General features: G+C 63.1%; 39 protein-coding genes, 3 tRNA genes and 1 pseudogene (2 of these 43 cut by a window edge). 11 read left to right on the top strand and 32 right to left on the bottom strand.

Annotated elements, in window-relative coordinates; translation table 11 throughout:
* The 11 genes from BUS42_RS07390 to BUS42_RS07345 all read right to left on the bottom strand — a co-directional run.
* On the bottom strand, nucleotides 1-1,484 hold the 5' portion of the coding sequence (locus BUS42_RS07390; protein WP_074306364.1) for a 3-keto-alpha-glucoside-1,2-lyase-like domain-containing protein. It extends 631 nt beyond the left edge of the window; the window shows 1,484 of its 2,115 coding nt (coding positions 1-1,484); the start codon lies at nucleotides 1,482-1,484; its stop codon lies beyond the left edge, outside the window.
* A gap of 147 nt (nucleotides 1,485-1,631) precedes the next feature.
* The gene (locus tag BUS42_RS07385) at nucleotides 1,632-2,312 is read right to left on the bottom strand and encodes an ABC transporter ATP-binding protein (RefSeq protein WP_074306363.1); all 681 of its coding nucleotides are present in this window, start codon (nucleotides 2,310-2,312) and stop codon (nucleotides 1,632-1,634) included.
* Entirely contained in the window at nucleotides 2,305-3,429 is a 1,125-nt protein-coding gene (locus BUS42_RS07380) for an ABC transporter permease (protein WP_074306362.1), read from the bottom strand. The genes BUS42_RS07385 and BUS42_RS07380 overlap by 8 nt, the downstream gene beginning before the upstream one ends.
* Before the next feature lie 41 nt (nucleotides 3,430-3,470).
* Nucleotides 3,471-4,310: a methyltransferase domain-containing protein gene (locus tag BUS42_RS07375; protein ID WP_074306361.1), complete on the bottom strand. Its 840-nt coding sequence runs from the start codon at nucleotides 4,308-4,310 to the stop codon at nucleotides 3,471-3,473.
* Nucleotides 4,301-5,155 carry a class I SAM-dependent methyltransferase gene (locus BUS42_RS07370; RefSeq protein WP_074306360.1) on the bottom strand — a complete coding sequence of 285 codons (855 nt, stop codon included), beginning with the start codon at nucleotides 5,153-5,155 and terminating at the stop codon, nucleotides 4,301-4,303. Before BUS42_RS07370 ends, BUS42_RS07375 begins: the two co-directional genes overlap by 10 nt.
* A gap of 15 nt (nucleotides 5,156-5,170) precedes the next feature.
* Nucleotides 5,171-5,974 carry an SDR family NAD(P)-dependent oxidoreductase gene (locus BUS42_RS07365; RefSeq protein WP_074306359.1) on the bottom strand — a complete coding sequence of 268 codons (804 nt, stop codon included), beginning with the start codon at nucleotides 5,972-5,974 and terminating at the stop codon, nucleotides 5,171-5,173.
* Nucleotides 5,975-5,978: 4 nt separating this feature from the next.
* The gene (locus BUS42_RS07360) at nucleotides 5,979-6,875 is read right to left on the bottom strand and encodes an alpha/beta fold hydrolase (protein ID WP_074306358.1); all 897 of its coding nucleotides are present in this window, start codon (nucleotides 6,873-6,875) and stop codon (nucleotides 5,979-5,981) included.
* 136 nt (nucleotides 6,876-7,011) lie between these two features.
* Nucleotides 7,012-7,326: an acyl carrier protein gene (locus BUS42_RS07355; RefSeq protein ID WP_074306357.1), complete on the bottom strand. Its 315-nt coding sequence runs from the start codon at nucleotides 7,324-7,326 to the stop codon at nucleotides 7,012-7,014.
* Between the two features lie 65 nt (nucleotides 7,327-7,391).
* A complete protein-coding gene (locus BUS42_RS44865) occupies nucleotides 7,392-10,304 on the bottom strand; it encodes an acyltransferase domain-containing protein (protein ID WP_254053732.1) in 2,913 nt (970 codons plus the stop codon).
* Nucleotides 10,208-12,277, bottom strand: a complete 2,070-nt coding sequence (locus BUS42_RS44860) for a beta-ketoacyl synthase N-terminal-like domain-containing protein (RefSeq protein WP_254053360.1) — start codon at nucleotides 12,275-12,277, stop codon at nucleotides 10,208-10,210. Before BUS42_RS44860 ends, BUS42_RS44865 begins: the two co-directional genes overlap by 97 nt.
* A 75-nt stretch (nucleotides 12,278-12,352) precedes the next feature.
* Nucleotides 12,353-19,732 (bottom strand): type I polyketide synthase, encoded by a 7,380-nt coding sequence (locus tag BUS42_RS07345; protein ID WP_254053359.1) that lies wholly within the window; start codon nucleotides 19,730-19,732, stop codon nucleotides 12,353-12,355.
* A 592-nt stretch (nucleotides 19,733-20,324) separates the two neighbouring features.
* Here BUS42_RS07345 and BUS42_RS07340 point away from each other — a divergent pair.
* The 7 genes from BUS42_RS07340 (at nucleotide 20,325) to BUS42_RS07310 (ending at nucleotide 32,216) form a co-directional block, all read left to right on the top strand.
* A complete protein-coding gene (locus tag BUS42_RS07340; RefSeq protein ID WP_074306356.1) occupies nucleotides 20,325-24,599 on the top strand; it encodes an amidohydrolase family protein in 4,275 nt (1,424 codons plus the stop codon).
* Between the two features lie 215 nt (nucleotides 24,600-24,814).
* Entirely contained in the window at nucleotides 24,815-25,870 is a 1,056-nt protein-coding gene (locus BUS42_RS07335; RefSeq protein ID WP_074306355.1) for a ComEC/Rec2 family competence protein, read from the top strand.
* A 91-nt stretch (nucleotides 25,871-25,961) separates the two neighbouring features.
* Nucleotides 25,962-27,308, top strand: a complete 1,347-nt coding sequence (locus BUS42_RS07330) for a M16 family metallopeptidase (RefSeq protein WP_074306354.1) — start codon at nucleotides 25,962-25,964, stop codon at nucleotides 27,306-27,308.
* Nucleotides 27,305-28,840: a M16 family metallopeptidase gene (locus BUS42_RS07325; RefSeq protein WP_074306353.1), complete on the top strand. Its 1,536-nt coding sequence runs from the start codon at nucleotides 27,305-27,307 to the stop codon at nucleotides 28,838-28,840. The genes BUS42_RS07330 and BUS42_RS07325 overlap by 4 nt, the downstream gene beginning before the upstream one ends.
* 277 nt (nucleotides 28,841-29,117) lie before the next feature.
* On the top strand, nucleotides 29,118-30,224 hold the full coding sequence (menC, locus tag BUS42_RS07320) for an o-succinylbenzoate synthase (protein ID WP_074306352.1): 1,107 nt from the start codon (nucleotides 29,118-29,120) through the stop codon (nucleotides 30,222-30,224).
* Between the two features lie 24 nt (nucleotides 30,225-30,248).
* The gene (locus BUS42_RS07315) at nucleotides 30,249-31,388 is read left to right on the top strand and encodes a M20 family metallopeptidase (RefSeq protein ID WP_074306351.1); all 1,140 of its coding nucleotides are present in this window, start codon (nucleotides 30,249-30,251) and stop codon (nucleotides 31,386-31,388) included.
* Between the two features lie 12 nt (nucleotides 31,389-31,400).
* Entirely contained in the window at nucleotides 31,401-32,216 is an 816-nt protein-coding gene (locus BUS42_RS07310) for a hypothetical protein (RefSeq protein ID WP_074306350.1), read from the top strand.
* A gap of 168 nt (nucleotides 32,217-32,384) precedes the next feature.
* Here BUS42_RS07310 and BUS42_RS07305 read toward each other — a convergent pair whose 3' ends face one another.
* The 11 genes and pseudogenes from BUS42_RS07305 to nuoB all read right to left on the bottom strand — a co-directional run.
* Nucleotides 32,385-33,956, bottom strand: a complete 1,572-nt coding sequence (locus tag BUS42_RS07305) for an NAD(P)/FAD-dependent oxidoreductase (RefSeq protein ID WP_083670092.1) — start codon at nucleotides 33,954-33,956, stop codon at nucleotides 32,385-32,387.
* Nucleotides 33,957-34,235: 279 nt separating this feature from the next.
* On the bottom strand, nucleotides 34,236-34,643 hold the full coding sequence (locus tag BUS42_RS07300; RefSeq protein WP_074306349.1) for a hypothetical protein: 408 nt from the start codon (nucleotides 34,641-34,643) through the stop codon (nucleotides 34,236-34,238).
* 73 nt (nucleotides 34,644-34,716) lie between these two features.
* Entirely contained in the window at nucleotides 34,717-36,477 is a 1,761-nt protein-coding gene (locus BUS42_RS07295; protein WP_074306348.1) for an NADH-quinone oxidoreductase subunit N, read from the bottom strand.
* Nucleotides 36,478-36,625: 148 nt separating this feature from the next.
* Nucleotides 36,626-36,955 carry an NADH-quinone oxidoreductase subunit NuoK gene (gene nuoK, locus BUS42_RS07290; RefSeq protein ID WP_083670091.1) on the bottom strand — a complete coding sequence of 110 codons (330 nt, stop codon included), beginning with the start codon at nucleotides 36,953-36,955 and terminating at the stop codon, nucleotides 36,626-36,628.
* Nucleotides 36,956-36,965: 10 nt separating this feature from the next.
* Nucleotides 36,966-37,652 carry an NADH-quinone oxidoreductase subunit J family protein gene (locus BUS42_RS07285; protein ID WP_074306346.1) on the bottom strand — a complete coding sequence of 229 codons (687 nt, stop codon included), beginning with the start codon at nucleotides 37,650-37,652 and terminating at the stop codon, nucleotides 36,966-36,968.
* A gap of 55 nt (nucleotides 37,653-37,707) precedes the next feature.
* Entirely contained in the window at nucleotides 37,708-39,042 is a 1,335-nt protein-coding gene (gene nuoH / locus BUS42_RS07280; protein WP_074306345.1) for an NADH-quinone oxidoreductase subunit NuoH, read from the bottom strand.
* A gap of 53 nt (nucleotides 39,043-39,095) precedes the next feature.
* Nucleotides 39,096-39,452 (bottom strand): NADH-quinone oxidoreductase subunit A, encoded by a 357-nt coding sequence (locus tag BUS42_RS07275; RefSeq protein WP_074310797.1) that lies wholly within the window; start codon nucleotides 39,450-39,452, stop codon nucleotides 39,096-39,098.
* A gap of 28 nt (nucleotides 39,453-39,480) precedes the next feature.
* Nucleotides 39,481-39,747 carry a hypothetical protein gene (locus BUS42_RS07270; protein ID WP_074310795.1) on the bottom strand — a complete coding sequence of 89 codons (267 nt, stop codon included), beginning with the start codon at nucleotides 39,745-39,747 and terminating at the stop codon, nucleotides 39,481-39,483.
* A 242-nt stretch (nucleotides 39,748-39,989) separates the two neighbouring features.
* Complete coding sequence (locus BUS42_RS07265) at nucleotides 39,990-40,712, bottom strand: 4Fe-4S binding protein (RefSeq protein ID WP_074306344.1); 723 nt, start codon at nucleotides 40,710-40,712, stop codon at nucleotides 39,990-39,992.
* Nucleotides 40,713-40,811: 99 nt separating this feature from the next.
* Nucleotides 40,812-41,894: an NADH-quinone oxidoreductase subunit D gene (locus BUS42_RS46370; protein ID WP_410001699.1), complete on the bottom strand. Its 1,083-nt coding sequence runs from the start codon at nucleotides 41,892-41,894 to the stop codon at nucleotides 40,812-40,814.
* 243 nt (nucleotides 41,895-42,137) lie between these two features.
* Nucleotides 42,138-43,475 (bottom strand): annotated as a pseudogene (nuoB, locus tag BUS42_RS46365) (NADH-quinone oxidoreductase subunit NuoB); the annotation flags it as partial.
* 363 nt (nucleotides 43,476-43,838) lie between these two features.
* Between nuoB and BUS42_RS07255 the strand changes: the two are divergent.
* The 3 genes from BUS42_RS07255 (at nucleotide 43,839) to BUS42_RS07245 (ending at nucleotide 45,413) form a co-directional block, all read left to right on the top strand.
* On the top strand, nucleotides 43,839-44,072 hold the full coding sequence (locus BUS42_RS07255) for a hypothetical protein (RefSeq protein WP_074306342.1): 234 nt from the start codon (nucleotides 43,839-43,841) through the stop codon (nucleotides 44,070-44,072).
* Between the two features lie 242 nt (nucleotides 44,073-44,314).
* The gene (locus BUS42_RS07250; protein ID WP_074310793.1) at nucleotides 44,315-44,737 is read left to right on the top strand and encodes a response regulator; all 423 of its coding nucleotides are present in this window, start codon (nucleotides 44,315-44,317) and stop codon (nucleotides 44,735-44,737) included.
* A gap of 145 nt (nucleotides 44,738-44,882) precedes the next feature.
* On the top strand, nucleotides 44,883-45,413 hold the full coding sequence (locus BUS42_RS07245) for a hypothetical protein (protein ID WP_074306341.1): 531 nt from the start codon (nucleotides 44,883-44,885) through the stop codon (nucleotides 45,411-45,413).
* A gap of 478 nt (nucleotides 45,414-45,891) precedes the next feature.
* Here the strand turns inward: BUS42_RS07245 and BUS42_RS07240 are convergent.
* Nucleotides 45,892-45,965 (bottom strand) — tRNA-Ile (locus BUS42_RS07240).
* Between the two features lie 124 nt (nucleotides 45,966-46,089).
* Nucleotides 46,090-46,163, bottom strand: a tRNA-Ile gene (locus BUS42_RS07235).
* Nucleotides 46,164-46,595: 432 nt separating this feature from the next.
* Here BUS42_RS07235 and BUS42_RS07230 point away from each other — a divergent pair.
* Nucleotides 46,596-46,668 (top strand) — tRNA-Phe (locus tag BUS42_RS07230).
* Nucleotides 46,669-46,778: 110 nt separating this feature from the next.
* Here BUS42_RS07230 and BUS42_RS07225 read toward each other — a convergent pair.
* The 8 genes from BUS42_RS07225 to BUS42_RS07195 form a co-directional block, all read right to left on the bottom strand.
* The gene (locus BUS42_RS07225; protein ID WP_074306340.1) at nucleotides 46,779-47,510 is read right to left on the bottom strand and encodes a response regulator; all 732 of its coding nucleotides are present in this window, start codon (nucleotides 47,508-47,510) and stop codon (nucleotides 46,779-46,781) included.
* Between the two features lie 2 nt (nucleotides 47,511-47,512).
* Complete coding sequence (locus BUS42_RS07220) at nucleotides 47,513-49,384, bottom strand: HAMP domain-containing sensor histidine kinase (protein WP_074306339.1); 1,872 nt, start codon at nucleotides 49,382-49,384, stop codon at nucleotides 47,513-47,515.
* Nucleotides 49,385-49,610: 226 nt separating this feature from the next.
* Nucleotides 49,611-50,744, bottom strand: coding sequence for a sensor protein KdpD (locus tag BUS42_RS07215; RefSeq protein ID WP_074306338.1), 1,134 nt, complete (start codon nucleotides 50,742-50,744; stop codon nucleotides 49,611-49,613).
* Nucleotides 50,745-50,835: 91 nt separating this feature from the next.
* Nucleotides 50,836-51,468, bottom strand: a complete 633-nt coding sequence (gene kdpC / locus BUS42_RS07210; protein WP_083670088.1) for a potassium-transporting ATPase subunit KdpC — start codon at nucleotides 51,466-51,468, stop codon at nucleotides 50,836-50,838.
* An 80-nt stretch (nucleotides 51,469-51,548) separates the two neighbouring features.
* Nucleotides 51,549-53,687, bottom strand: a complete 2,139-nt coding sequence (gene kdpB, locus BUS42_RS07205) for a potassium-transporting ATPase subunit KdpB (RefSeq protein WP_074306337.1) — start codon at nucleotides 53,685-53,687, stop codon at nucleotides 51,549-51,551.
* A 115-nt stretch (nucleotides 53,688-53,802) separates the two neighbouring features.
* Nucleotides 53,803-55,545: a potassium-transporting ATPase subunit KdpA gene (kdpA, locus tag BUS42_RS07200; RefSeq protein WP_074306336.1), complete on the bottom strand. Its 1,743-nt coding sequence runs from the start codon at nucleotides 55,543-55,545 to the stop codon at nucleotides 53,803-53,805.
* Nucleotides 55,546-55,586: 41 nt separating this feature from the next.
* Nucleotides 55,587-55,667: a potassium-transporting ATPase subunit F gene (locus BUS42_RS46360; protein ID WP_410001698.1), complete on the bottom strand. Its 81-nt coding sequence runs from the start codon at nucleotides 55,665-55,667 to the stop codon at nucleotides 55,587-55,589.
* A 1,675-nt stretch (nucleotides 55,668-57,342) separates the two neighbouring features.
* Nucleotides 57,343-57,671 carry the final stretch of a hypothetical protein gene (locus BUS42_RS07195; protein ID WP_074306335.1) on the bottom strand. It continues 1,207 nt past the right edge of the window, so only the last 329 of its 1,536 coding nucleotides appear in the window; the start codon falls outside the window, past its right edge — the gene reads right to left on this strand; its stop codon occupies nucleotides 57,343-57,345.

Raw genomic sequence — 57,671 nt, 5'->3', positions numbered from 1 at the left:
CGCAAGTGGAAACCGGGTTCAGCCGGGCGGCCGGCGGTCGGCTCGGGCAAGGCTTGAATCAGGATGTCTTTGAACTGAATCACCATCGGGCCACCGGCATGAATCTGAAGTCCGATCCGACCGGTACGCGCGATGGTCGCGTCGGGTTCTTCGTAGGAGACCGAAGTGATTCCGTTGAGCGTCAGCACGATCTTGCGACCGATGACGCGGAGGACGTAGTGATTCCAACCGGTCTTGTGCAGTCCCTCGATCGCCTTGTCCGACCCCTTGGCGAGGACCTTGTTCCGCCTCGACTCATCGTAGAGGCCCCCCCAGTAATTCTGGCCGATGTCCGCCTGATACCCTGACATTTCGTGGCCCGGGAGGCGGACGCTCCGGAACTGGACTCCACTGTTGCTTCCGTCGGCTCCGAGCAGCCGGAAGGAGAGTTTGAGGGTGAAGTCGCCATAAGACTTCTCGGTGGCAAGGAAGTCGTTATGCTTGATTCCAGGAGATGTTCCGACGAGCATGCCGTCGCGGGCCGACCAGAGCGCTGTGTCCCCTTCCCAACCGTTGAGGTCTTTGCCGTTGAACAGCGGCACAAATCCGGCCGTTTCGACGAGCCCGGGTTCTCCCCCGAGGATTTTGACCCAGCGGAGGACCGTTGTGGCGTAATAGGTGCCTCCCAGGTCACTCGCGCCACCAGGCACGGTCGAGTAGCTTCCATCATCCTTGCGGCACTGGTTGATGAAACCGCGAAGCGCATCAAGGTCGGGTGCCTCCTTGAGCATGAAGAAGGCCCGCATGATCCGGTAGGTGGCTTCGAGGTCCGAAGGCCCTTCCGCTTTCGACCAGGCGCCGTCGCTCTTCTGGCCGGCGCGTAACGCCGTCAGGACGGCTTCGCGGTTCTCAAGCTTGACCCCCATGCGGAGCAAGGCGACCGCGGCGCCTCCGGTGTCGCGGGCCTGACTGGCCCCGTTGCCGAAGGTGCCGTCCGGGTTGCGCATTTCCTCGACTTGCGAAATCCACTTCGCGAAGTCAGGTGCGGTTTTCTTGACCGACTCGAGGCCTGCGACCGCGATCCGGATCTCCTCGAAGTCCTTGACGTTCTTCGAGAAATAGGCGATCGCCGCGGTCGACGTCTCCTCGTCGGCGATCAAGAGCTCAGCGGCGGCCATCAAGCCGACCGCGGTCGTCCGAACGTCGGGCTTGCCACCCGGGGTCGGGGCGAAACCGCCGCTCTCGGCATCGCGACAGGACTTGACGTAGTTGATACATGCCAGGACGTCGGGGATCGAACCGCCGACGTTTTTCAAGATCCGAACGGCCGAGGAGGTCGAACCGAGGGTCGACGGACCTCCCGGCTTCGCGGCGAATCCCCCGTCGGGATTCTGAAACGCCTCCACGTATGAGGCCGTACGCGCGGGTTGTTCGGTCGATTGCGCCTGAGCGTTCGGCGCCACGACGATTGCCCAAGCGGCCAGACTCAAGAAGATCCGCTTCATTGGTGAAACTCCAACGACACCAAAATGGGTCCAGCCCTGCTCCATTCGGAACAGTCTGCCAGGACCAGGCGGCCCCGGCAACCGTAACCCGAACGAGTTCCCCAGGTTTGGCGGCGGAGTCTCGCCTTCAGTCAATCGGCGATTTGTTTATTCGTGATTGACCACGCGGCCGTCGCGAAGCTTGAGGATCCGGTCGGCCCAGGCGGCCACTTCCGGGCTGTGGGTCACGACGATGAGGGTCAGGGATCGCTCACGGCGCAGTCGGTCGAGCAGTTCAAGGACCTCAGTCTGACTGACGCTGTCGAGGTTGCCCGTCGGTTCGTCGGCCAGGATCAAGGTCGGCTCATTGGCGAGGGCACGAGCGATCGCGACGCGTTGCCGTTCGCCGACCGAGAGCCTGCTGGGCAGGTGGTTGCGTCGGTGCCCAAGTCCAACTTCTTCCAGGAGGCGAGCTGCACGCGCGGTACGCTCAAGGCGGGGCCAGGGGCCTTCGAACATTGGGACCTGCACATTTTCAACCGCGGTGAGCGTGGGCAGGAGGTGGAACGACTGGAAGATAAAGCCGATCCGCCGGGCGTGGAACGTATCGAGGTCGAGGTCGCGCAGCCGGTTCCCCTCGAAGTAGACTTCGCCCGAAGTTGGCTGGTCCAACCCGCCCAGCAGGTGGAGCAGCGTGCTCTTGCCGCACCCGCTCGGCCCGGTGATCGCGACCGACTCATGGTGGGCCACCGTGATCGAAACCCCACGCAACGCTTGGACGGCTCCGTCAGGGTAGACTCGTGTGAGTGCTTCGCCGCGAAGAAGCTCTTGATCGGTCCCGTCACTCATGGCGAAGCGCCTCGGTCGGTTGCATGGCTGCCCCCCTCAGGGCCGGGTAGACGCCGCCCAGCAAGCTCAGGCCGACGCCAAGCGCGAGGCCCACCGCAATCACGGCCGGAGGGAAGTCGGACGAGACGAAGCCGCTCGCTGTCGGCATCCGCGAAAGGATCTGGATTTCCGTATATCCAAGGAACACACCCACGACCGCACCCGCGACCCCCAACGCGAGGGCTTCGCCGAGGATGAGCGCCAGCACGCGTTTGCGACGCCAGCCCAGGGCCCGCAGCAAGCCGATCTCGACCGTCCGCTCGAAGACGGTCATCATCATCGTGTTGAGCACGCCGATCGAACCCAGGACCAGGGCGATCGCCGAGGTGGTCCAGGCCATCGCCTTGACCATCCGGATCCGGATATCGCCCTGAACGTAGTCACGCGATGGGACGGCCGCGATGCCCGGGATCGTCGTTTCGATTCGCTTACGAAGCGTCTCCAGAGAAGCGCGATCGTTGGGCGCGGCCATCACGACGAATCCGGTGACGTTGCCCTCGCGTCCCATCATCTTTTGAAGCACCCGTCGGGGGACGATCAAGCCGCCGTTCTCGAACAGGCTATCACTTTCAAAGATGCCGATAACTTGAAATTTTTCGCCGGCCACGTCGAGCGAGTCGCCAACCGATTTGCCCAGATTCAGGGCCAGGACTCGTCCCAGTACGGCCGCTCGACCATCGCCCGTGGCAAGTGCCCGACCTTTGAGGATCCGGATCCCTCGGAAAAGGATGCTGCCTGGCTCCCAGCCGTTGACCAGCACGCTGACCAGATTCGCATCCTCGAAGGAAACGACGTCCATGTACGAACCAGCCACCTCGCGCACTCCGGGGATCTGTTGCAGTTTCCCGGCGAGCGACTCGTCAAGACTACTGGTCAGCTTGTCGCTCACCCCCGCGCGGACCACCATCAGGTCGATTCCCTTGGCTTCGTTGATCGCGAGGAACGAGCGTTCGAAGCCCCAGGCGATCCCGAGCATGGCCACTACTGCCGCGATTCCAATCGACAGCCCAACGATCGTCAGGATGGTCCGGACGCCGCGACGGACAAGATTCTTGGCGATCAAGGTCGTGAAACGCATGGTGCTCCAGAAGAGATCGACTCCGCCTTCAGAATTCCAATTCAGGGGGCTTGCCCGACCATCACGTAACCTCCACCGCGCCAAATCACTTGATACTGGCTGTCCTTGAGGACGCGCTGGCCAATCTCGGCGATGTTGATGTGTCGGTTCCGCTCGACCAGGTCGGTGAACGCGTCGCCGAGGTTCATCAGCCGCGAGACCACCCAGCGGTCGATCGCCGGCATGCCTAGTTTGTGGCCGATCATCCGGTCGGTCAAGTTGGGCGACTCGTCCGAGATCACGATCGGAGCGCCCGGACGCGCGACCCGGACCATCTCGCGGAGTGAGGCTTCGGGATCATTGAAATGATTGAAGCCGCCAATGCTCAGGATCGCGTCGAACGAATGATCCTGGAACGGCAGGGTCTCCGCTTCGCCGAGGATCAATCGCAGGTCACGACCGGCGTTGCGACGCTGGCAGGCCGCAAGCTGGCTGGTGGAAACGTCGATCCCGACCACGTTCCAGTCACGCGGAAGCCAGGAATGGTAGACGCCGTCGCCGATGGCAACGTCGAGAAGTCTCAGGCCGTCCTGCTGGGGAAGGTGCTTCAAGATGACGTTGCGGGAGCGTCGTTCGCCTCCGTTACAGACGAAGAAGAACCACTCCCAGAACCGGAATTTGGGCCAGAGAGAGCTGTTGTAAAAGTCGCGTGCGATCAGGTTGTCGGCCGTCGGCTCGTCCTTCACGACGAGGATCCCGTCGCGAATTGGCAAGACTCGGCCGCACCCCGCGCAGGCCAAGCCGGCCGCATCGGGAACGAACGAGCCACCGCAGTCCGGGCAACGCAGCGGATTGGGGGCCATTTTCCAATCGGCTGTCGGGTTCGGCGTCGTCACCGACATAACGCAGGTCCTCTCCGGGGATCATCGGGATTCACCAAACAATATCCAAGGCGGTTCCAGATCGGAAAGCGACGATGTCCCGGGAAAACGTCGCGTGCCAGGGCGTTGATGTCAACTCGGCAATTCAAGACCATGGCGATGAAGTCGGCATCGAGGCCCATCAGCCGCAGTCCCCAACGGTCGATCGCCTCGATGCCGAGCGCGTGGCCGGGGGCCAAGCGATACAACTCGGGATTCTCATCGGCGACGATGACGGGCGCCTCGGGCCGAGCGACCCGCCGCATCTCGCGGAGCGCTTGGGCCTGATCGCGGAAGTAGTTGAATCCGCCGATCGTATAGACGGCGTCGAACGATCGATCGGCGAACGGAAGCGACTCCCCCTCGGCCCAGACCAGACGCTTCGACATCTCGGGATAGCGGTTGCGGCAGGCAACCAGTTGGGTCCGGGCGATATCGACGCCGTAAACTTCCCAAGCCGGAGGGAGCAACGGCAGGTTTTCGCCGTCGCCGATGCCAACTTCGAGGACGCGGGCCCGCGCTCGCTGGGGGAGATGGCGGAGAATCTGCCGTCTCGCTACCCGTGGCCCAGGGCCCTGGAACCAGAGAAAGAGCTGTTCCCACGGCCGAAATCGTTGCCAGTTCGGTCCGTCATAAAAATGGGCCGCGGTGCGATTGGTGCCGGTGAGCGGCCCGATCGCATGGAGGATTCCCTCCACCTCGGGATATGCACGACCACACGACGCGCAGGTATGGCACCCTTCGAGCCGGTGCCCACAGGAAAGGCAGCACGCCAGCTCGAGGGCGGAGGGGATGGTTCCGGTGTTGATCTTGAGGGCCTCGGGCACGGCTGACCTGACTGGTTAGAACTCGCTCGTCAATGCCCGCGGGCCCGCGCGATCCATCACCCAGTCGAAGAGCCGACAGGGCAATCGGCGGAGAATTTCCATGCCGATCGCGGTCCCGAGTGGAAAGGTGTAGTCACGTGGCCGGCGGACGATTGCCCGGACGAGATAGGCGGCCGCTTGTTCGGCCTCGAGCATCGGCACGGGACGTCGAAACCGGGTGTCGAGCGTCATTCCGGTTCGGACGAAGCCGGGATAGACCGTCGTGATCGTCACCCCGCGTCGCTTGAGCGCGGGACGCAACGCTTCGAGATACGTGGTGAGGGCGGCCTTGGAAGCCGAGTAGCCGGGCATCCAAGGCATGCCGCGGTAACCGGCCACGCTCGAGATCCCCACAATATGCCCGGCCTGACGCGCGTACATCCCTGGCAAGACGGCGTCGATCGAGTGGGCGACCCCCACGACGTTCACCTCGAGCATCTGGCGAAACCCCTCGACATCCAGGTCGAGGGAATTCGAGGTGGTTCCGACGCCGGCGCAGGCGACCAGGATCTCCGTCGGACCGAGCCGCTCTTCCAGGCTCGCCACGGCCTGCTTCAGGCTCGCGGGGTCACGCACGTCGACCTGGGCCGTCGCGACCATGGCCTGATCCTTGAGCTCCGACGCGAGCTCGGCCAACGGTTCGCCGTGCCGGTCCATCAGACCGAGTCGAAAGCCGCGCGTGGCCAAGGCCTTGGCGGTGGCGCGACCGATCCCTTGAGCGGCCCCCGTCAACAGAACCACCTGACCGCCTTTCTTACCCACGTTTTGACTTGCTTTCATGATCTCATCTCGTTCCGCAAGTAGGCTGGGACGATTCCGAGACCGATCCGTCGGGTCCGGACGAGGAGGACGCTCCCGGCAAAGTTTCGATGAAGCCGCGGAGTAGCGAAAGAAACGCGGTCGGGTTCTCTTCAGGGGCGCGATGCTTGGCGGCCGGAACGATCTCACTCCGACAGTTCGGCAGATGCTCCACAAGATACTGCGCGGTGGCGAGGAACGGAGAGAATTCACCGTAGAGCGCCAGCGAAGGGACCGCGACGCTCGCGATCAGATCCGCTGTTAAACCGGCTTCGACCTTGGTGTCGTCACCGCAGGTGGTCCCGCCCAGGCGTAGCAGTCGATTGAGGGCGGGGAGCCCGACCTCGCGGCGGAACTGGAGCAGGCGGTCGCCTTCGAGGTCGACAATCTGGTCGAAGAATCGCCCGAGGTCGTACCAATGTTCATCGGAGAGCTCGACCCCCGCGCGCCTCGCTTCGTCACAGAACGATTGCCAATGCCCCCAGCGGCTTACATCTTCGAGGTGGCGGAGGGCCGGGAAGTAGGGGTCGGAGAGCACCATCGCATCAACCCGCTCGGGTGCGATCACCGCCGCATGGAGCGCGATCACACCTCCAAAACTGTGGCCGACCAACGTGGCGCGCTCAATCCCACGGTCATCCATCAGGGCGAACAGATCGGCCGCGTGATCGGCCGAGGTGTAATCACGGGGCGGCGCATCCGTGTACCCGTGGCCCCGGAGGTCATAAGCCGTCACGCGGCGTGCCGCGCTCAGCGTCTGAATGGCCTGGCAGAGATACCAGATCGACAGGTCGCCGGTCACGCCGTGAATCAGGACCACGTCGGGACCTTCGCCCGCCTGCTGGTAATGAAACCGAAGCCCGCTCAGTGTGGAAAATGGCATGAGACCGCCTCAAGAGATTCGCCAGGCCAACTGCGTGCTCAGAACGAGATCAAAATGACAACTTCCGGACCGGAATGCGCCTGCGGTCTGGGTGCTGTTGGATTCCGTTGCACGCGATACCCGTGCGCGCAACAGTTCAGGCATTCTGAGAGTTGCTTGCGGAGTCGTTCCCACCCGCCAGATGTTTGGAAAGGAAATCGATCAGTTCGCCGATCCTCAGGTCGCGATCGGTTCTTTGGCCGAGTTCGGCCATCAAGTCGCCGAACGGAAGCGGTCGACCATAGTGGTCCTGAAGCTTTTCGCCGAGGACGACGGCATCGATCGAAGCGAGTCCCAGGTCCGCAAAGAACCGGGTCTCGGGACCGATCGCGTCTGAATACTCGCGCCCCTCGAAATTGCTGAGGATCTTGGCGACGTCGGTCTCGATCGAGGCTTGGGTCGGCTGGCTCATCGCTGTCTTTTCTCCGGATCGGTTCCTTGATCGTCACGTCATAAACAGGCCAGCTTGATCGGCGATCACGAGGGTCGGTCTCCGACCGTCCAGGCCCAGACATAATCTTTTGTCCGTGCCGTTACGACGCGAATGGCCGGGGGTTGCCACTGGGCGCGATTCGTCGTTGTGGTGTTGGAACGGAGCGTCAAAAAGACCTCCCCCGACGACTCATCGACGCGGGACACGTCAAAGTCACACCAGGTTTCCGCTCGGGAGAGGCCGAGGGAATTCCGCAATGCGTTCTTGGCGCAGACCAGTCGCGCCTTCCATTCGCTTTGTCGGACATCTTCATTCGTGATTCGGTCGAGAGCGGGTGACTCGGCGTCAGATGCGCTTTCCTCGAGTGCCTGGATGGCGATTCCCGGTCGTGACTCGGGGTCGAGCACCGCCAGGGCCACGGCCACGCCCTCCGTCTGCGCCATGGCGACGACCGGCCGATCGATGCGTGCGGGGTCGCCCAGAAAGCGGATCGAATGTCCGCCGTGGGGATCGGTTTCGATGGTGAGATCGGCCGGGTACACGGGGGGCTCGCCACGGTCGAGGAGCAGACGCTGGGTCGCTTCCTTGGCCGCCACTCGACCCCAGAGGTTAAGTGTTGCCTCAAGGTCGGAGCGCCGTTCGTCGAGGCTGGCCTCACGCTCCTCCGATCCGAATTGCACCCACTCGAGAACGTCCCGCCAGATTGGCCGGCCGAAATCGATCGGTGGCTCGAGCCAGACGGCCTGGGTCGCTCGTCCTGCTTCGAGGGAGAGACCCGGGAGCGACAATGGTTCTCCGATGAACCAACGGTTCGGCTGTCGGAAGTGGTCGCGACAGCGGACCGGCCAGTAGAACCGCCAGTCTTCCCAACCGTTGATTCGCATCCAGACTCGGCCGTTGGCGGCGGCGATATCGGCATCGACCCGGACCAGGTGTCGCGACTGCTCGCGAATCGCGATCTGACAGGAGACCTCCGCCCCCTCGGGCGGGTCGGTGCCGAAGAACGCGATTTCCGAGACCCGGAGCGGGAAAATCACATGGCCTTCGTCCAGTTGATCCATCCCCCAGCACCCGAGCAACTGGGTAAACGCATCAAGCACGATCGGATCGGTGCGAAACGCCGGTGGCTCCGAGTCGCGGAGGAGTCCGCGGAGCGGCAAGACCCGCAACGTCCCTTCGATGCCCCAGGGCGCTGACCGGCCGAGCCCGACGATTGCCTGCATCGCCGGTCCGTGGAACAGCCATTGATCGACGTAGATATCTTCGGCCTTGAATCGGCACTCGCGGGCTGACTCAAGTGCGAGCGGTGGAGCGGTCGGGCCTTGGGGGCGAGCGTCGCCGAAGACCACGCGTCCCTCGACGACCTTCTCTTCGGCACCCGTGCGTTGGGTGGTCACCGTCCCTTTGTTCGTGATAACGACCCGGACTTCGTTGGGAGTGGCGAGGTCGCGCCAGGCCCGAAGCTCGAGCAGCACCGGCTCCGCCTCGTAGCGGATCCACTTCAGCGCCAGGACGTCGCGCAGTGCGATGACCACCGCCTCCGGCACGAGCACGCCGGCCGCTTGAGCCAACATCTCGGCCATGACCGTGAACGGGACGACGGGCAAGCCGTTTCGGGTGGGGTCGAGCGCGGAGATGTGCCGACCGCCCAGCGTATGGTGCTCGGCCACCGGGTCGCCCTGGACGTCGAGCCAGCGCAACGAGACCAACTCACGGCCTGGTTCCAACCGTTCGATCGTGCCGAGCCAAGCTCCAGGCGCGGAGGGTTCTGGCCGAGGGTCCGGGGATGGACCCGCCACGTCGGCTTCCGCTTGCTCCGGGCCGCGAGGCGTGATGTAGGCCCCCATCACCTGCCGCTGGGTCTCGAGAAACGCATCCATTGTGCGGAGATGCTCGAGGATCATCGCGTCATGAAGCGTAGATGGAAGCGGGTCGCCTGCTCCATTCGACTCCTGAAAAGTCTTCGCATGGCCATTGGTGTAGGGCTGGGTTAGGAGGAGCGGTTCGTGCTTGGCAGGCTCGGCCCCGGTGGTGGCGGAAGCCGCTGCGCTGGCGCGATCCCGAAGCTGAGTCACGAGACCCGGAGAGAGGCGGAGCTCGGGAAAACCGACCGCGAGTGCGGGGAGCGGCGGAGTCACCGGCAAGTCGCGATCGAGGTCGACCCAGACCGGTTGACGTCGCTCATAGAGCCGGTTGGTCCGCAGTGGGACCCCCTGGGCGTAGAGCGAGGCCACGAGATGGTTCAGTTGGGTCAGGCCCGACCGTCTCGGGAGATTGGCGGCCACCGCGAAGTGGGGCCGGTCACGGAGGATATCGTCGACGAATCCGGTCAGGTTGCCTCGGGCCCCGACTTCGACAAACGTGCGGATTCCATCTCGATACATCGCCTCGATCGTCGCACGGAATGCGACCGGCAGGGCCCACTGGTCGACGGCCACCTGTCGAATTTGCTCGACGTCGCCGGACAACCGGCGGGCGACCGCACACGAGTAGACGTCTACCTTGGGACGGGAGAGCGGCAGATCCTTGAAGAAGGCGCGGACGGGCTCGATCGCGGTCGAGAAGGCCGCCGTATGGTAGGCGCGATCGAACGGCAAGTCCTCACAAATCAGACCGAGCCCGCGCAGGCGGACCACGACGCGCTCGACAATTTCGGGCGCCCCGGCCAGGACGACCTGATGCGGGCAGTTATCGATGGCGATGCACGTTCCGGGGCCCACCTCGTTGGCGACTCGTTCCACCTTTTCGCGGTCCGCCGCGATGGCGACGAGCCGGGCCGTCGGCACGCGTCCCGACTCCTCGAGCCGCTCGAAGACCCGCCCCAACTCTCCCAGCGAGTTCTCCAGTTCGTGGTCGACACTCAGTGAACCCGCCGCAGCCAGAGCGAGGAACTCGCCACTACTGTGACCGAGTACCGCGTGAGGACGGAGGCCGAGGCCCGCCAGGAGCTGGTGCAATGCCCACTGCGCGGAGAGGACCACGTTGGTGGCCATGCCAACCGACCAGAGGCGATCGCCCTCCGGTCCCCCCCGAACAGGACTTCGCTTGGTAACTTGCCGAATTCTCGTTCGCGGGCGATCCGATCGGCCGTATCGAACAGGGTGCGAACTTCGGGGAAATGGGGGCAGAGGTCGGCCAGCATCCCGGGATATTGCGAGCCTTCGCCCGGGAAGAGAAAAGCCAGGGTTTCCGACCCCGTGGAAGGCTTGTCCCAGAAGTAGGTCCCTCGAGCATCCCGAATCGAGAGGCATTTCGGGTCCGAGATTCGCGTCACGACCGCTTGCAGACGTTCCTGGAGCTCGGCCGGCGACTTCACCACCAGCCCCACGCGATACGGCCCGGCCCGATCCCCTTGATTCAGCGTGAATGCGAGGTCTTTCAGGGAAAGGGCCAGGTTCCCATCACGGCTGAGCCACGCGATGAGTCCATTCGCGCGGGCGATCCAGGTCCCGCGATCGGCCGCGCCCAGGAGGATCGCTTCGGTCTCCCAACGCGCCTGGGGACCGGGGTTGGTTCCGTCGGCCGAGGGACTGTGCTCCTCAAGGACTGCATGAGCACTGATCCCGGCGAAGCCGAACGCGTTGACTCCGGCCCGTCGCGGTTGGTCGCGATCGCCATGGATCCAAGGCCGCCTGATCCCACTCATCGTAAACGAACTGGCGTCACCGGCCAGCAAGGGATGGGGGGCGTCGCTCCCTGGCGTGGGGAGGAGGACCCGGTTGTGGAGCGCGAGTGCGGTCTTGATCAGGGCGGCGATCCCGGCGGCGGGCATGGCGTGCCCGATCAGTGCGGAGACACTCCCGAGGCTGCGACGGCCCCAGTGACTCCGCGGAAAGACGGCATTCAAAGCCCGCAATTCCGCGCGGTCGGAGGCCGGCACGCCGAGACCATGGCCTTCGACCAGACCGATCGTTGCGGGATCGACCCGGGCTTGTTTGTACGCGCGGCGGATCGCACGGGCATGCCCACGGGCGCTGGGGGTCGCCAGGCCGGTCCGACGCCCGTCGCTTGCCAGACCGACCCCTTTCAAGACGGCGTAAATCCGGTTCCCGTCTCGCTCGGCATCCGCAAGCCGCTTGAGCACCACCACTCCGACCCCTTCACCGGGGAGGGTGCCGTCCGCATCGCTGGCGAACGGCCGGGCTCGGCCGTTCCGCGAGAGCGCTCCCAACTGGCAAAAGACCATCGGGAAGTCGACGTCGACGGCCAGATAGACGCCGCCGACCAGTGCCAGGTCGGCCCGCTTCTCGACCAGGGCCCGCGCGCCCAGGTCGAGCGCGACGAGTGAGGAGGCGCTGGCGGCGTCGACCACGTAGCTGGCGCCCGTCAGGTTGAGTCGATTGGCGATCCGACCGGCCGTCGCGTTGGTGAGTTGCCCCGTGATCGTGGCGGGGCCGAATGGAGGGAGACTCGACTTCAGGTCGGTGCGAACCGCTTCGAAGGTCGCCTCGTCCCAGTCGGGATGAAGTTCTCGAAGTAGTGCCAGAGTCTGGGCCACGATCCGGCCATGCTGGAGCCGCGTCAGATTCCCGCGATTGAAATAGTTCCCCCGGCCAATGACGACTTCGACCCGCCTGGTGTCGGGCACGCCGTCGCTCATTCCCGCGTCCGTCAGCGCTTCTCGGGCGGCGTCGAGGACGAGGTATTGTTCGGGCTCACCGCCGGCAACGGCCAAGGGCATGACCCCGTGACGCGACGGGTCGAATTCGATCGGCGCGTCGAGGTAGCCTCCGCGTTGGCAGTAGACCCGATCGTTGGAGTCGGAGCCCGGATCGAAGAAGACGGCGGGGTCCCACCGATCCGCCGGGACGTCACTCGTGCAGTCCCGCGCCTCCAGGAGATTTTCCCAGAAGGAAGCCAGGTCGCGCGCTCCGGGGAATCGACAGGCCATGCCGATGATTGCGATGTCGAGCGAACGGCCAGGCTTCATGGAAGGAAAAGTCTCGACAACGAGTGATGAGGGAAAACCGACCCAAGGCTCGAGCGACGCTCTGGACCTAAAAAATCAAGACATCACAAGTTTTTCATTGGTTCGATCGAGCTCGCGACCGACGTGCGACGGTTTTTCCTCGGGATCGAGCAGCGAGCCGATTTCACCGGCGATCACGACCTCGACCTCCCCTTTGCGCCCGAACCTGAGTTCGTCGGTCAGTCGATGAGCGTCTTGGTCGGGGGAGATCATCCCCAAGCCTTGCCCTTGGAGGTGGCTTTCGAGGTCGGACACCATCCCTACACCCGACCAAGGTCCCCAGTTGACGGAGACGACCCGGCCGGACCAGCGGCGATCGAGCCAGAGGGCCAGCTTGTTGAGGGTGTCATTGGCGGCCGCATAGTCGACCTGGCCACGGTTTCCGAATCGGCCCGCCACGGATGCGAAGAACGCGGCGAACCGGAGCGACTCGGGATCGAGAAGGCTGGCGAGATTCAATGCGCCGTCGAGCTTGGTGCTGACCACCCGATCGTAGGACTCGAGCGTCTTGTCGCGGAGCAACTTGTCATGAATGACGCCCGCGCCGTGGATCAGCCCTCGAACGGGGCCAAACCGAGTTTGCCAGCGTGCCAGCACCTGGCGAAGGGCGTCGACATCGCGAACGTCGACCTGGGCGTAGTCGACCTGGGAGCCGGTTGCGCGGAGGCGTTCGAGGTTGGAGCGGATCTCGCGTTGGCGCCGGAGTGTTTGATAGGAGCGTTCGAGTTCGGCGAGGCCAGTCCCTTGCGCTTCCTCGGTCAGTCGTTGATGGAGCAGCGACTTCAAAATCGCCGGGTTCGTGACCCCGGCCGTCAGCCGACTCTCCGCGTCGCGAGGCAACGGAGTGGTGCCGATCATCAGGAAGGTGGGTTTCCAGCACTTCGCCATCTCGGTCGCGAGCACGGCCGTGATCCCGCGTGCCCCCCCCGTGACCAGGATCGGCTCTCCGGGTGCCAGTTGCCATTCCGAGCGACCGGTCACCGGCAAGGGACTCTCCACCACGCGTAGGGCAACCCGGCTACGATCGAGGTAGCCGACCTCGGACCGGCGGTCCCGGGACCCGATCTCGTGAACCAGGTTGGCTGCCACACTCGTGGCCTCGTCCCTCGGGTCGAAATCCACGACCCGAACGCGAATCTCGCGGCTCCATTCACGGGCCAGCGTCTTGACGATCCCGGCGATCGCGCCCTGGCCCGGGAAGAAGTCGTCAGGAACCGCTCCGACGCTGGCGAAGCCTCCTCCCATCGCCGTACAGGCGATCAGGCAAGCCCCCCCCTGCTCGGCCGCCCTGGCCAGATCCTCAGCGCCCGCGCGAGCCAGCAAAAAGAGGCCACGGGCTTCGGGGCCCATGCGAGCCGACCAGAGGTGGGCATCAAGTCCGGCCGAGCGGCCGATCTGCAAGGGCAAGGCGTGAACGATTCCGGCTAACGGCCCTTGAGCCCTGAGCCGCGCGAACAAGGCGTCGATCGCGGTCGGCGAGGTCAGGTCGACCGCCTGAACCTCACCGCCGCCGTCATTCGAGCCCGTTGAGGCGTGTCGGACCACGACGACGGGATGCCCCTTCGATCGGAGTTCACCGGCCAACGCGCGACTGATTCCGCGACCGTCATCGGTGACCAGCAACAGCCCGGAGGCCGCGAGTCCCAGGCCTCCCGCCGCCGATCGCGGTAGAGGCGCGGCGACCGCCTTCAATGTCTGCCTGCGGACGAGGCTTTCCTGCTTCGCCGGGTGATGAGGCATCGTGGGGTTGGCGTGGCCGTTCGTCGTTCCCGGGGCTACCGCGGGGGCGGAGACCGGAGCGGGCCGGTTCGATTTCAGCACCCGCTCGACCTTCTCGACGATCGTACCCAACGTGCGGGCCCGCGAGAGTTGGTCCATCAAGTCGGTATTTGACCCGAGGCCGGTGCCGGGCAACACATCACGCAATGTTCCCAGGATCTCGACCCGTTTGATCGAGTCGATGCCGAGGTCGGCCTCGAGGTCGAGGTCGAGCCGGAGCATCTCGGCGGGGTAGCCCGTCCGATCCTGGACGATCGCGAGGAGCCGGGCCGCGACGTCGACCGGGGCGTCCGGCAGTTCGACCGTAGCGGGTGTCGGCACGGCCGGTTCCGGACGAACTTCGCTCGCGACCCTGGCCGGGGCGGGCGGCACGGCCTCTTTCGGAACGGTCTGGGCCTGGGGGGCCGAGTGACCGTTGGTGCTGGGCGTCGGGGCAAAGTGCTCGTGATTCGGGCGAACGACCGCGCTCGTCGTACCTCCGCTTGAGGCACCGAGGAAACCGAGCATCGTCTCGCGCTGGACTTCCAGGAACATTTGCATGGTCTTCTGGAACGCTTCGAGCACTCGTTCCCTGCCCTGGTCGGCGGCCGGCGTGTTGGGACGAAGCGGCGGAGACGGCATGACGATCTCGGGGGCCTTCTGACCATTTTTGGAGGGAGACGGGAGTGGCCCGTTCCCATTGGAGGAGGGAGTTGCGTGCACGATTCTTTTTAAACCGGGTTCAGGCAAGGGGAGTACGGGGCCAGGTCCCAGCCGCTTTGGCTCGGGGCCGTTCACCGGACGTGCCCGGGATCCATTGACCAGCCAGGTCGACGTCTTGATCGCGTTCTCGCTCGAATCCGCCACGAATGTGGTCCGATCGAGGATCGTCGTGGTTCGCCCGGCGGTCAGAGGCTCAAGATGGAGCGGTAGACCGGCCACGAATAGCCGGGCCAGAGTATGGAGGAATCCGGGAACTCCGGGGCGGCTCGACGGGTCGCAGGAGACCGCGAGATGCGGACGACCTTGCAGGATCGAGCCGGCCAGGGAGGTGAGCGTTGCGCCGGGGCCGACCTCGATGAAGACGCGAGCGCCCGCGTCGTGCATCGCCTCGATCATCGAGGCGAACCGCACCGGGCTCGAGACGTGTGAGCCGACCTGATTCGCGATCGAAGCGGGATCATCCGGATACGGCGAACCGGTCACATTCGAGAAGACCGAGAGCCTTGGCGATCGCGGATCAAGCGCGTTCGCGAGTTCCGCAAGCGGACGGCTCGCTCCGGCGACCATCGGGGAGTGGAATGCACAGGAGACCGCAAGCTCCTGGCCGCGAATTCCCGACTGACGAGCCCGGGCCAGAACGGCCGCGACAGTGTCGGATCGCCCTGAGACGACCGTCTGCTTCGGTCCATTCCAGTTGACCGCACTGACCGCCTCAAGCCCTTCGAGGAGCGACTCGACTTGATCGCGGCCCGCGGACAGGGCGGCCATCGTTCCGGGCGCGTCACCGGCTGCTTCTTTGATGAATCGACCGCGCGCTTCGGAAAGGCGGACCAGGGCGTCGAGCGAGAAAACACCCGCCGCGTGGAGCGCCACGAGCTCGCCGTAGCTGTGACCGCCCACCATGTCGGGCGCGACATGAAGCGTTTCGAGCAGCCGCATGATTCCAAGGCTCGCCCCCCCCAAAGCGGGTTGCGCGACCTCGGTCTCGGCCAGGGCCTTCTTCTGTCGCTCGCGGTCCTCGGCCTGGAACGCAGGGGGCGGAAAGACGACCGGCGAAACAGGCGGTTTGCCCTGTCCGAGCAGGACGTTGTCGAACGACTCGAAGCCGCTTCGGACCGCGGGAAACAGGACGGCCAGCTCGCTGAGCATATCGACGCGTTGCGCCCCTTGGCCGGGGAACAAGTAGGCGACCCGATTTGACGCGTCGCCCGCGGTCTCGGCAAACGAGATCCCTCGGGGATCGTGGAACTCAGCTCTCCCTTGCGCGATCGTTGACCTTGCTTGATCGAGCTTGGCCCGGAACTCATCGAGTGTGGATGCGACAATCGCGAGCGATAGGCCGGTCGGGCCGACTCCGCTCAAAAGCGTGTGTGCGAGGTCACGGAGCGCGGGTTTGGCCCCGCGTTCGAGGGCGACTGAGAGTCTCTCAAGCTCGGCAAGGAGCAGGGCGCGGTCGGCGCTGCGCCAGACGAAGAGTTCGGCCGGCCAGTCTCGGAGTGGGGCCGAAGCCGACTGAGGCGATCCCTCATAACCCTCGAGCACTGCGTGGAAGTTCGTCCCACCGAACCCGAACGCGCTGACGCCCGCGCGTCTTGGCTGTTCTTCGTCGGCATGGATCCATGGACGCGTTTTCGTGCTGATGTGGAACGGACTGTGGGGGCGCGACGCTTGCGCGCTCGGATTGACAACGCCGATCGTGGGAGGCAGGACTCCGTGATGAAGCGCCAGGGACGCATTGATCAGACCGACCAGCCCCGCGGCGCACTTGGTATGACCGACCAGCGACTTGACCGAGCCCAGGGCGCAACGACCTTCCCGGGCCCCTGACTCCGTAAAGACGTCGTTCAGCGCGTTCACTTCCGCCTGGTCACCCGCGGCCGTGCCGGTCCCGTGAGCCTCAACGTAGCCGACGCTCGCCGGATCGATTCCCGCCTTGGCGTAGGCCCTGCGCAACGCCCGAACTTGCCCTTCAGGGCGAGGCGCGGTCAAGCCTTTGGCGCGGCCGTCGCTGGAGGCGCCCAGCCCCTTGATCACGGAATAGATTCGATCGCCGTCACGCTCGGCGTCGGCCAGGCGCTTGAGCACGACCACAGCAACGGCCTCGCTGATCACGATGCCATCCGCACTGGCGTCGAACGGGCGGCACCGACCCCTCGGTGAGAACGCCTGCGTCTTGCTGAACGCCAGGTACGTAAACGGATTTTGAACCGTGTCGGCGCCGCCGAGAATCACCACATCGGCCGCCCCGCTCTCCAGCTCGCGCACTGCGACGGAGGCGGCCGCCAGCGAGGAGCCACACGCGGCATCCACCGTGTAATTGGCGCCTCCGAGGTCGAACCGATTGGCCACGCGACCGGCCGCGACGTTCAGGAGGATCCCGGGGAACGAGTCCTCGGTCCACTCGGGAAGAACCCCTTCGCACTGCTCGAGCGCCTCGCGCCCCGCGCCCGGCGCGATCGTGTCGAGCATTGGCAAATACGAGCGGAACGCATAGCCCATGGCGAGCTGGGCCGCGCCACCCCCCGCACCCAGGACGACGGCCGTTTTCTCGCGAGGAAAGGGACGGTCACGATAGCCCGCGTCATCGATCGCCGCTCGGACCGCCTCCAAGGTCAGCAAGTGGAGCGGCTCGATCGATGGGAGGCTCGTCGGCGGCATCCCGTACCGCAGCGGGTCGAAGGCAATCTCCGGGACGAAGCCTCCCCACTTCGAGGTGATCTTGTCGGGAGCCTTGGGGTCGGCGTCATAGTAGAGCCGCCAATCCCAGCGGTCGGCCGGAACCTCGGTGATCGCATCGATGCCGTGGAGCGTGTTCTCCCAGAACGTCCGGACGTCCCCGGCCCCCGGCACGATCGCCGACATCCCGACGATGGCGATATCGCACGGCTCCGGCTTCGACAGGCCAATCAGCTCGTCGGCGGCCAAGGCGTCGGTCAACCGATCGATTCGCCCCATCCCCCCGGCACTGATGTCCTGATGAAGCTCGGCGATCGTTGAAACACCCTGACGAAGCGTGGCCGCCTGACCGAGCATGTACAGCCCGCGCTCTGACTGGCTCTCGGTCGCGACTGCAACCAATGGCGATCCGGCCCCGTTCGTCCGCTCGATCCCCTTGGCGGCAATCCGGAGCCGGCCCGCGTTCATCCCTTCCAGTGCCGTTCGGAGCTCCTCGGCGGATCTTCCCGCCGTGAGCAGTCGCTTTCGCTCGAGCTCGAACGTGTCGACGTACGGGGTCGGACTGACGCGCACCTCGTGACCGGGCCCCGTCTCGAGCAGGACCGTCTCGTTGCAGCGCACGGCTTCGTCTTGAAACTTGGAGACGATCGCGCCGGTGGCGACCGCCTCGGCCGTAAAGAGGTAGGCCGTTCCGATCAGAACGCCGACCCGAACTCCTCGCCTGGCCAGTGGAGCCGACAGCGCCGCCACCGCGGCGGCCGATCGCGCATCATGAATTCCACCTGCAAACAGGAGGTGGACCTCATCGGGTGCTCCCCCCTTCTCAAGCATCTCGAGAACGACCTCGACGGCCTGCTCCCAGAGTAGCAGGCTCGACCGCGGTCCGACGTGGCCGCCACACTCACGGCCCTCGAGGACGAACCGACGTGCGCCGTCATTCCAGTATTGCCGTAAGAGCCCTGGCGATGGCGCATGGAGGTAGGTTGCGATCCCCTCCCGCTCCAGCTCTTGGGCCTGGTCGGGACGTCCTCCCGCGATGAGCGCAAACGAGGGCCGAGCGCGACGAACCTCCTCGATCTGCTCGAGCCGCAGGTCGGGCGGCACGAATCCGAGGATCCCGACTCCCCAAGGGGATCCATGGAGTCGCGCGGCCGTTTCGGTCAACAACCGACCCACCTCAGGACCGCGCATCAGGGCGAGGGCGAGGAACGGCAATGCCCCACCCACCGCGACCACCTCGGCAAATGCAGCCAGGTCGCTCACGCGGGTCATCGGCCCTTGAACGATCGGGTAACGCGTCCCATGCGAGCGGGCCAGCGGCGCGTTCTCATCAAGGGGGCGCGCGGTCCGAGCGTCACGAAGTCCTGCGTCGATCGAATGCGCGACGGCTTGCACGATCCCACCGACCGTGACATACCGCCGGGCCAAGCTCCCCGCGAGCGCCGCATCTTGACCGACGGGCCGGACCTGTCCGTCCTCCCAACCGACCTCAGCTCGGACGGCCGACTCCCAGGCCGAACGTCCCGCGGTCGCAGCCTGCTTGAGCCTGACGAGCGCCGGAGAACCTGGATCTGCCTGGACGCGCAGGATCGCCCCGGCCTCTCGGCCGATCAGAATCGTCTCGCTGCCATCCCAACGCTCGATCCGTCGGCGGAGCGAAGGGTGCAAAGGCGATTCCTTGGCCAGCAGCACAGCCCCGTCGAGCACGACCCCGGCCGCCCCCGCCGCGACACACGCCGCGGCCGATCGCAGACCGATCCCGCCCCGGACCCAGACCGGCGGTGCATCCTCGATTCCGACGGCCGCCTGCAGGAGGATAAAGGACGACTCCTCCGCAACCCGTCCCCCCGCCTCGTTCCCCGCGACGATCAACGCCTCGAAGCCGGCCGCGGCGGCCGCTCGACACGACGCTCGCGAACTGACCTCGGCGACCGCGATGCGATCGCAGCCGCTTAAAGTCGCGCGTAAGCGATTCCAATCCTCACCGCCAGCCTCCACGACGACCACCATCCCGAGGTTCCCCGGGAAAGTCGCGACGACCGACTCATTCAGTGCACCGGCAGGGAGGCGAACCCCGAACGTCTGTCCTTTGAGGAACTTCGACGTTCGATGCAGGGTCTCGAGGTCGGTCTCGGCTAGGAACGTGATCCCGAAATCGAGGATCCCGATCGCGCCGGCCCGGCATGCGGCCACGACGACGCCTGGATCGCGCTGTCCGCTCGGAGCAACCGCCATAACCCGTGGAAGACGCAGTGTCATGAGGCAATACCACACTCAGGGGCACGGTCCGAATGAACAGTCAAGTGTAGCTAGTCCTCACGCGTAGTCAAAATAAGAACCGTGGACAATATGGGTCGAGTCTGCGGATTGTTTCGGTTCGTCCTGGTTTGGTTGTACCATTCCGCGTCAGCAACCTCAATTCCAGAGCGGGATTGCGCGGGATTGTCCTGTTCGCTTGCGGCGTCGAATCGTTAGGTGGTGGCTCTGAGCACTTGCTTGATGGACGAGCACGGTCGATCGTGCGGAACGGAGTACAACGTCGTCGACGATAATGTTCGTCGATCGGCGCGGAATTGTTGAGCATGGGACGCTTTCCGCCTTCGTTTTCTTTCGACCCGATACCGTCACGAGCACGAGTCAGGGGTCGAAAAAATCCGGAGTGAACTGGGCCGCCCGCACCCTTGCCCGTAGTGGGTCGGAGATGATATGACGGTAGAGGTTAGGATCCGCAATTTCGGAATCGCGAACCCTTGCGGACTTGAGTTTTCCCGACACGCGGCTCTCTTCGCCACTCGGGAAAGAACTTGGCCGAACGATGTTCCCGACGCCGTTCGCCTGGGAGTGACATCTGATGACGAGCGCCGCTCGGATTCGGCTCTGGTTCCGCATTGTCGTCCTCGGCTCAATTGCGACCATTGTCGCAACCACTCCGCTGCTCTCGGCCGACACTCCGATCGGTTACCGCCCCGTCGCCTATGCGATTCAAGGGGCCAAGATCGTGGTCGGGCCGGACAATACGCTCGAGAATGGCACCATCGTGGTTCGGGACGGCCGAATCGAAACAGTCGGTCCCAGCGACAAGGTTTCCGTCCCGCTCGACGCCGAGACGATCGACGGCAAGGGACTCGTGGTTTATCCCGGATTGATCGATCTGTTCACGACCATCGGCCAATCCCCCAACACCGTCCGATCGCGAACGGGGGCCGGCCGTTCGGTGGATTACAAGCAGACTGCCCTGGCGCGGACGCCCGAGGATAATCGCAACGGGCTGACCCCTGAGTTTGAAGTGGCGTCGACGTTCCACTTGAGTGAAGCTCAGGCCGCGGAGCGTCGCAAGCTCGGATTTACCGATCTCCTCGCCGCGCCGGCCGGAGCAATCGCGACCGGGCAGAGCGCCCTGGTCAGTACGAGCGGAGGCCCGCGCCGTGAGGTCATCGTTCGTTCGCCGATCGCGCTTCATATTAATCTCCGTGCCCCGTTCGAACCGGTGCCTGCCCCTACCGACGACGACGATCATGCGGCGCCCTCAGCGCGGGTCCGAACCGCCGGCCGCTATCCGTCGGTCTTGATGGGAGTTGTTGCTCACCTCCGCCAGGCGATGCTTGATGCCGAGCGTCAGCAGACCCTGAAGGCGAATCCGGCGGTAGGGTCGCCTCGGTTCGCCTACGATCCCGCGCTCGACGCGCTCCAGGCGGCCCGAACTAAGTCCCTGCCCGTCTGGTGGGAAGCGAACACGCGCGATGAGATTCACCGGGCGCTGGACCTCGCTGAGGAATTTGGCACGACAGCCGTGATCGTCGGCGGGCGCGAAGCGGGGAAAGTGGTTGACCGGCTCAAGGCACTCGACGTCCCGGTCGTGCTACGACTCGACTTTCCCGATGAACCCAAGGTTCCGTCAGAAGCTGAGTACCGCAAGCGCGACCTCGCCGATCGCACTGAGCCTTACCAGGTCCTCGTCGATCGTGCCACGCGTTGGAAGGAGCAGATGGGCACAGCGCAAACGCTGGCGAAAGCGGGCGTTCGATTTGCGCTGGCCAGCGATGGGCTCGCCAAGCCCGAGCTTTTCCCCGGGCAAATCCGCAAGCTGATCGCGGGCGGCCTGTCACGTGAGGCCGCGCTCGCCGGCCTGACGCAAGGTGCCGCGCGGATCGCGGGCCTGGAGCCGCTGCTGGGAACCCTTGAGCCGGGCAAGCTCGGGCACCTGGTGGTCCTCTCCGCCCCATTCGGCGATGACGAGGCCAGGGTCCGTTACGTCCTCGTCGACGGCGAAAAGTTTGAGGTTGATAAGAACGGCGTCGCCAAGAAGACTGAGTCGAGCGCGTCGCGACCCGAGGCGAAGGGCGAACTGGCAAAAGCGAAGACTGAAGAGGCGAAGCCCAAGGAAGCCGCCAAACCGGAAGCGGCCCCGAAGGCCGCGACGCCTCCTTCTCCCCGTACGATCGAGGACCAACCTTCGCAAACACCCTTCCTTGATGTCGCCACTGAATTCGACCATAACCGCAAGCCGCGGCTCGAGACCAAGGGGAACGTCCTGATCAAGGACGCGACCATCCTGACCATCACCCCGGCAGGGACGATCGCGAAAGGGTCGATCCTGGTCCAGAACGGCAAGATCGCCGCGGTGGGACCCGACCTGATCGCGCCCGAGGGCCTGACCGTCATCGACGCCACCGGACTGGTGGCGATGCCCGGAATTATCGACTCCCATTCGCATATCGCCATCCAAGGAGGTGGCAACGAATGGAGCCTCTCGGTGGTTCCCGAGGTGCGCATCAAGGACGTCATCACGGGTGATGATCCGGCGATCTACCGGGCCCTCGCGGGGGGGACGACGACCGCACGGATCCTTCACGGCTCGGCCGACACGATCGGTGGCCAGGACGCCGTCATCAAACTAAAGTATCGTCAGTCGGGGCGTGACCTGATTCTCAAGGACGCGCCGCAGGGGATCAAATTTGCCCTCGGGGAAAATGTCACGCGAAACCCGGGACGGTTTCCGAACACCCGAATGGGGGTCGAGGCGACGATCGATCGTGCCTTCCAGGAAGCCCGCGCCTACCAGGAGCAGGTGAAAGCCTTTGAAGCCGCCAAGGCGGCGGGCAAGGTGGTTCCGCCGCCGCGCCGTGACCTCCGGCTTGAGGCACTGGCCGGGGTCCTCGACGGCTCGATCAAGATCCATAGTCATTGTTACCGGAGCGATGAGATCTTGATGTTGATGCGCGTCGCCGCCCGCCACGGGGTGCGCGTTCAGTCGCTTCAGCATGTGCTCGAGGGTTACAAAATCGCCCCGGAGATCGTCGCCCATGGCGCCAGTGCGTCGACCTTCTCCGACTGGTGGGCCTATAAGGTTGAGGCATTCGACGCCATCCCTTACAACGCCGCCCTGATGACCGAGGCGGGCGTTTCCGTCTCGATCAAGAGCGATAGCGAAGAGTTGATCCGGCACCTTAACCTCGAAGCCGCCAAAATGGTCAAGTACGGCGGGCTGACCGAGGCGCAAGCCCTGGCGATGATTACGATCAACCCCGCGCGGGAACTCGGGCTCCAGGACCGGCTCGGCACGATCGAAGTGGGCAAGGATGCCGATATCTCGCTCTTCAACGCCCATCCGCTCGACGCGTTTGCGCGGTGCGAGCTGGCACTGATCGAGGGAGAGGTCTGGTTTCAGCGCTCCGAGAAGAGTGGCAAGTTCGCCTTGCGGCCCGGCGATCACAGGGCGATGCCGACCTCGGGCAATGGGGCGAGGGCGCGCGTCCTCGACATTCCTCACAACCCGAAAGAGGTCTACGCCCTGGTCGGTGCTTCGATCCATCCGATCAGCGGTCCGGACATCGCCAATGGGACTCTTGTGATCAGTGAGGGGAAAATCGCGGCCGTCGGTGACGCCGGAACGATGGTTCCCTCCTCGGCTCAGACGATCGACCTCCAAGGGTTCGACATCTGGCCGGGTCTGGTGGACGCGGGAACTCGGCTCGGTCTCTACGAGGTCAATAGCCTTGCCGAGACCCAGGATGACGCCGATTCGGCCCAGTTCGAACCCGAGCTGCGCACCAGCTCAGCGCTTCACCCCGACAGTGAGATTATTCCGGTGTCGCGGGCCAACGGGATCCTGACCGCCTATGTCCAACCGTCGGGAGGCCTGATTTCGGGCCAAGGCTGTGTCATCGGACTCAACGGCTGGGTGCCCCGCGAGATGGTCATCGCCGATCCCGTGGCCTTGCATGTGTCGATCCCCCGATACATCCCCCCTGAGGTTGAGGGACCGGGCACGCGTCGCGAAGGCCCCGACCCGATCAAGAAGCGGACCGAGCAGCTCGAGTCAATTGTGGAGGAGTTCCATCGGGCCCTCGCCTACGACAAAGTGGTCTCCGACACCAAGGAGAAACCGGTCGATGCCCCGGGTCCCGACCCTCGCCTCGCCGCGCTCGTTCCTTACGCCAAAGGCCGGAAGCCGGTCATCTTCCACGCCGAGCACCGCACCGAGATCCTCGAAGCCCTCAAAATCGCCGGCACATTGAAACTCAAGGCGATTATCTCGGGGGGCGCTGACGCCTGGAAGGTTGCCGACGCTTTGAAGGCGGCCAAAGTGCCCGTCCTGGTCGGCGGAACACTTCGAGTCCCGGGTGAACCGAGTGATCCCTACGATGCCCCCTACGCCAACCCGGCCCGCCTGCACGAGGCCGGCGTGAGCTTCGCGATCCGATCCAATCCGACCGGTGCGCAGCAGGCGACAGCGGCGCGCAACCTCCCTTACGAAGCGGCGATTGCGGTGGCCTTCGGCCTGCCCGAAGCCGAGGCGCTCAAGTCGGTGACCCTCGCCCCCGCACAGATTCTCGGAGTCTCCGAGCAGGTTGGGTCGTTGGAGGCCGGCAAACGGGCGAATCTCGTAATTACTGCCGGCCACCTGCTCCAACCGACAACCGAGGTCAAGGCGCTCTTCCTGGACGGCAAGCCGATCGATCCCAAGAGTCGTCACACCCGGCTCTACGAAAAATACCGCAGGCGGCTCGCCGAGGTTCGCGCGGGGACGGCGATTCTCGGGATCGACTCTCCCAAGGTTCCGGCTGCCCCGGCCCCTTCCGCCGCGACTCCACCCGCGACCAATGTTCCCTCGGGTCAGGAATGACTGGGCTCCGCCGGGGGTGGCGAGTCGAACCGCGGTGATCGGAACGCTTGCAACAGGCTGGAACCGCTCTGTCACGCTGGGCCCTGACTCCGTCAACCTTGCACAATAAAAGGGGCAACGGACCAGCCTGGCGCGACCGGAATCGGGCTCATTCCGAATGAGTGATAAGATGTGCTGATTTTGACATGAGATCCTCGAATGCAGGAGCGAGATCGATGCGGCCTTGGCTTCGAAACATCGGTGCGGCCCTGGCAGTGGGCTTGCTGCTCGGGGCGGATCAGCCGCCGGGTAACCTCGACATCTACTTCATCGACATGCAGGGGGGCGCTGCCACCTTGGTGGTCACCCCTGATCGTGAGTCGATCCTCCTCGACTCGGGTTGGCGTGGTTTCGAGGATCGCGACCCGAAACGAATCGAGCATGTCTTGAAGGACGTGGCCAAGCTCGACCATCTCAATCACTTGATGACTACGCATTGGCATGCCGACCATTTCGGTGGCGTGGAAGGGCTGGTGAAACGAGTTCGCATCGACCAGTTCTGGGACCGCGGGCTTCCCGACCCGAACGCTCCCGACAATGACAAGGCAGCCTATCCCGATGGTCCGAAGCCGAACGACCCGGCCGGGGTCGCGTACCTCAAGGCGAGTTCCGGGCGGCGCAAGTCGTTGAAGGCTGGGGACACGGTCCCGCTCAAGGGGAACGTTTCGATGCTCGTTCTCGCCTCCGGGGGCCAGGTGATCCAGACTCCGACCGAGCCAGTCAATCCGCTCAGTGCCTCGGCCCCGGCCGACCTGGATGTCGACCCGAGTGACAACGCGCGCAGTCTCGCCTTTCGGATCCGCATGGGCCAGTTCGACTTCCTCGACTGTGGCGACCTGACCTGGAACGTCGAGAAAGCCCTTGTCTGTCCCGTGGACCGAGTCGGCCCCATTGACCTTTATCAGGTCACCCATCACGGGCTCTCGATCTCCAATCACCCGACCCTGCTCAAGACGATCGCTCCCACGGTGACGATCATGAACAACGGCCCGAAAAAAGGGGGAGACGCCGCGACGGTTCGGCGTTTGAAGTCGATCCCTTCGATTCAGGCCGCTTACCAGCTTCACAAGAACGCAGCCACCAGCGCGGACGACAACACCGACCCGGCGCTGATCGCCAATTCGGATCCCGCCGGCGGCCAATTCATCCATGTCCACGTGACCCCGGACGGCCGAAAATTCTCCGTGCAATTCGGCGAGGACGGACCGACCCGGACGTTCGATTCACGTTGAATCTCGAGTCGGAAACGATCGGGCCGGCTGATCGGTACATCAGGTCCGAGGCCGGCCCGAGCCCCCCTTCGACGTTCCCAAGGAGCCCACGATGCGCCCTCAAAGTCTCATCTTGCTGACCCTCGCGCTCGTTGCTTCGCCGGCGATCGGCCAGGAGGCGAAGCGTGAGAAGATCTTCCCGTATCCGGCCCAGCGGACCGACCTCGAGAATGGCCTCTCCGTCCTGTCGGTCCCGTTCGATTCGCCCGGGATCATCGCCTACTACACGGTCGTTCGCACGGGCTCGCGCAACGAGGTGGAACCAGGCCTCTCCGGCTTCGCTCACTTCTTCGAGCATATGATGTTCCGCGGCACGGAGAAGTATCCGCAAGACGAGTACCAGAGGGTCGTCAAGGCCCTGGGCGCGGATGCCAACGCGTTCACGACCGATGATTGGACGTGCTACCACATGACGGTCCCGTCCTCCGCGCTCCCCACCGTGGTCGAGGTTGAGGCCGACCGGTTCCGCAACCTCAAGTACGATAAGGCCGACTTCCAGAAGGAAGCCCGCGCCGTGCTCGGCGAGTACAACAAGAGCGCGTCGTCGCCGTTCCTGATCCTCAACGAAGCCATGCAGGACAAAGCGTACACGGCGCACACCTACAAGCATACGACAATCGGTTTTCTGGCCGACGTCAAGGACATGCCCAACCAGTTCGACTACAGCAAGAAGTTCTTCGACCGATGGTATCGGCCCGAGAACTGCACGATCATCGTCGCCGGCGACGTCGATCATGCTCGCCTGGTGTCGCTGGTCCGCAACGAGTACGGGGGCTGGGAACGCGGGAAGTCGTCCGTGACGATTCCTGTCGAGCCCGAGCAAACCGCGCAGCGGTCTGCGCAGTTGACCTGGCCGTTGCCAACCTTGCCGGTCCTCTACCTCGGGTTTCACATTCCGGCGGCCGATCCCCGGAACCAGGACATCGCGGCACTCTCCGCGCTGGCGCAGGCGGTTTTTGGTGAGACCAGCCCACTCTACAAGAGCCTGGTTCTCGACGAGCAAAAGGTGGTGCTCCTTGCGGCTGATGCCGAGCTGAAACGCGATCCGGCGATGTTCACCGTCGTAACTCGGTTGCGGAAATCAGAGGATCTCGTCTCGGTCCGGAAACGGATCGAGGAAACCCTGGCCGAGGCAGCCAAGACACCGATCCCAGTCGCTCGGCTCGAGGCGATCAAGTCCCACCTCCGGTACGCGTTCGCCAACTCGCTCGATAGCCCCGACGCGGTGGCAATGGCCGTCAGTGAGTCGATTGCACTCACCGGCCGGCCCGACTCGATGGAAGAACGCTATAACGCCTACGATCGCCTCACTCCCGACGATCTGAAACGTGTCGCCGGCCGCTACTTCGCCCCGACGAATGAAACCGTGGTGATCCTCGAATCGGAGAAATCGAAATGACCGCGACCCGACGCGCCACGCTCGGCGGGGTCCTGGCCCTCGCCCTTTTTCCGCTCGGCTCGCCCAGCGCCTTGAGTGATGACGTGCTCAAGGCTACGGGCAAGGGGGATGCATCCCCGCTCTACCTCCCGTCGAAATCGACCCCACTCGTCGCGATTCGATTCGTCTTCCGGGCGGGGTCGCAGGACGACCCACGTGGTAAAGAGGGGCTCGCGGCCCTGACCGCCGCCATGATCGCGGAAGGGGGAACCACGGATCTGACTTATGACCAGATCCTCGAGAAGTTCTACCCAATCGCCGGGGCCCTTTCCTCGGCCTGCCTCAAGGAGACGACGGTTTTCTCCGGTGAGATTCATCGCGACAACCTGGCGGCCTACTCCACGCTCGCCACGTCGATGCTCACCAACCCCCGCTTTGCCGCCGATGACTTCGAGCGGCTCCGCAACGAGGCGATCGACTTCGTGTCGAAGACGCTTCGGGGCGGCAACGATGAAGAGCTCGGCAAGTGGACCTTGCAGGTTGACTTGTATAAGAATCAACCGTATGGCCATGTGGACCGTGGCACGGTTCAGGGGCTGAAGGCGATCACGATCGACGATGTCAAGAAGTTTTACCAATCGCACTACACGAAAAAGGCCCTGAGGCTGGGGGTAGCCGGAGGCGCTGACGAAGCGGTGCTTCCAGGGTTGATCAAGAGTCTCTCGTCGCTCCCGGCCGACGGAGTTGCCCCTCCTCCGCTGCCGAACCCCGAGACGCCTCGCGGTCTGGATGTGACGATCGTGGAAAAGCCGGCCGATTCGACGGCGATCTCGCTCGGTTTTCCCCTCAATGTGACGCGTCGCGACGACGACTTCTACGCGCTTGCGATTGCCAACTCCTACCTGGGAGAGCACCGGACGTTCAACGGCAAGCTGATGCAAGACCTGCGCGGCAAGCGCGGACTGAACTATGGAGACTATTCCTACATTGAGGATTTCGTCCAGGAAGGAATGAGCACCTTTCCCGTGCCGAACAATCCTCGTCGCCAGCAAGCCTTCACGATCTGGCTCCGCCCGGTCCCCCGCGACCGGACCGTCTTTGCGCTTCGAGGCGCTCTGTGGGAGCTCGACCGTCTCATCGAAGACGGGATCCCGCCCGCCGATTTCGAGGCGACGCGTTCGTTCCTGCTCAACTACAGCAAGCTTTGGGTACAAACCCTCTCGCGGCGGCTGGGCTACGCGATGGACGGCGAGTTCTACGATCGTGACGATCTTGTCACCGAGTTCGCACGCCGGTTGCCGAAGCTTACCGTCGAGCAAGTGAACGCCGCGGTCCGCCGCCATCTCAAAAAGCCCGGGTTCAAGGTCGCGATCGTCGCCCAGGATGCCGCGGCACTCCGTGATTCCTTGCTCTCCGGCAAGCCAACCCCGATTACCTACGACACCCAGGGGACGCCCGAGAGCATCCTCGCCGAGGACAAGGTCATCGAGGCATTCCCGCTCAACGACGTGAAGGTTAAAATCATCCCGGTCGATCAAATGTTTGAGAAATAACGCTTTCAACTCTCGATTGGTCGATCGAGCTGGGGAGTCTCCCCGGCTCGATCGATCCTCGGTTGCCCTTTCCCGGGAGGACGGTCGGGCCGGGCGCTGAGAATCCTTCCGACAGAATCCCGCTTTGGGGATTGAGCTTGTTCAACGTGAGGGATCACGGCATTCTGGATCATTGAATTTCTTGCGGGCTTCCCCTTGCGTCATCCGCAACGATACGAACGGACGCAATAAAATTCTTGGTCGGTAGCGATCGCCGAGCCAGTCAATCAAATCACCTATGCGAATTCATCGGATCGACCTCAAACTTGTGCGCCTGCCCTTGGTCCGAACCTTCCGCACAAGTTCCAGCAGCAAAGATTCCATCACTCATATCCTGGTGAGGATCGAGACCGATGGGGGGATCGGCTGGGGGGAATGTGCCTCACCGTCCGATCCCTACTACTGTCCCGAAACGACCGAGACGTGCTGGCACATCTTGAAGGATTTCCTCGCCCCTGCCGTGATCGGCAAGGAGTGGGCGAGCGTGGACCAACTCGTCGGCTTCTACCGGTCCGTGAAGGGGAACAACTTCGCCAAGGCGGGGCTGGAGATCGCCTGCTGGGACGCTTTGGCCCACCACCAAGGGAAATCCCTCGCCGCGTTGCTCGGTGGGACGCGCCCGGAAATTCTCTCCGGGGTCAGCCTGGGGATCGAACGCGATCAGGAAACGCTGTTCGGCCTCATCGACCAGTACCTTGCCGAGGGCTACCGCCGGATCAAGCTCAAAATTGCGCCCGGCTGGGATGTCGCTATCGTCCGAAGCGTTCGTGAGCGTTATCCGGAGATCGCGTTGCAGGTCGATGCGAATTCGGCTTACACCCTCGCTGATATCGAGCATCTCAAGCAGCTCGACGCGTTCAATCTACTGCTGATCGAGCAGCCCCTGGCGCATGATGATATTATCGATCACGCGCGACTTCAGGCGGCGTTACGAACCCCGGTCTGCCTCGACGAGAGCATCCACTCCGCCGAGGATGCGCGGAAGGCGCTCGATTTGCAGGCCTGCCGCGTGATCAACATCAAGGTGAGCCGCGTCGGCGGGCTGCTTGAGGCGAAGCGGATCCACGACCACTGTCTCGGTCGGGGCGTCGAGGTTTGGTGTGGCGGGATGCACGAGTTCGGCATCGGCCGCGCGGCGAACGTTGCGATTTCGAGCCTTCCCGGTTTCACCCTGCCCGGCGACGTCTCCGGGTCGGATAAGTATTACCGCGAGGATCTCGTGGAGCCGCCAATCCGGGCCGAGAACGGAGCCGTGAAGGTTCCGCTCGGAGTCGGTCTCGGCTTTGCGCCAATCGAGGAGCGGATCGAACCCCTGGCCTTGCGCCAGTGGAGCTTGACGGCCTGAACGTCCCCGCAAGAGAAAAGCGATATGCCCGGCCCCACCCTTCTGAACTGGATGATCCAGCGCCGCGAATCGATGCTCGCCGACCTCGCGACGCTGGTCGTGTTCGAGTCGCCCAGCCGTGACAAAGCCGTCCTCGACCCCTACGCCACCATGCTGGCAGGGCGATTCGAAGCACTTGGAGGCAATGTCAAACTGATTGATAACCCAGCCGGCGGCAATCATGTCGACGCCTGGTTTTATCGTGAAGGTGACCTCCCCCCTGCCCTCGTCCTGGCTCATTTCGACACGGTCTGGCCCCTGGGGACCGTGGTCGATCGTCCCTTCCGTGTCGACGGTCCACGCGCCTACGGTCCCGGTTCGTACGACATGAAGGCGAGCATCATCCTGTTCGAAACCGCCTTGGCGGCGTTCCAGGCGCTTGGCCTGACGCCGCGGCGGCCGATCCACGTCTTGGTCACGTCGGACGAGGAAATCGGCAGCCCGACCTCGCGGGCGCATATCGAAGCCGCCGCACGCGAGTGCGCCCATGCTCTCGTCCTCGAACCTCCACTTCCCGGCGGCCTGCTCAAGACGGCCCGCAAAGGGGTCGGCGGCTTTACCGTCGAAATTGAGGGGAAGGCCGCTCATGCAGGCGTCGAGCCCGAGAAAGGGATCAGCGCGATCAACGAGCTGGCGCTCCAGATTCCCAGGATCAATGCCCTGGCCAACCCATCCGTTGGCACCACGATCAACGTCGGACTCATTTCAGGAGGGACAACCCCCAACGTCGTCCCCGCGCAGGCCATGGCGCGTGTCGATGTGCGCGTGGCGACGATGGATGAGGCTCGACGCCTCGAGCACGCGTTCCGTGGCCTCCACGCGCTGACTCCCGGGGCTTCCGTCAACGTCAGTGGTGGGATCAATCGGCCCCCCATGGAACGGACAACGGCGAGTCGGGAGCTTTTCGAGCGGACACGACAGATCGGCCGTTCGCTCGGGCTGGAACTGGACGAAGGGTCGACCGGAGGGGGCAGCGACGGCAATTTTACCGCGGCCCTGGGCGTCGCCACTCTCGATGGCCTGGGCGTGCCGGGCGCGGGGGCGCATGCTCTCAATGAGCATATCCTTATCGACAGCCTGCCGGAACGCGCAGCTCTGTTGGCGTGTCTGCTCTTGGAACTTTGAGGTGTTTTTTCGATGAGTGAAGAGATTACGATCCGACGCCCCGCCAACGTCCAGGAATATCATGCCTGTCAGAGAGCCCAGCGCCTCGCCTGGGGAATCGCCGATGACTCCTACGTGGTGCCGATCGCCACGATGGTGGGGGCCCAGTTACACGGTGGTGTCGTCCTTGGCGCTTTCCTGCCGGACGGCGAGGCGGTCGGTGTTTCGTTCGCGTTCCTCGGCCGTACCGGGGGCCGGCTCTGTCTCTACTCGCAATTGACCGGTGTCGTCCCTGGCCGGCAGTCGACCGGGCTCGGCTATCGACTCAAGATGGCGCAGCGCGACCTGGCACTCGAGAGTGGCGTCGACCTCATCGCCTGGGCCTTCGATCCGCTCCAGGCCGGCAACGCCCGCTTTAATCTCGTAAAGCTTGGTGCCACGTCCAATCGCTATGTCGACGACATGTACGGTCCCCGCACCGATGCGCTCAACCTTGGCGTCCCGACCGACCGGTTGATCGCCGAATGGGAGCTCGCCGCCCCCCCACGACCCGATGCCGCCACCACGCATGAGTGGTCAACTTATTCTTATTTGATTGAGTCCAAGGCGATTGCCGATGGATCCCGAGCCGTCGTTAGGACTCAACCCGCGGAGGGGTCGAACGTGCTCGTGGAAATCCCGCATGACATCGCCGGACTGCGGGCTCGCGATGCCCGCATGGCCGAAGCCTGGCGGCTTGCCGTTCGCGAAAGCTTGACCTCCGCGTTTGCCGCCGGCTATCGTGCGGTCGGATTCGTGGGCGAGCGTTCGGACGCGGACCGGCGTGCGTACTACCTGCTCCATCGTTGACTCCCGTAAGGAGGGCACGGCCCACCATCCTATCCTCCGTTCTGGCGAGGAGATCGGGATGGTGGGCCGTGCCCACCTACGGGAATTGGTGGATCCACAAGGTTGCCCAGGCCAAGCGCACCGGACTGAATGAAGCACTCATCAGACGGGGGATCGCTCGGATCCCGTTCAGGTCGCGCTGATCTTCCGCGGAACGATTCGGCCGGTGGTGTCTTCGGCCTCGCTCCCTTCCTCGTGGTACTCGGCGTCGGTATTCACTTTCCAGGTGTCGAACTGCCCGAGTCCGAGGATGTTCCGTGCGGCCAGGACGGCCGTCATCATCGAATGGTCCTGGTTATTGTATTTGTGCATGCCGTTGCGCCCCGCCAACTCGAGGTTGGGCAAATTCTTGAGCCAGGCGCGGATCACGGCGAGATGCCCTTGATAGGCGTCGTCGTAGACCGGGTAGGCCTTGGGCATTCTCACGACGCAGCCGTCGCTCACTTCGGATGCGGCGATCAGGCCCATCTTATCCATTTCACGCTTGCCCAACTCGATGAGCTCGGCGTCGGGCATGGTCCAGAGGTCATCGCCCTCGAAGCAGAAATACTCGAGCCCCAAGCTGCTCTTGGTGGGGTCGGGAACGAGGTCAGGGGACCAGTTCTTGAAGTTCTGCACGCGCCCCAGACGTACGTCCGGTTCATGGATGTAGATCCATGTGTCGGGAAAGGTCTCGGCGCGATCGACGATCAAGACCACGGTGAGGAAGTCGCGATACCGGAGCGACTCGGCGGCCTTGACCACCGCGTCGGGCGGTTGGGGGCTCATGCAGCGGATCAACTCGCGGATCGGCAGTGTCGACACGAAGTTTTCGCCGTGGTAGGCCGTCAATTTGCCGTTGGAGTCTTTCGTCACGAACGTCGTTACGGCCGAGCCATCGTGTTCGATCTGGACGACGCGGCGGTCGAGATGCACCGCGCCTCCCTTTTCGCGAATCTTGTCGCGCGCACATTCCCACATTTGACCCGGGCCGAGGCGAGGATACTGGAACGACTCGATGAGCGTCTTGATGACCTCCCCGTTCGACTTGCGGCTCCCGAACAGGGCGTTGGTCACGGCTCGAACCAGGCTCAGTCCTTTGATGCGTTGCGCGGCCCACTCGGCGGTGATCTCATTCGTGGGCATTCCCCAGACCTTCTCGGTGTAGGTCTTGAAGAAGATCTCGAAGAGGAGCCGGCCGAAGCGGTTGACAACCCAATCCTCGAAGCTCCGCTCGGGCTTGATGGGCTTGAGGGTCGCCTTCAGGTAACTCGCGAGGATCAAGGCAGCCCGCCACGGCCCGAGCTTCATCAAGGCGTCGACTGGTTTGAGCGGATAGTGGAAGAACTTGCGGTTGTAGTAGATCCGGCTCAAACGCGAACGAGTGACGAACTGATCACCGAGGATCTCGCGCCAGATCGCGTTGACCTCGGCGCTCTTTGAGAAGAAGCGATGGCCGCCGATGTCGAATCGGTATCCCTTGTACTGGTCGGTCCGGCTAATTCCACCGACGAGGTTGGGGTCGGACTCGAGCACGACACACGAGTGGCCGTGCTTCGACAGTTCGTAAGCCGCGGTGAGGCCCGCCGGGCCTCCGCCCGCGATCACGGTCGCGTGGGACGCCACGACGGCGAGACCGTCCGGGTCGTCAACCTTGGTCCAGCGATGCGGCGGCAACCCCGAACGAACCTTCCCGGTTCGTGATGAATTGATGTCCATCATGGCCTCCCATCCTTTGGAGGTGCGTCCGCTCGCCGGGGCCGTCCCCGGTGCGTCTCATCTCAGTGGTCCCGGCTCGCGAATGGGCCGACGCGAGTTTTTGGCATAATCGCGGCGAACGGTCAAGGTCGGCATTCGCCAACCCGTGGGATCATGGGCGGCGAGTCTGGCAACACGCGATATGGGTTCTGAAATGACGAATCGAGAAAGGAAAACTCTCGCGACAAGGGGCGCGAGAGTTCGAATCTATTGCGAATGACCGGTTCGTCGAAGCCGATTCGGTCAGACCGTCAAGATCTCGAGAGTTCGTTTGACGAACGACGAGGCGGCGGCGAGATTTTCGGCGGGAGGAGTCTTCAAACCCTGAGCGCGCTCGAACGCGACGATGAAGCTGGCGTCGAGTAGGCCCGGTCGAACATAGAGGTTCTCGCAGGCCAGCATCAGGCAGCGCAAGCCCGCCTCCCGATACCCCTTTTGATAGACAAGGGCGCGCAGGCAGGAGAACATGGCCTCATAGCTCAGGAAACTGATGTCGGCGGGATCACCCTGGCCGGTCGCCTGGAGATTGGCCGCGGCCTCGAGCCGGTCAGCCGCCTTGGCGAGCAGTGCGGGAATCTTCTCCGGCGCCTGGTCGTCCTTGAACAAATAGGGGCTGTCCAGGCATTTTTGCAGCGTGTTGATAATGGCCATCGCCGTTACGTCTCTCTTCGCGAGGAATCACGAACTCGGATAACCGCCGACCTGGACGCCAATTGATCTCATCTCACGACTTCGGAGCAGAGACTGGTGTGGGAGCGGGGGGGGTCTGGCCGGGATCGACCGGAGGTTGTTGCGCCCCATCGTTGGGTAGCGCTCCCGTGGCACCCGAGTCCGGAGCCTCCGTGGGATTCAGCGCGGCCCGTGCGTTCGCCGAGAGCATCGGAATCGAAGCTCCCCTCATGATGTCCATCAACGGAGCCGGGTAGATCCCACAGCCGACGACGACCGCCGTCGCCAGAACAATGGGCAGGGCGATGGAGCTCGACGCGGGGGACAAGACCGTTCGACCCGGATCGCGGAGGAACATCGCCTTGAGCACACGCACGTAGTAGAAGGCGGAAACGACGCTGTTGAGCAGGCCCAACGCCACCAGCCAGACCAAGGCCACCCGGGTCACCTGGTTGCCTTCCTGGTCGAGTGCTTCCATGAACATATAGAGCTTACCGAAGAAGCCGGCGAGCGGAGGCATGCCGATCAGTGAGAGCATCAGTAGGAGGATGCAGGTCGCCAAGAATGGGTAACGGTATGCCAGGCCGTTGAGGTCGTCGATGTCGTCGCTCTGCTTGTCTCGGGCGAGCCAGGCAGCCACGGCGAAGGCGCCGATGTTACTGAAACCGTAGATGACCAGGTAGAAGAGCACCGAGCCAGCCGACTCCTGACGGCGAACCGAAACCCCCGCCGCCGCGACCCCCACCAGCATATAGCCGGCATGGGCGATCGAGGAGTAGGCGAGCATTCGCTTGAGGTTGCGCTGCGCGAGTGCGGCCAAATTGCCGTAAGTCATCGTGGCGGCCGAGAGAACGACCACAATCCCGATCCAGCCGGGGCTCATCACCGAGGCATAGCTACTGCCCCACGGCCCCAGGGCGACCAGCAACACCTTCATGAGTGCGATGAAGCTGGCGATTTTGGAACCGGTGGCAATCCAGGCGGTGACCGGCGCGGGGGCTCCTTCGTAAGCATCAGGCGCCCATTGATGGAACGGCACCGCCGCAATCTTGAATCCGAACCCAACCAGCAACAAGAGGACCGCCGTGGCTCCCGCGAGGTTGCCCGACAGGCCCGTAGAACTGCTGAGAATCGGGTGGAGAATGTTATGGATGGCGTCGAACCGCGTGGTTCCGGTGAGCCCATAGACGAGACTCAGGCCGAACAAGAACAGGGCCGAGGAGACCGAGCCATAGATAAAATACTTCAGACCCGCTTCGGGAGACCGCCGTTTCTCTTTCTCGAACGCGGTCATCAAGTAGAGACAGATCGTCATCAGCTCGAGGGTCAGGAAGAGGCTGAGCAACTCGTCCGACGCGATCAGGAGCATCATGCCCACGGTCGACCACAAGAGGAGCGCGAAGTATTCGCCCCAGTCTTCGGTAAACGACCAGGACATCGACAGCCACGAGACCAGACCCAGCATGAGCACCAGGAGGACGTTGAAGGTCTCGGTCAGCAGGTCGTCGGAAAGGCTGCCCAGGAAGAGGCTCCGATCCGGCAGGCTCATGTAGTCGATCCCCGCGAAATTCAGGGTTTTCGCGAGGTCGTAGAGGTTGAACCGAATGACAAAGGGTAGGAAGGCCGCCCCCAGGGCGACGACGATCCCGAGCAAGGTGAGCCGGCCGGCGGCCTGTTGACGCCGCGCCGCGGTCCGACTTCGGAAAACCGTCTGGTCGGCCATCAGCACCAGCAGTCCCCAGAACGCGAGAATCATCTCGGGTGCGAGGGCGTGGAAGTCGCGAAAGTCGAGTGACGGGATAGCGCTGGGAGGCATCGGCTATGGCCCTTGGTGGCGTTCGTTACGGTGCGGTATCCGCTCCGACTCGGGAGGCCGCGAACATTCCGTCGAGCAGGATCATTGTTCAGACAATTCAATGCCGGTTGATATCGGGATCGGCCAATCGAGGGGGCACGGAATTCGATCAGCCGGAGAGGCTATCGAACCGATCCACGTCGGCCGCTTGCCAGCGACGGTAGCAGAGCAGGATCAGACCAATGCCCACCGCCACCTCGGCGGCGGCGATCGTGATCACGAACACAGCCATCATGACGCCGGTCAACGCTCCCTCATTGGGAGCGGGGATTCCGTACCGCCAGAATGCAACCAGGTTGACGTTGGCCGCGTTGAGCATGATCTCGATCGCCATCAAGACAGCGATCGCGTTGCGGCGCAGTAAGACGCCCATCAGCCCGATCGAGAACGAGGCCGCGGCGAAATAGAGGAACCAATTCAACGGGATATCACGGCTCATCGCGGGCAACTCATTTCGAGGGTGAGGAGAGTGGTTCCGATCGCGATCCGCTAGGCTCGGCCTGAACGTTGCTCGGGGAAGGCTCCGTCAACCCGTGGAGTCCGGTGGCCTGGGCTCCGAGTCGGGCCGGTTCGTCGTCCCCTTCCCGATGGGCGAGGGCGATAGCACCGACGAGGGCCGCGGTCAGAAGGAGGCCCGCGACTTCGAAGGGGACCACGAATCGGGTCATCATCTCGTAACCAACCGCGAGCCCCATATTGTTGATGGCGACGGCGCGCGGCGAGGGGGTTTCCTTTTCCCGGGTCACGATCGACGGTCGGTTGACCGTCGCCGACCAGTCGGCCCGATCTTTCAGGCCCACATGGTTGTTGATCCCGAAGCCGAGCATGAGGAAGAGCCCAAGCCCGGCCACAAGCGCCGGCATCGTCCAGCCGGGTGAGACGGTCGTGGTATCATCCCCTTGGATGTTTCGCGTGAGCATGATCCCGAACATGAGCAGGATCGCCACCGCGCCGATGTAGACGAGGACTTGGATCGCCGCCAGAAATTCGGCTTCGAGCAGCACGAATTGGCAGGCGATGATAAAGAAAAAGCCAATGAGGTAGAGCGCTGCGTGGACCAGGTTCCTGGCCAGGATCGTCCCTACGGCCGCGACCAGTCCAACCGCTGAGATGACCAAAAAGAGCGTTTGACTCACGAGGTTCGTCTCCGGCCCCCGGCAACGCGGGCCAATCTTGGGTGAAGCGTTCGACTCATCGCGCGGTGACGGGGACGATCACGGCCCGCCGGGGTTTCGCGGCTTCCAGGAGTGCTGTCCGCTCGCGTCGATTGAACCAGAAGCAGAACCAGACCGAGACGCCGACCAGGGGGAGCGTCACGACCCAGCCCAAAATCCAGCCGGGAATCGAGATCCCGGCGAAGGCGAACGGTCGGCTGGACCGGATGGCACATTCAAACCAGACGGCCGCGATCAGGATGTTGATCAGGCTCAAGGGCACCATGTACTTCCAGGCGAAGTTCATGAGCCGGTCGACCCGCATCCGAGGCAAGGTGGCCCGGATCCAGAACATCACGAAGATCAGGAAGAAGACCTTCGCCGCGAAGACAGCCACCGAGATCAGGTTGGTAATCAGGTATGCCGTCGTGGTCACCCCGCCAAACATCCGGGGGTAGTCCAGGAACGGCAGGAGCCCGCTGAACGGGAGACTGCCGCCGCCGAGAAAGATGACCGTGGTCAGGCAGCAGACTGCGAACACGCTCAGGTATTCCGCCAGGAAGAAGAGCCCGAACCGCATCCCCGAGTACTCGGTGTGGTAACCGGCGATGATCTCGGATTCCGCCTCGGGCAAATCGAATGGAGTCCGGTTCACTTCGGCGAGACTGGCGATCAGGAGCAGGGAGAACGCGAGCAGGCCGGGGGGAGACCAGAGGAACCAGCCGTGATCGAGCTGTTGGTTCATGATGGCGACCATGCTCAGGCTGCCCGTCCAGAGGACGACCGGCACCATCGACAGAACTTGGGGGATTTCATAGGAAACGAGCTGGGCGACCGCACGCATCGCACCGAGGAGTGAATACTTGTTTCGGCTCGACCATCCCGCCAAAAAGATCCCCAGTGCGCCCAGACTGGAAACGGCAATCAAGTAGAGCAGGCCCGAGGGAGGATCGATCGGCACGAGCCCGTTGAAGTGCGCGGGGTGGTCTTCCTGAATGGTCCCCAACCCGAATGGAACGACGGCCAACACGAGGAAAGCCGAGACCAGGAGCACGACCGGAGCGAGGAGATGGACGAGCTGATCGGCCGACTTGGGGACGATGTTTTCTTTGGTGATCAGCTTGAGTGCGTCGGCGATCGGCTGGAGCAAGCCGAGCGGGCCGACACGATTGGGGCCGATCCGATCCTGGAACCGGGCGGCGACCTTCCGCTCGGCCCAGACCATATAAGCGACGATGCCGGGGAAGATCCCCACGAATCCCACAACCAGCCAGAGCGCCCATTGCACCTTGGTGGAGAAACTAAGGTCGATCTGCTGCTGGGCCCAGACGATCGGCAGGGCCCAGGCGGTTGCGAAATTCACCGTTAGCATCTCCCCTTGGTCAATCAAAAAGTCCGACCCAACCGTCTCGCCTCACGCGACACTCAGACCCAGCGCAACACGCCCTTGGCCCAGGCGTAGGCCAAGCCGACGAACAAGATGGCCAAGAAAATGACCATCTCGACCAGAGCGAACAGACCGAGACTCGAGTAACTCACCGCCCAGGGGTACAGGAAGACGGTCTCGATGTCGAAAACCACGAACATGATCGCGTAGATATAGTACTGGATCCGAAACCGAATCCAGGTCTCGCCGTGGGTCCGAACGCCGCACTCGTAAATATCTTGCTTGGCCAGCGAAGGCTTACGAGGTGCGACGATGGCGACCAGCAAGAGTGGCGCGAGCGCAAAGCCGATCGCGGTCAGTAGCAAGAGACCCACGAATATGTAGTTGTAGATAATCATGACGTCAATTGCTCCGAAGCCACGGTCAACTCGAGGACAAAGACTGGACGACGCTATTTTCATCGACGGCGACGACGATGACTTCACCATCGTCGCGACGCAGCCGGATCGTCGACTGGTGGCAATAGGAGGCCTTGCCGCCCATCTCCATTCCACCCACGGGACGGAGGCCTTCCCGCTCGACCAGGCCTTCCACTTGGGTGGTCCACTCACGATGACCGACGCGGACCCGTTGGGTCACGCGGAGCCGGGAACCTGCGATGTACTTCGGTTTCGGAGGCGTGGGAATCATGATATCTTCCGGCAATTGCTCAAGGCCTCGATTGCGCCTTGATAACCTAGCTGAGCGAACATACTACGGCGGCCAGTGAAGGTCGGCAAGGGGGCACCCTTTTCCGTCACGACACTAGCGAACCCTAAACATGAAAGCAGTTCTGTACACAACAGATTGGCGGTGGTTTTCCCGATCAATCGTCGCGATCCCGTGAGGTCTAGACTGTCGATCGCTGCTCACGCGTGCGAGCGTCTCAAAGGTCAGGCCTGCTCCACGGCGACCGGCTTCGGGGCGGCCTTGAGGGGAGCGGCCGGCTTGGCGGTCGCCGTCAGCGCCTTCTGAAGCCGCTGATCCTTCTTCTTGGCAACCTTGTTCCGTTCGGCCACTTCCTCCTCGCTGCTCCAGGCGTCCGGGTGCGTCCGCGAATAATACTCGCTGGAGACGAGCAGGTCTTGGAGACTGTAAATGTGCGTCTGATGGCGCTCGTAGTTCGAGAGCTCGAAGTTCTGATCCATCTTGATCGCGTCGAATGGGCAATACTCGGCGCAGAGTCCGCAGTTCATGCAGACATCCATATCGATGTAGAAGTCTTCAGGCAGAGGAACCACGTTCCCCTTCGGTCCTTTGGCCTGAGACATCCAGATGCATTGGGGGGGGCAGACCTTTGCGCAGATGTTGCACGACGTGCACCGAACGTTGCCATCGTCGTCGTCATAGATCAGGACCGGCAACACGCGGAACCGCTCGTAGACCGGGAGCCGTTCGTCGGGGTACTCGACCGTGAAAAGGCCCTCGGTCTTGTAATCCTGGAGAATGGTCGGCTCGTTCCCCCGGTCCGCCTTGTAGGGCCAGAGGTCCAGGAGTTGATGTCCGCCGCCGCGACGCTGGAGCCCCTTACCCGCTCGGATATCGCGCCAGAAGGTGCGCAGGAACCGCCGAAGCGTGACCAGGTGGCCCGTGATAATCCCGTAACCGCTGCCCATGGTGCAAGAGTCCCTATCAGTCTTGGAGGATGGGCGCCGCCCACCGAACGTAGCCCACGAGAGGGTAGGCCCACCCCACCCGGCCCGGCCGATCCGACCTTAGCGGTCCACCTCGCCCAAAACGATGTCGAGACTACCGAGAATTCCCACGACGTCGGCGATGGTGTGACCCAGGCACATTTGCTCGAGTGCGGTCAGGTTGATGAAACTTGGACTCCGAATATGATAGCGGTAGGCGGACGACGAACCGTCGGCCACCACGTAATAGCCGAGTTCGCCCTTGGGATTCTCGACCCGAGAGTAGGCCTCGCCGGCCGGGACCTTGATCTGATAGGTCTTCTTGCCGGGCAAAATCGGCCCTTCGGGAAGGTCACGAAGCGCCTGCTTGAGGATCTTGACGCTCTCGCGCATCTCCTCGAGTCGGACCAGGTAACGGTCGTACAGGTCACCGTTGGTGCCGGTGACCACCTTGAACTCGAACCGATCGTAGATGCTGTACGGGGCGGCCCGGCGAATGTCGTAGGGAACCCCCGAGGCGCGGAGGACGGGGCCGGCGGTGGAGAACTCGATCGCCTGCTTGGCGGTCAAGACGCCGATCCCCTTGCAGCGTTCGAGGACGATTTCGTTGCCCGAGAGGTAGCGGTCCAGTTCGTCAATCTTGCCGTCGAGGCGGTCGAAGGCGATCCCCTTGCAGCGCTCCACCCAGCCCCGAGGGAGGTCGAAGGCCACCCCACCGAACCGGAAGTAGTTGCACATCATCCGGCTACCGGCGGCCCACTCGAACAGGTCGAGGATCAGCTCTCGTTCCTCGATCGCGTAGAGCGCGGGGGTGAAAAAGGCCCCGAGGTCGTTGAGCAAGAACCCGATCGACCACATGTGGCTGGCGATCCGGGTCAACTCGGCCATGATCACCCGAATATACTCGGCCCGCTCCGGGGGTTTGGCGTCGTCCCCCATGAGCTGCTCGACGGCCAGCGCATAGCCGAAGTTGTTCCCCATGCTCGTCAGGTAGTCGAGCCGGTCGGTGAACGGGAAGTTCATCAAGAACGTGTTCCGCTCGCCAATCTTCTCATGATTTCGGTGCATGTAGCCCATGACGGGCTTCAGGCCGATGATCGTCTCACCGTCCACGCGCAGGTTGATCCGGAAGACACCGTGGGTGCTCGGGTGCTGGGGACCCATGCTGATGAGGAACTGGTCGGTGGCGAGTTCGCTGACGGTGACGCCGCTGGGTAGCAGCGATTCCCCTTTGACGTCGTCGTGGCTCGAAAGTTTTCCCCAGTCCTTGTAGTCCTTGGGGATCTTCATGTTCGTGCCGTACGGATTGATCTCCTCGGCGCGGAAATGCTGCCCGTGGCCGGTCTCGACCCGGCTGTCGAAGACTTTCGTCGGGCCTTCGTAGTAAGGCTCGAGGAAATCTTTGCGGAGCGGGTGGTAGGCGTAGCCGTCCCACATCAGGATCCGGGTCAGCTCGGGGTGTCCGGTGAACCGGATCCCCATCATGTCGTAGACTTCGCGTTCCTGGAAATCGGCGCCCCGCCAGACCCCGACGAGCGACGGAACCTCGCCTTCCCCTTCGACCTCCGAGGTTCTTACCCTCAACTCGATCAGCTTGCCCTGGGTGCTCGTGCTGTCGAGTTGGTAGTTGACCTCGATGCAATCTTCGAAGTGAACGCTCTGCAAGCTGACCAGGTAGTCGTACCGAATCGGGTATTCGTCGCGGAGGTAGCGGCTGACCGCGACGAGTTGCTCGGGCTTGACCAGGAGCGCCGCCTGAATGATGGTGACGGTTTCCTGGCCGAAACGCGTGTTGATTCGTTCGGCCAGTTCGTGCAGCCCGGCATCGCCGAGCCAGACGAGGCTGGGCCTGGCCTCGGCCCGTTTCACCTTTTTCGCAGGCTTGGCGGCCGGTTTCGCGACGGCGGCCGGTACGTCGTTGGTTTCCGGTACGGCTTCGCCTTTGGCCTTCGCCCGGATCAAGTCGATCTTGCTCGGCCCCTTGGCCGCGGGCGCCGGTTCGGGAACCCCGTTGGCATGTGGCTCCACCTCGTGTTGAGGGGCGGGAATCTTGGTCGGCTTGACCAAGGTTTCCTCGCGGGCCTCGACCAGGCCTTGGGCCGTCTTCTCGGCGGTCAGCTCGACGGTGCGCAAGTCGATCAGGTCGGGGCCGAGGACCGGGATCGGAATATCGCGCTCGACGTCGTTACGATACCAAGGGGTTTGGGTGATCCGCTCGCCGTCGATTTTCTTCTGGAGCATGATCAGGCCGTTGAGCAAGGCCTGAGGGGTGGGCGGGCATCCAGGGATATAGACATCAACCGGCAGGTATTTGTCGATCCCCGAAACAACGTTATATCCTTCTTTGAACGGGCCGCCACCGGTGGCACACGCTCCCATGGAGATGACGTATTTCGGCTCGGGCATTTGGTCATAGAGCCGCGCGATCATCGGCATCATCGTCTTGGTGACGGTGCCGGAGACGATCATGACGTCGGCTTGACGGGGCGAGCCTCGGAACACCTCGGCGCCGAAGCGGGCGATATCGAACCGGCTTGACGCCGTGCAGATCATCTCGATGGCGCAGCAGGCGAGCCCAAAGCCGAGCGGCCAAAGGCTCGAACGGCGGCCCCAGTTATAGACGGTATCGACCATTCCCAGGAGCTTGTCCCAGGATGTGACCAGGACGTGCTGTTCCAATTCCTTCTGAAGCACGGGGTCGATGACCGTGCTCCATTCTGGCCGGGTGATCGTCGGGGTGGTCATTGTTTCAGGATGCCCTGAGTCAAGTCGGGAATACAAGAGAAGGAAGAACGTCCGCTCGAGAGTTCCCGCCCGCGGGCGGGGCTAACCCTTTATCAGATCAGGTTCAATTGTCAGTTGATCAGGTCCGCCCTCCCCAACGAGCGCTATCCTAAACACCACGCAAGCCTACCGCCAGTGGGTTCCGCACTTCCCGGCTTGTTCAGTGTGAAGCCGGGGAATCACCGGGCCAATCTTCATGGGCCGTTCCTGTTCAGGATCAAGCGGAGGCGGATTGGTTCCGGTCTCGTCGGCTTGGTTGTGGCGGCCACGACACTTTCCGGGGGATCTCTTTCCGCAGGTGGATGCCTTGCCCATAATAGTGGCATGGAACGATCCAGCTTTCAACTGAGCGTCGCGGGCTTACTCGCTCTGGTGGCGTGTATTGCCCTGAATATCTGGCTGTTCCGACTTGGGCCGCTCTGGGGAATCATCGGCCTGAATCTCTCCAAGCACGTCATCGTCGCGTTTCTCTGCCAAATTCTTGGTGTGGACAAACCGCAGACTCAGAATCCGACTCCGACTTCCGCCCCGCTGTCCACCCAGGCCACCGCTCGTTAATTTCGCCAGGCCTTTGGAGTTGCGAACAGGGACGCATGCGGAAATGCGCATCCGGTTTGGAATCCGAGTCCGCGTCGATCGCGGCGCGGGCGACAAAAGGGGTTCCCGGCGGGCCCGGTGCTGCCGGGATATTCGTGTGGGCGCGGATCGAGTGTCCGGCTACGATGCCGTTCGTTCGACACCGGAACGGTCGCAACGTTGATGGTGTCCCTGTCTCGATGGATCGTCACGGGGAGAGAACGATGGGTGCGAACGGACCTTGCACGTTACTTTTGGTCGAGGATGAATCCCGTCTCCGGAACCTGGTCGCCCAAGTCCTCAAGTGCGAGGGGTATGGCGTAGTCGAGGCGGCCGATGGACGCGAAGGGGTCGAACGCTTCCACGACTCGGGGCCGTTCGACCTCCTCCTGGTGGATCTGAACCTGCCCGTCTTTTCCGGCGTGGAAGTCTGCCGGCGGGTCCGGGCTTGCGATCCCGACCAGCGAATCATGATCTGTAGCGCGGCGATCCTGGCCGATCATGAACGCGACCTCTCGCTGCTCGGCATCGGCCACTTTCTCACCAAGCCTTACCGAGCCGAAGACTTACTGGCCCACATTGCCTCCGAGTTGGCTCCCCAGGGCCGTGAGCTCGCGACCGCTCGGTTCAAAGCGAAAACGCTCTGACGGACCAAGCGGGCGACGCAACGGACCGGGCCGGTCGCTAGCCAAGATTCTGGGTTTCGATTATGATGATCGTTGGGAAATCTTCCGCGAAACCGCGGAGGAGTTTGGCAATTCTTGAACCTGAGCCATCTCGAAGGACGGTTTCATGGCTGGGAAACCGCTGAATCGTCTCGAACTTCGTCGACAGAACGATGCGGCCGAACCGCTCGATCCGATGGAGGACGAGTCGGATGATCTGAGCGAAGACCTTGATGATGATGATACTGAAGTTCGCAAGGTCAAGAAGAAGCCCAAGGCTGCGGCCAAGTCCAAGGCGAAAGCCACCAAGGCGGCCAAGCCCACAGCGCGCATGCGGATCGTTTGGGTCGTCACCAATGACGCCTTCAAACCCGTGGGCACGTTCGAATATTCCCAGCGCGAGGCGGCCGAGGCACGTGCGGCCGAGTTGACGGCCAAGGGCAAGGGCACCCACTTCATTCAGAAGGTCAAGGAGCCGATGCCCGACAATGCTCCCGGCCTGGGCGCGGCCATTCCACGACCCGCTCCCCCTGCCCCCGCCGCGGTGAAGGTGGCTGCGGCCGCGGAGATCGAGGACGAAGAAGAAATTGACGAGGAGGACGACAGCGAAGGCGATGGGGACGACGACGGGGACGTCGAAGTCGAAGAGGATGACTGAGCAGGCGAAATCCGGGCGCACCACGCCTCAACCCTAAGACCTGAGTTCAGACGCCTTTCTTTTTTCTCGTCTCGTTCCTTGGGAATGCCGTATCCACCAAAGACCGGGATTTGCGCTCCTCGAAAATCCCGGCGCGGGCCGATCAAGCCGGAGCTGTTCAAGTCGGCACTTGAGCAGGTCCGGCTGGCTTTGCGCCATCCGGTTGCGGCATCGACGCCCCCGAAGTTACCGCTCGCCACCAAGCGGTGAGCCAATCGGGTATTTTGGCGAATCGCCGCGACCCGCGCAATCCCTCAAAGGTCTGCGCCACGAAGGCTCGGGACAGCCAGACGCTACCCCATCGGGAGATCGCTCGAGTTGGCAACGAAATGCGCAGCGCGCAAAAAAACCGGCCTCGGGAGATGTCGTGAGAGACACCCCGAGGCCGGTCTTTACAGAGAGGCACATGACAGCACCGCGGTCGATGCTGTCACGTTAATGGGCGCACCATGACTCGAACATGGGACCTCACCCTTATCAGGGGTGCGCTCTAGCCAACTGAGCTATGCGCCCGGGAATCGCCTTGTCCAGCAAACGTTGCAAACAAACCGGCCTCGGGGGTTCTTGTGTAAGACACCCCGAGGCTAGTCTTTCTTAAAAACGCACATAACGGTACTGCTAGCAAAACCGTTACTAATGGGCGCACCATGACTCGAACATGGGACCTCACCCTTATCAGGGGTGCGCTCTAGCCAACTGAGCTATGCGCCCGTAAATTGCGTTGCCTGTCGGTTTGTTAACTGTCGATCGTTAACTCTCGACTGCGGGGCTATTCTAATTGGTCAGGCGTCCAAGTCAACAGGCTACTGCCGTATTCATCGTTTTTTGGGAACCTCCCGAGTCCCATCGATCACGCCGGAGCGTTCAGAAGCACAGGCCATCGTTTGAGCTTGAGAAGATGACGATGTCCGCTGCAGGCTCCCCTCCGCCAAATCATTCGAAGGAGTTTCGGGTGACCCTTGACAGGGGCGTCGCCCTACGGTATCGTTACACCCGTTGAGTGAAACGAGTCAATTACTCGCGGAACGATACAGAGATCCAAGATCGCCTCGACCCGAAACGCCCTTGAGAATGCGACGCTTTTTGGTCGCAACGACTTGACGGGCTAACGATATCAGGGTAAAGTTCTTGGCGTTGGTTGCGGGTCAGGTAGCTCAGTTGGTAGAGCATCGGACTGAAAATCCGAGTGTCGGGAGTTCAACTCTCCCCCTGACCACTCTTCTGAAAATTTTGATCCTTCCGCTTCTTCCTCCCTTCTTTTAAGACCGGTTGGGCACTGCAAAGTCGCCTCTCATACCGGCTCTTGTACGCGATACCTTCCCTCAATTAATTTTCTTCTCTCGTCTCCCCTTTATCAATCGCTTGATCGCTTCTTCCGAACGTAAACCGTTCATAGTAGCGAGTCATGTTGTGCTTGGCCGGCGTATAGTTGTGGTCGGCTTTGAGTGCGGCCTTGTACTCTCGGTAGGAGTCGTCGTGTTCGTTGCGACACTCGTGCAGCACCCCCATCAGGTTGTGGCTCTCGGCCGAGTTCGGATTGAGCGCGATGGCTTGCTTGAGGAAGATTTCGGCTTCCACGAATGCACAACGGTTGAGCGCCCGTTTGGCCTTTCTGAGATCTTCGGCGAACTGTGAGGCGACCGTGACGGGTTCCGGGACGCTTGTGGGCGGATGCGCCACACGTTTGCGATCGGCTTGCCGTTCGATCACGTCAGCGACCACGGCGCGGAGTCGATCCGGAGTCAGCGGCTTCGTCTGAAAGTCGATCGCCCCCAGCTTCATCGCCTGAACGGCGTTGGGTACGCTGCCGTGGGCCGTCACAATGACAACGGGAGTGTCATTGCCCGACTCGCGAAGTCGTCGAAGGACGTCCATCCCGTCCAGGCCGGGCATCTGGAGATCGAGCAGGACGACGTCGGCCTTTCCTTCCGCCAGCCAGTCCAGGGCCGTCGCGCCGTCTTCCGCCGTCGTGACTTGATAGCCTGACGGAACCAGGGCCGTCCGGAACATCAGGCGGACATTAGGTTCGTCATCAACGATCAGTATGTTTGCGTGCATGGTTACGGTTTGCCATTCGCATGGTCCGAAAGGCCGAACTTTCGTGGGTCGGCCGGTAACGTGAAGGTGAAAGTTGTCCCCAGGCCTGGGTGGCTGGCCGTGCTGATCTGGCCGCCGTGGGCGACGATGATCTCTTGCACAATCGAAAGGCCGAGCCCGGTGCCCTCGCGATGCCGCGCCCCGGGCACGCGGTAAAATTTTTCGAAGATTCGAGTGAGTTGCTCGGGCGCAATCCCCTCCCCCGTATCCTCGACGGTGAAGTGGACCATGTCTTCGCCGGTACGGGCCGTGAGGCGGAGCCGACCGCCGCGGTCGGTATACTGCAACGCGTTATCAATCAGGTTGTCGAAGACATGTTCCATCCGTTCCCGGTCTGCCAGCACCAGGGGGAGGTCCTTGTCTTCATCGATCTCCAACTCGATCCCCGCGTCGCGCAGTTTCGATGCGGATCGCTCGGCGGCCTCGGCAACCAACTCGTCCGCCTTGATCGGGCTCAGGTTGAGCCTGAGCCGGCCTTGCTCGATCCGGGTCAGGTCCAGGAGGTCGTTGACCATCGCCAGGAGCCGGTCCGAATCTTGACGGGCCGCCACGAGCAGTTCGACCTGCTTGGAAGTCAAGGGTCCGACGACCTCCTCGAGCAAGAGGTGGATCGCCATTTGGACGGAGGTCAGCGGGGTCTTCAACTCGTGGCTGACGGTCGAAACCATGTCGCTTTTGAGCTGGTCGACCAGGCGGAATTTGGTCACGTCGGAAAGGACCAGGGCGGCTCCTAACGACTCACCCTGCTCCCCGCGGATCGGGAGAACGCGAGGCAGGAAATAGCGTTCTTGGCCGTCGTCGCGGAAGATGACGGCGTGTTCCAGCCCGGCTGGCACGTCTCCATCGCGGCCACTGAGGACCTCGTCCAAGGCGGCTTTGAGTTGGCTGGGCGGCGTCCAGGGGATGGGACTCTCCGGCTCCGCGGGGATGACGCCGAGGATCCGACGCGCCGCGGGGTTGGCTCGTTCGACCACGCCGTCCGTGTCGACCACCACAACCGGGTCGGGAAACGAGTCGATGGTCGCTTGCGCCGTCTTTTGAGCGCGGAGGAGTCGAGCCGTCCCGGCCTGGCGGAATTCACGGATCGTCCGCGCCATCGTATTGAACGCTTGCGCCAGCTCGCCCAATTCGTCGCGCGTCGTGGCGGGAACCACCTGATCGAGGTGGCCGCGCGCCAGGTCGCGGGCCCCGATCGTGACAGCCCGGATTGGCTCAAGGATCGACCGGCTGAGTTTCAGGGCGATCAGGGCCGCGATCACGGCCGAGCCGAGCAGGGCCACGATCATCACCTGCCTCGACCGTTCCGCGGCCACTCGCGCCCTGAGATTCTCCCGCATCATGTAGGTCTGGTTGAGCTCGAGGACCTGATCGGCCGTGTGCTTGATCGCGCTGAACGTGCGAAAGAGCTCGGCGAAGTAGAATTGGGATCGGCGTTCCGTTGGCTCCATCGGCAAGGCGTAGAACACCTCACTCCGCTTGAGGTAGGTCTGAAAAAGGGTGGCGAGCCGGTCGGCTAACTCCTTCTCTCCTTTCAAAGTGACGTTGCTCTGCTCTTTCTGAAGGTTCTTCTGGAACATCGATCGGTATTCGCGAAACTGACTCTGGGCGCGTCGATCTTGACCACTCAGGGCAAAGAGCGACGCTGAGTCCATTCGTTCCAAGGCTTCTTTCATCCCTTCGGCGGCGAGCACGCTCTCGTAGTTTTCCCGAAGTATGACGTCGATCCGGCCGCCAAGATGATCGAGCATGAAGACGGCCCACAGCCCCAGGCCGATCATGATCGCCAGGAGCGGCGTCAATCCCACGAGCAGCTTGGTGCGTAGCGTCTTGAACATACAATCCCTCATACAGACGTTCGAAATGCGCTGGGCGGGGGGGCAAGCCTACAGGTTTTGGGGTGCCACGGCTGCCGCGCCCTGAACGGAGTCCGTGGCCTCAATCGCGAGTCAGTCTCAGCGCGGGCGATCACGATTCATCTGAGGGTTGAGGACCGTGGCGATTCCCGCGTTTGAAACCATTCTATGCATGCGGTTACAGCCCTCGGGGGCTCTTGGCTTCGCTTCAGACATCCACGACCATCACATCGACGCCTTCCGACTGATTAAGGATCTGCTCCAAAATGGATCCACGCAAGAGGCGACGGTGCCACGGCTGATTGCTTTTGCCGACGATGATTACCTTGATCCCGTACTCGCGCGCGAAGGCCGCGATTGTGCTGGCCACGTCTTTGCCGCGGAAGGTCATCGGGAACCCGCCCAACTGATGGGCCAGCTCGAGGTTTTTGCCGAGGACGCGCTGGGTGGCGGCATCAATGCGTGTGAGGTCCTCGGCCGGGGTCTGGATGTAGACCGCGTACCAAGGGGCGTTGAGCCGGTCGGCCAGCCGCGCGGCCTTGCGCATCAGGGCGGGGGCATTGGGGCTACGGCTCGACATCCCCACCATCACGCGCTCCGTCGCCGACGCCTGGGTGCGATCGGCCTCGGTCCGTCGCGTGCGACGATCGATCAGGTGGGCCATTTCCGCCAGCGTAAACTCTCGGAGCCGCGTCAGGTTGGCCGACGTGAAGAAGTTCTCAAGCGCCCGTTCGGCGCGTTCCGGGGGATAGACCTTGCCGGCATTGAGTCGCTCGAGAAGGTCCTCGGCCGAGATGTCGACGTTGACGATTTGATCGGCGTCGCCCAGGACGCTGTCGGGCAGTCGCTCCTTGACCTTGACGCCGGTGACACGCTCCACCTCGTCGTACAAGCTCTCCAGATGCTGAATATTGACCGTGGTGATCACGTGGATCCCCGCGCGGAGCAAGTCCTCGACGTCCTGATAGCGTTTGCCGTGCCGGCTGCCCGGCGCATTGGTATGCGCCAGCTCGTCGACGAGGCAGACGGTGGGTCGACGTGCCAGGATGCCGTCGAGATCCATCTCGCGCAAGGTCACGCCCCGGTACTCGATCACCAACGGGGGAATGATCGCAAGGTCGCCCACCTGCTCGGCGGTCTCGACGCGGCCGTGGGTCTCGACGATGCCGATGGCGACGTCGACCCCTTGTTTCTTGAGCCGTTGCCCCTCGCGCAGCATGGCGAAGGTCTTGCCGACGCCTGCCGCTGAGCCAAGGTACACTTTGAGCCGTCCCCGCTCTTGGCGACGAATCAGGTTGAGGAAATGCTCGGGACTGGGGCGACCCGGTTCGACCATGGACATAACGCTTTGAATCCCGGTGGACGCCGATCGTGAAGAGAAGATTGACAACACCACGGAGGGCCGCCAAGCGGCGATCGCCGGCAAGGCCAGGCTATTCTCCGGTGTGCCGCGCGGTCGCAACCGCCGGGACCAGGCTCGACTTGCCCGATCTGGAGTCGGAGTGCGAAGCGGGTTGCTCCGCATCCAAGGTAAGATTGAGCCGGAGCACGTTGATACGCGGTGGCGCACCGATGATGGCACCGGACCGGACGGTCTGCTGGTCGATCAACGCCTGGACTCGTGCGACGGGCAGGCCTCGCGCTGTGGCCACGCGGGCGGCCTGGTAGCGCGCCGCCTCAAGGCTGATGTCCGGGTCCAAGCCTCCGCCCGAGGCGGAAACGAGGTCGGTCGGGGCGAGGTTCTCCGGCGTGGCCTTGAGGGCGTTGGCTCTCTCGGCGACCTTCGTGTGCAAGTCGGGATTCTTGGTCCCCAGATTCGAGCCTCCCGCGGCGTCGGCCTTGTAGTCGACCGCCGAGGGGCGGGGGTGGATGTATTTGTCGGAGGCGAACGGCTGGGCGATCAGCTCGGAGCCAATCACTTTGCCGTCGCGTTCGATCAGGCTTCCCCCCGCCTGGTGGGGGAAGGCCAGCCAGGCCACGCCCCAGACGGCCGCCGGATAAGCGACCGAGCAGAGCGCGAACGTCACGAGGCAGGCGGCGACGGCGTTCCGGATCTCGCGAAACATGGAAGTCGTATCCTCATTTGTCTTGAAGTTGCGTGTTGTTGCTATCGACAATCGCGTGGGCTGCAAGGGTTCGCTCCGGTTTAGACAATCCCAACGACCGCGAGCAACGGGTCGATCATGACGTCGATCAACTTGATGCCGATAAACGGTGCGATCACGCCGCCCAGGCCATAGTAAAGCAGGTTGCCGCGGAGCAGCGCGGCGGCGCCGACCGGACGATACGTCACCCCCTTGAGTGCGATCGGGATGAGGAGCGGAATGATGATCGCATTGAAGATGACCGCCGCGAGGATCGCCGAATACGTTCCCCCCCGGGTTGCCAGGCCCATGACGTCGAGGACCTTGAGCTGAGGGAGTGTGGCGATGAACATCGCCGGAATGACGGCGAAGTACTTGGCCAGGTCATTGGCGATCGAGAACGTGGTCAGGGCGCCACGAGTCATCAGCAGTTGCTTGCCGATCTCAACGACCTCGATGAGCTTGGTGGGGTCGCTATCGAGGTCGACCATGTTGCCGGCCTCCTTGGCGGCCTGGGTCCCGGAGTTCATGGCCACTCCGATGTCCGCCTGAGCCAGTGCCGGGGCGTCGTTGGTGCCGTCGCCCATCATGGCGACGAGCTTGCCCCCGTGCTGTTCGTTGCGGATGTAGGCGAGTTTGGCCTCGGGTGTGGCTTGGGCGATGTAGTCGTCGACGCCCGCCTCTTCGGCGATCGCCTTGGCGGTCAGCGGGTTATCGCCGGTGACCATGACCACGCGGAGGCCCATTTGGCGGAGCCGGGCGAACCGCTCATGAATACCAGGCTTGAGGATGTCTTCAAGCTTGACGACACCGACGATCCGGTTGTCCTCGGCGACGCTCAAGGGGGTCGCGCCACTGGAGGCGATCGCGTCGACGGTGCGCTGATAACCGTCCGGAATCGTCCCCCCTTGGTCACAGACGTATTTGGCCACGGTGTCAGGGGCCCCCTTGCGGAGCCGATTCCCGTTGGCAAGGTCGACGCCGCTCATCCGGGTCTGGGCGGTGAACTCGACGAACGAAGACCCGGCCGGCGCTTCGCCGTCGATGGCGGCCTGCTGCCGCGCGAGTTCGAGGATGCTCTTGCCTTCGGGGGTCAGGTCGGCCATTGAGGCCAGGCCTCCGATCCGCGCCACATCGCGGGCCGATGCGCCGCCGAGGGGGACGAACTGGGTCGCCTTGCGATTGCCGATCGTGATCGTCCCCGTCTTGTCCAGGAGCAGGGTGTCGATGTCGCCGGCCAACTCGACGGCCTTGCCGCTCTTGGCGATGATGTTCGCCTCCAGAGCGCGATCCATTCCGGCGATGCCGATCGCCGCCAGCAGGGCGCCGATGGTGGTCGGGATCAGGCAGACCAGGAGGGCGATCAGGGTGGGGATGTCGAGCGTCAGGCTGAAGTAACGCGCCATCGGATAGAGGGTCGCGGTCACGATCAGGAAGATCAGGGAGAATGCGGCCAGCACGATCGTCAGCGCGATCTCATTCGGGGACTTCTGGCGGGTCGCCCCTTCGACCAGGGCGATCATCCGGTCGAGAAAACTCTGACCGGGGTCGGACGTGATCTCGATGACGATCCGGTCGGAGAGGACCCGGGTGCCTCCGGTGACACCGGAGTGGTCGCCGCCCGCCTCGCGGATGACCGGGGCGCTCTCGCCCGTGATCGCCGACTCGTCCACCGAGGCCACGCCCTCGACGACCTCGCCGTCGGCGGGGATGACCTGCCCGGCTTCGACCACGATGAAGTCGCCCGTTCGAAGCGTTGTGGACGAAACGATTCGGCCGGTATGCGAGTCGCGGCCGTCGAGTCGATAGGCCGGTGTGTCCTTACGGGTGGCCCGCAGGCTGTCGGCCTGTGCCTTGCCCCGCGCTTCGGCCAGCGCCTCGGCGAAGTTGGCGAAGAGCACGGTGAGCAGGAGCAGTGCAGTGAGCGCGGCTTGGTAGACGATCAGGCCGAAGACAGCCCCGTTCGTGATCGAAATCAGGGTGGCGATCGCCGTCAGCACGGTGCCGACTTCGACCAGGAACATGACCGGGTTCCGCATCATGTTCCGCGGGTCGAGCATGATGAACGACTGTCGGGTCGCCATGTGAACCAAGGCGGGCTCGAACAGGCGGAGCCGGCGCGCGTGGCGGCGCTGCAGCTTAAACGCTTGGGCGTCTGAGGTGGCCCTCTGGGGCAATTCAACCTCGGTCTCAGTGCTCATCGGATTCGTTCCTGAACTGGCAAAGTGTGCTGGGGATTTCACGGACCAATTCACCGCGGATCAGAGCCGGCCGGCGGGTCGGTCACTCGGTCGGCCGAGCCTTCCTCCCGGAAGGTCACCTGGGAATGGCGGCCAGATGGTCGGCCACTGGCCCCAGGACAACCGCGGGCATGAACGACAGCGCTCCGACGAGAAGGACGGTTCCGAGGAGCATTCCGGCGAACGTCAAGTTGTCGACTCGCAAGGTGCCGATCGTCTCGGGCACACGCTTCTTAACGGCGAGCGAACCGGCCAGCGCCAGGGGGAGGATCAAGGCGGGAAACCGGCCCAAGAGCAGGACGACGCCCGTGGCGATGTTCCAGGGGGGATTGTTGTCCGCCAGGCCCTCAAACCCCGAACCGTTGTTGGCGGCGGCCGAGTCGAACTCGTAGAGGATCTCGCTGAACCCATGCGAGCCGGGGTTGGCCACGGTCTTGTCTCCCCACGCGGTCGCCGCAAACAGGCCGGCGCCGCAACAAATCAGGAGCGGGTGGATCAAGATTGCGAGCATGGCCAGCTTGACCTCCTTCGCCTCGACCTTCTTGCCGAGATACTCGGGAGTTCGTCCCACCATCAGGCCGGCGAGGAAGACGGCGACGATGACGTACATCAGCATGTTCTCGAACCCCGCGCCGATCCCGCTGAAGACGACGTTGAGCATCATCAACGCCATCGGGACCAGGCCGGCGATCGGATTCAGGCTGTCGTGCATGCTGTTGACCGAGCCGTTGGAAGTCGCCGTCGTGATGGCGGCCCAGGTGGCAGCCGCCACCGGCCCCAGCCTGACCTCCTTGCCCTCCATGTTCGGCCCGCGGACCACGGCGAGCCCTTGAGTCGCCGCGCTCGGGTAGGACTCGGCCCAGATCGCCACCACCAACCCGGAGAAGAGCAAGAGGAGCATGACGCCGAAGATGACGACCGCGTGCCGCAGGTTCTTGAGCATGAGCCCGGCCATGATCAACGAGGCCATGGGGAGCACGATGATCGAGACGACTCCCAGCAAGTTGCTCCAGGGCGTCGGGTTCTCGAACGGATGGGTCGAGTTGGGCCCAAAGAAGCCGCCGCCGTTGGTCCCTGATTGCTTGATCGCCACCAGGGCCGCCACCGGCCCGCGGGCGATCGTCTGCGTTTCCATCTGGGTGGCGACCCCGTCGAGGGTCGTCGCCTGAACGGCGGGCTGGAACGTCATCGGCACGCCACTGGCGACCAGCAGGATCGCGACGAGGAAGCAGTAGGGCATGAACACCCAGACGAGCCCGCGCATCAGGTCGGCATAAAAATCGCCCAGGTGCGAGTCCCCGCGGAGGCCTCGTAAGGTCGCCAGCATGATGGCGAGGCCGGCCGCCGGAGTGACGAACATCATCCAGACGATGCAGGCAAGCTGGCTAAAGTAAGACAGGTTCTGCTCGCCCGAATAGTGCTGCAAGTTCGTGTTGGTCACGAACGAACAGACAGTGTTGAAAACGACGGCGGTATCCGCGCCCGGATGGTCGACCCCCGCGGTGTCTTTATAGCCGAGCGCGCCGAGGGAGCCTTTGCTGTCGGGGTTCAACGGAAGGCGCGGCTGGGCATAGAGCAAGCCGAAGGTGAGGATGAAAAGCACGAGGTTGAAGACGAGAAATGCAACGGCATATTTCTTCCAGTCCATGCGGGCCGGCTCGCGGCGTCCGATGAGCCGGCAGAGAAACATCGGCAACGCATCAAGGCCGCGACCCGCGCGGTCGGGCGGTACGTCGAGCGTGCGAAACATGGACCAGCCGATCGGGAGCGAAGCCGCAATCGGCACGAGGAACGCCCAGAGCGGGTGAAGCCAAAGCATCGAGGATCCCACGGGTCAAGTCTCCGATCGTGAATGCGGAATCAGAAAGATTCGGGCCGGAGCATGGCGAACACGAGGTACACCAACGCCATCACGGTCAGAAGTGCGGTCAGGTAGAGCACGGATCAATCTCCGAATTCGTTGGGGTCAAAGCCGGTCGCAGGCTGCGACCAAACCAAAGAACAAGGCGAAGATTGCCATCCCCAGCGCGAACGTGGCAAAGGCCATGGATTTCCTCATCTCAAGGGTTCGTCGTCACGACACTGTGTGCGTCTGCGTCCCCCCTTGTCCGTAAGCGAGCCGTCGCCGGGGGGACGTCACATCTCGAGAACTAAGCAAATGGCGGTCCGTTGGATCTGAGGTTTTTTTATCTTGATTAGAAGAAACGTTTTATGGCGAATTGACGGGAGGTCTGTCGCGGAATCTCCGGGATGGGAACCGTGCATCTTGCAGGCTCGGCTCAGGCAATCTGCACGATGTGTCTCGAGCGCGAGACAGAGAGTCGCACGATCGACGTTCCCCGTCGGCGGCCTCGTCACGGGAACTCGAAGCACAAATGGCCATCGATGCGGCGCGGCCACTCGTACTCAACCGACTTTGCTTGGGGACGCGGAGGCGGTCGCATTCACCGTTGGGCTTGCCAACCCACGCGTTGGAACGCGGGCCATTGAGGTCTGGGCCGTTCCGAAAAGGTCAGGGGGAGAAATCGTGTGGCCACTTCGGCCCGGCGAAAGGCGCGAGTGCGCCACACCCCTCGCGGTGCCTGCTTTGCGAGCGAGGGCGTCACGGGCAAGATTCGGACGTGCGCGATGGATAGGCCCGAGGTGCCCACAAAGTGGTCGCGAAGGCGAGTGAGCGGAGCGTCCGCGCGTGCAACCACCTGATCGATTCGCGGCTTCGCGAATCCACTAGAGAGATTGTAAACCGATCTGGGAATAGCCTTTACGGCCTGGAGCAAACGTCAGCCCGCAAGTGACTCAGCACTCTGGCATTGCGTTTGCGATTCACTCTTCCGACTTTGAAAATGACAGCGACTGGGAGTCGCCTATCATCACAAGACATGGTTTTCCGGTGAAATCTGCAGCTATTGATTATGCGAAATCAATCAACGAACCACCCTCATGGCGACGGCCACATCAGACTGGTGCTGATGCGACCAACCGCCAAGGGGCGGGTGGGTAGCCTCGCACGACCCCTCCCACTCGCCCTTCCCATACCGCCTGATCACCAACGAACCATCCTCATGGTGACGGCCACATCAGACTGGTGCTGATGCGACCAACCGCCAAGGGGCGAGTGGGAACCTCGCACGACCCCACCCACTCGCCCTTCCCACACTTAGTGTCATGACACTGAGAGTGCAGTAGGTCCAGGATAGACAACCCCGCGCAAGGATGCAACAGGGTTCCGCGTCGGGTCGACGCTTGTTTCAGATCCAACGCGCCTGCCCTTGCGATCAGGCTGGACGAAGCAGGTGCATCGGATCTTCCTTGCGATTGAATGATGGGCCGGCCCTCGCGCCACGGATTGGACCCAACCCGTGTCATCGAGCGGCCTTTGCTTCCCCGCGGTCGCCCATCATGAAATCCATGAAAACCGAGACCAACGGGTGAGAGTGGTTCACCGATCGCTAGCGCATGCAGCCACAGCGTCTGAGAGTGTTCCAAGGGGGTGTGCGTCCCCAGGAACGAATGGTCGGCACCATCGGGCCCCTTATCAAATCCACAACGTGCGACGATTGCGGTCCCAGGGGCACGCAATCGACGCACGTTGCGCGTGCGGCTCAATTTGGTCAAACTACCGCTGGAGCGAATACATGTTCAGGTGCTCAAGCGCATCAAGGATCCAGGGATGGCTCCAAGGAGCCCGGATGGCATAGCCGACGGAGAAGACCGAGAGCAGGAGCGCTGCCAGTGAAAGTACGCGGACCCAGCGTCGCTCTTGTCCCCCCTCGACGCCCTTGGGCAGGAACACGAGCCAGAACGGAATCAGCCAGAACAGCCAGCGCAAGCCCTGAGTTGAGCCGCCGTAGTTTCGCGCCTTCGGATTGAAGAGGTAGACGGCGAACAGCGAGATCGTCAGCACCAGGGTCAGCCAGGCAAGGGAGCGAAGCGAGCTACGGGTCC

The organism is Singulisphaera sp. GP187 (assembly GCF_900129635.1).
Taxonomy (GTDB): Bacteria; Planctomycetota; Planctomycetia; order Isosphaerales; family Isosphaeraceae; genus Singulisphaera.
Note: the sequence above shows the minus strand (reverse complement) of the source record. Positions and strands in the feature narration are given on the sequence as shown.

Coding starts and splice junctions, on each gene's coding strand:
- BUS42_RS07385 (WP_074306363.1), bottom strand. CDS start 2,312: ATGAGTGACGGGACCGATCAAGAGCTTCTTCGCGGCGAAGCACTCACA.
- BUS42_RS07380 (WP_074306362.1), bottom strand. CDS start 3,429: ATGCGTTTCACGACCTTGATCGCCAAGAATCTTGTCCGTCGCGGCGTC.
- BUS42_RS07375 (WP_074306361.1), bottom strand. CDS start 4,310: ATGTCGGTGACGACGCCGAACCCGACAGCCGATTGGAAAATGGCCCCC.
- BUS42_RS07365 (WP_074306359.1), bottom strand. CDS start 5,974: ATGAAAGCAAGTCAAAACGTGGGTAAGAAAGGCGGTCAGGTGGTTCTG.
- BUS42_RS07360 (WP_074306358.1), bottom strand. CDS start 6,875: ATGCCATTTTCCACACTGAGCGGGCTTCGGTTTCATTACCAGCAGGCG.
- BUS42_RS07355 (WP_074306357.1), bottom strand. CDS start 7,326: ATGAGCCAGCCGACCCAAGCCTCGATCGAGACCGACGTCGCCAAGATC.
- BUS42_RS44860 (WP_254053360.1), bottom strand. CDS start 12,277: ATGAAGCCTGGCCGTTCGCTCGACATCGCAATCATCGGCATGGCCTGT.
- BUS42_RS07345 (WP_254053359.1), bottom strand. CDS start 19,732: ATGACACTGCGTCTTCCACGGGTTATGGCGGTTGCTCCGAGCGGACAG.
- BUS42_RS07340 (WP_074306356.1), top strand. CDS start 20,325: ATGACGAGCGCCGCTCGGATTCGGCTCTGGTTCCGCATTGTCGTCCTC.
- BUS42_RS07335 (WP_074306355.1), top strand. CDS start 24,815: ATGCGGCCTTGGCTTCGAAACATCGGTGCGGCCCTGGCAGTGGGCTTG.
- BUS42_RS07330 (WP_074306354.1), top strand. CDS start 25,962: ATGCGCCCTCAAAGTCTCATCTTGCTGACCCTCGCGCTCGTTGCTTCG.
- BUS42_RS07325 (WP_074306353.1), top strand. CDS start 27,305: ATGACCGCGACCCGACGCGCCACGCTCGGCGGGGTCCTGGCCCTCGCC.
- menC (WP_074306352.1), top strand. CDS start 29,118: ATGCGAATTCATCGGATCGACCTCAAACTTGTGCGCCTGCCCTTGGTC.
- BUS42_RS07315 (WP_074306351.1), top strand. CDS start 30,249: ATGCCCGGCCCCACCCTTCTGAACTGGATGATCCAGCGCCGCGAATCG.
- BUS42_RS07310 (WP_074306350.1), top strand. CDS start 31,401: ATGAGTGAAGAGATTACGATCCGACGCCCCGCCAACGTCCAGGAATAT.
- BUS42_RS07305 (WP_083670092.1), bottom strand. CDS start 33,956: ATGATGGACATCAATTCATCACGAACCGGGAAGGTTCGTTCGGGGTTG.
- BUS42_RS07300 (WP_074306349.1), bottom strand. CDS start 34,643: ATGGCCATTATCAACACGCTGCAAAAATGCCTGGACAGCCCCTATTTG.
- BUS42_RS07295 (WP_074306348.1), bottom strand. CDS start 36,477: ATGCCTCCCAGCGCTATCCCGTCACTCGACTTTCGCGACTTCCACGCC.
- nuoK (WP_083670091.1), bottom strand. CDS start 36,955: ATGAGCCGTGATATCCCGTTGAATTGGTTCCTCTATTTCGCCGCGGCC.
- nuoH (WP_074306345.1), bottom strand. CDS start 39,042: ATGCTAACGGTGAATTTCGCAACCGCCTGGGCCCTGCCGATCGTCTGG.
- BUS42_RS07270 (WP_074310795.1), bottom strand. CDS start 39,747: ATGATTCCCACGCCTCCGAAACCGAAGTACATCGCAGGTTCCCGGCTC.
- BUS42_RS07265 (WP_074306344.1), bottom strand. CDS start 40,712: ATGGGCAGCGGTTACGGGATTATCACGGGCCACCTGGTCACGCTTCGG.
- BUS42_RS46370 (WP_410001699.1), bottom strand. CDS start 41,894: ATGGGTCCCCAGCACCCGAGCACCCACGGTGTCTTCCGGATCAACCTG.
- BUS42_RS07255 (WP_074306342.1), top strand. CDS start 43,839: ATGGAACGATCCAGCTTTCAACTGAGCGTCGCGGGCTTACTCGCTCTG.
- BUS42_RS07250 (WP_074310793.1), top strand. CDS start 44,315: ATGGGTGCGAACGGACCTTGCACGTTACTTTTGGTCGAGGATGAATCC.
- BUS42_RS07245 (WP_074306341.1), top strand. CDS start 44,883: ATGGCTGGGAAACCGCTGAATCGTCTCGAACTTCGTCGACAGAACGAT.
- BUS42_RS07225 (WP_074306340.1), bottom strand. CDS start 47,510: ATGCACGCAAACATACTGATCGTTGATGACGAACCTAATGTCCGCCTG.
- BUS42_RS07220 (WP_074306339.1), bottom strand. CDS start 49,384: ATGTTCAAGACGCTACGCACCAAGCTGCTCGTGGGATTGACGCCGCTC.
- BUS42_RS07215 (WP_074306338.1), bottom strand. CDS start 50,744: ATGTCCATGGTCGAACCGGGTCGCCCCAGTCCCGAGCATTTCCTCAAC.
- kdpC (WP_083670088.1), bottom strand. CDS start 51,468: ATGTTTCGCGAGATCCGGAACGCCGTCGCCGCCTGCCTCGTGACGTTC.
- kdpB (WP_074306337.1), bottom strand. CDS start 53,687: ATGAGCACTGAGACCGAGGTTGAATTGCCCCAGAGGGCCACCTCAGAC.
- kdpA (WP_074306336.1), bottom strand. CDS start 55,545: ATGCTTTGGCTTCACCCGCTCTGGGCGTTCCTCGTGCCGATTGCGGCT.